Consider the following 57396-nt stretch of genomic DNA (forward strand, 5'->3'; position numbering starts at 1 on the left):
CCCAGGCATCAAGGCTCTCCGGGGGCTTGCGCATGGCGCGTCGTAGCTCGGCGTCTGCAATGGCGGGCGCCATGGCGGTCGTCAGCGCTTCCGTAAGCTCGTCCTGCACAGAGAAAATATCGGCGAGATCGCGGTCGTAGCGCTCGGCCCACACGTGATTGCTGGTTCCCGCCTCTACCAGCTGCGCAGTGACGCGAATCCGATTGCCGGCCTTGCGCACGCTACCTTCGAGCACATAGCGCACGCCGAGCTCGCGCCCAACCTGTCTCACATCGACCGCTCGACCCTTGTAGGTGAAGGACGAGTTCCGGGCGATGACGAACAGCGAGGGATAGCGCGATAGCGCCGTAATCACGTCCTCGGCGACCCCGTCGGAGACGAACTCTTGCTCGGGGTCGCCGCTCATGTTGGTGAATGGCAGCACGGCGACGGACGGTTTGTCGGGCAACGCGAGCGCCGCAATCCCGGGTTTGGGCGTCGGAGGCCGCCGCCTGGGTTCGATGATGATACGGTAAACGTGGACAGGCCGGGCGATATTCTTCAGCGTTTGCTCACCTGCGTCCTCAACCTCGAAAGACACCTTGTCGCGCGCGTGATTGAGGACTGTCTGAGAGATGCAGATACCGCCGGGTTCGGCCACGCCCTCGAGCCGTGCGGCGATGTTGACGCCGTCCCCGAAGATGTCCTGCGCCTCGGCGATCACGTCGCCGATATTGATGCCCACACGGAACGCAATGCGCCTGTCTTCCGCATCATCCATTGTAAGTTCATGGATACGGTTCTGGAATTGCATCGCAGTTCGAACCGCCTCGACCGCGCTCGGAAATTCCGCCAAGAACCCGTCGCCGGTATTCTTCACGATGTGGCCGCCGTGTTCTGCGATTACAGGCTCGACAACGTCCGCCAGGAGCGCCGTCAAACCTGCGTGCGTCGCCTCTTCGTCGTTATGCATGAGCCGCGAATAGCCAGCCACGTCGGCGGCCATTATTGCTGACAACCTGCGTTCGATCCGACCTGGCCGCTCATGCACCATGGCACGCAAACCTCTCGTGCCGCACCTTGTACGATAAATCCGACAGCCACGCCAACGCACTTGGGCGCTTCGCGAAACCCATCGCGGTCGTTCACAACGTGACGGTGTATCGATTCCGCTCCACTCATCCTACGTGCTGCCAATGCTGTTTTCCGGACATCATCAAGGCCCGTGCCGAGGAGCTTTTCTGAGCCAAGGACATCGCGACGATCGCTTCGAGAATTTCCGGCGCTCAAGCGGCGTCATTGCGGCGCGTCTGCAGGCGCTTCGAATTTTGGTCTCAAATTTGCCTCCGACTCAATTCACTCTGGCCGCGGATAAGACGACTGGGGCGCGTTCCTGAACTCGGGGGATTAGCCATGGCAATCGCATATCCGCCGCGTGATAAGCCGCGGCGCCCACCCTCACTTTGGGCTGACGAACCTGCCGACGCCGCTCGTTCGCTAGGTGTGGAAGATCCCCTTCCAGCGGATGAACCGGGACGCTGGGGTGACGAACATACCGACGACGTTCACGCGCTGCTTGAGGAGAATGCCCGGCTTCGGGAGCTTCTGGTTCAGCGGCGCAACGCCGTGACTTCGCGGGCGCGCGCATCATTTTTTACACCAACTCCGTATGGCAGTGGGAGAATCGACGCGATTCCGAACCACGAGCAAATACGCGAATTTTGCCAGTTCCTCGCTCACGAGTGGCGGGGGAAACGTCATCATTCGTATGCCGTTCCTCCCAGGGGAAAATTGGCGGCGTGGTCCCGAACGGTGGATGGTAGATGGTCGGCAGTTGGTCTGGCGGATGCGGTATCGAAATACGCATGGAGCGGAAAAAGATTTTCCGAGAATAAGGCCGAGCTGGATCGATTCGCTGCCGATCTACAGTCCGCCATTCGACGGGATTCCAATCATGATGTTTGCGCCCTCTTGCGGGCGATCATGCATTGGGGCGGTGCAGACAACAAGTATCGACAGAGGCGGACGTTTGAGTGGATCGAACGAAATGCGGACGAGATTTCTGCCAGGCTTTCGAGCGCAGTCGATCTGATCAAAGACGAACAGGCCTCGCTGGATCCGTTTGACGGTGTAAACCTGATCATGAACTCGACGATGGCGAAGATCGTGGGCCTTGCCGACCCCGAACAGAAGCTTGTGATCTACGACGGCCGCGTCGGTGCCGCGCTCGGCTTTTTCGTTGCCAGATTTACGGAAGAACGTGGAATCCATCAATACGATGTTGCCGATCAATTGCTTTTCGCCGTGGACCGAGAGGCCAAACGGTCCCCCGAGACGAATCGCATTCATTTTCCGGCATTGTTCGGCAAAGCCAGGGATCGCTGCCATGCCTCGATGGTGCGATGGGCATCGCAACTGATCTGGCAAGTCGCGAAAGAATGCCAGGCGAGTCCGAGAGAAATCGAAGCTGCCCTGTTTATGTGGGGATATAACGTTTCAGAAGACCCGGAAGATTAGCCGGGTGCGGACAGGCGGTTGAGGGCGCGATCGGCGTCGGTCGCGATGCATTCATTAGAATCAAAGCGAGGGTGAGCGCCGCCTTCCCGGCGATGCGGCGGCCGGCGGGCCGCACTGGCGTTCCTGATATCCATGCCTTATAATTCCAGGACAGCTGGCGGTGGCGTCGATGTCCATTTTCTCAAGCAGAACAGGTCTCGCACTGGTATTGGCGGCGCTCTGTCTGGGCGGCCGGACGGCGCATGCCCAAGCCGCCCCTGTGACATATTGGATCCCAGGCTGGCCCATCGGCTTCGGCGGCAGTCCAACCTTCGGCCAGAGCCCGAACACTTACGGCAACTTTCCGGGCTTTGACGGCAGCGATATCAGAGGCGGCGGTGTTTCCAATATGCGGTACAATTTTTCGAACGGCTGGTTTGTCGGCGGCGAAGGCGGCGGCATGGGTTTGAGCATGAACGGCATCAATCAGAATGGAGCGTTCGGCAGTTCGCTTTATTACCAGGGCGTGCAGTTCGGCTACAACTTCCAGAACGTGGGCGGGTCACCTTTCAGAGTCTATGCCGGGTTCGACACCTTGAAATATACTACCGGTATCGGCAGCCCTTTTGCCCCCTTCGACACCACGTCCAGCACGCTGCCAGTCTATAGCGCGCATGCGGGCATCGAATTCCAGCCGGCGCCCAATGTCAGCCTGGCATTGGGGTTCGGCTACACCCAGCAGACGGGGCGCATCGACAGCGATATCAATTCGCCCTTGCTGCCGGGCGCTTCTCCGTTTGCCATCAGCGGTCGCCACTGACGCGCGCTTTTCATCCTGTGCGCTGTCGCTAGTCGACCCACGGGGTGTTCGCGTTTCGGCGATGTTGGCTGGTCAGGGCAGGGCGGACGTCATTTCAGACCGCGCTTAAGTGCGACAGGCGGCGTTGACGAGTCAGCTCATTGTGCGGTGCCCGACAGAATCTGGGAATTTTTGCAGTGCGATCATGGAACCGCACATGACAACTGGCGTTTTTGGCGTGGAGGTTGAAATGCAACTTTTCACCCTCAGCATTACCGATCTGACCACCTTCGAGTCCTTCCCTCGCCAGGAGTGGGCTGAGAAGGAAGATCTGTTCGAAATTGGCAGCCGCTTCGCGCGGGCAATGCTTGCCGCAAATCCTGATTTTCGTCAGCGAGGCATGTGCGTGGCAATTTACGACGAAGCAGGAATTGCGGTGTCGGTGCTGCCACTGGACACCCTGCAATAGAGTCCTCCTTTGCCCCGCTTTGACGGGGCTTCTCTTTGAGATTTCGGAGCCAAAAACGCATCACGTTGGAGGTACAGCAATGGCGATTTCCAAGTGGGTGCTTTTATTTCTCGTGCTGTCGATTACAGCAGGCCTGTCGGGCGTCGCTAACCGGTCCAGCGTATCCGCCGACGTTGCGGGAGCACTGTTCGACGCACTCCTTATTATTTTCGTGGTCCTGCTTGTCTTGGGTTTTACTGTCTCTCGACCGGCGTGACCCTTTAAGTCCGGTAACGTTATGGGGTGGCGTCAAAGCGAGCGGAGCCGCCAAGGGACGATTGGGTCCGTTAGAACCCCTTCCATCACGCAGGCGCACAATTATTGCCTCTTGGCACTTTTCGGACCTCCGGCGCTGCCCGACGTGAGTCCGTGACCCCGCTCCAAAGCGGACATCCGTCAACGCGATGGATTCATGGATTTCACGCCCTGATTCACTGTGCGGTTCCGGCGACGGCGGTCGGCAACCGACTTTCTGCTACTTCCCGCCGCCCGCGCCATCGACTAGGCTTAGGCCAATAAAGAATAAAGAGGTCGCTCGCCGGCTGAGGGGAAAGCGCTTTGAACGGACAGGCAGGCCGGCGCACCGAGGTGACGCGCAGCGGCTATGAGGACATTTGTCGGCGCGCGGGGGCCAGCTTGTGGGTCGCGTTGCTGCTGGCGATCCTCGGCTTTCTGGTGATCTATCCCGTGCTCACGCTGCTGCTGGGGGCGCTGACCGATACCAATCCGGTGGTCGACGGCTTCAGCCTCCGCCATCTCTCGATCACCAATTTCCTCGCCGTGCTGGTCAACCCCAACGTCGCCGAGGCGCTGTTCAATACGCTGGTCGCCTGCGGCGGCGGGACCCTGATCGCGGTCGCGATCGGGCTGCTGTTTTCCTGGATCGTGGTGCGCACCAACACGCCGTTCAAGGGTTTTATCGCAGCCGCCAGCATCCTGCCGCTGTTCGCGCCGCCGCTGGTCGCAGGCGTGGCATGGACCATCCTCGGCTCACCCAAAACCGGCCTGATCAACACCCTGTTCAAATGGGCCGGGCTCGACTGGCACGTCAATTTCTATTCGCTGTGGGGACTGGTGTTCGTGTTCGGCATCTATTACGCGCCCTACGTCTACATGTTCACCTCCTCGGCGCTGCGCAACATGGACCCAAGCCTGGAAGAGGCCGCCGAGATTTCCGGCGCCAGCGCGTTCGCGACCTTGTTCTCGGTGACGTTCCCGCTGATCATGCCGGCGATCGTCTCCGGCATGCTGCTGTCCTTTATCGTCATGCTCGGCATCTACGGCATCCCGGCGGTGCTCGGCGCGCCGACCAATATCAGCGTGCTGACGACGTATATCTTCAAGCTCACCAACTGGTCGCCGCCGCTCTACAATACCGCGGCCGCCGTCGCGATCATCCTGATGGTGGTGACCGGCGCGCTGGTGTTTCTGCAACAGAAGGTGCTGAGCGGGCGCAGCTACACCACCGTCGCCGGCAAGGCGTTCCGGCCGCGCAATCTCGATCTCGGGCCCTGGCGCTGGCTCACCTTCGCGCTCGGCTTCGTCTATCTCGTTGTCGTGGTGATCCTGCCGAGTCTGGCGCTGATCGTGGCGGCGTTCCGCAAGTTCATGTTCATCCGCGACGCCGCCAGCCTGTTCGACATGAAGCAATACTCGCTGATGCACTTCATCAACATCTTCGACAATCCGCTGACCCTGAACTCGATCTACAATGCGGTCGAGGTCGGCATCATTACCGCCGTGGTCGGCGGCACGCTGGCCTTTGCGATCGGCTACACGATTCACCGCACCCATGTGGCCGGGCGGCGCAGCATCGACCTGGTGTCGACCTTGCCGGTGGCGATTCCGGGGCTGGTGATCGGCGTCGCGTATTTGTGGGCCTGGATCGGCATTCCCGGCGGGCTCTACGGCACCATCTGGATCCTGGCGCTGGCATTCATCGCGCGCTTCATGCCGGATACGGTCAAGGCGCTGTCGACCTCGTTCCTGCAAATTCATCGCGAGCTCGAGGAAGCGGCCTGGGTCTGCGGCAGGGGCATGCTCGGCACCATCAGGACCATCGTGCTGCCGCTGGCGCGGCCGGGCGTGATCGCCTCGATGACGCTGTTGTTCGTGCTGGCGATCCGCGAACTCGGCTCGTCGCTGTTTCTCTACACCAGCAACACCATGGTGATGTCGGTGCTGCTGCTCGACTATTACGAGGGCGGCAATATCGGAAAGACCGCCGCATTCAGCCTGGTGCAGACGGTCCTGCTCGGCGTTCTCATCGGCGGCGCCAACTGGCTGTCGAGGGGCGCGGCGCAGCGCAGCGTCGCCCGCACCGGATGATAAACAGAGGGAGACTTGGCTATGAACAAAAAGATTTCCAGGATCGCTATCAGGTTAGTCGCCATGGCCGGCATCGCCGGTCTTGGCATCGCGCTCACCGGCGCGCCCGCGCGGGCAGAGGAGAATTTCGGCTCGCCCGAATTGATCGCGGCGGCCAAGGCGGAAGGCAAGCTGGTGTTCTACACCGCCAATTTCGCCGAAGTCGAACAGGAGGTGATCAAGGAATTCAACAAGCGTTTTCCACAGATCAAGGTCGAGATGGTGCGCGCGCCGGGCGGCCAGCTCATCACCCGTGTGCGGACCGAGGCCGCGGCCGGCAAGCTGATTGCCGACATCGTCGATCATTCCGACCGCGCGCTGATGCTGCCGCTCGAAGACCTGTTCCAGGATTATGCGCCGCCGAATGCCGCCGACTACAACCCGGATGCGCTGATCTCGCCGAAATTCTGGCCGCGCGCCACCGTGGTGTGGTCGATCGCCTACAACACCGAACTGGTCAAGGATCCGCCGAAGACCTGGATGGACCTGACCAAGCCCGAATACGACAAGATGACCGGGCAGGTGTTCGCGCAGTCCGGCGGCACCACCTGGACCCGCATCATGTTCGAGCGCCAGGTGCTCGGCGAGGGTTACTGGGCGAAGCAGGCCGCGACCCACCCGATCCTGTATCCGTCGGGCGCGCCGATGTCGGACTCGCTGGTGCGCGGCGAGGTGGCGATGGGTCCGATTCTCTACAACGCGGTCTACCCGAAGCAGAAAGAAGGCGCGCCGCTGAAAATCATCTTTCCGCCCGAAGGCGTGCCGGCCAATCCCTATGCGTCTGGAATTCCCAAGACCGCCGCGCATCCCAACGCCGCCAAACTGTTCCTGAACTGGTGCCTGTCGAAAGAGGGCCAGACCTTCATGATCAAGGAGCTCGGCAACCTCACCTCGCTGAAGGTGGCGCCGGTCTACCCCGAGGGATTCGATCCCAAGATCGTCAAGGTCTGGTATCCGAATTTCGACCAGTATGTGAAGCTGCACGCCGCCTGGGTGGCCGACTGGGACAAGACCTTCGGCTACCGCCAGTGACCGTCGCCGTGAAAGCAAGACCATGACGGCGACGCTCGACGTTACCGACCTGCGCAAGCAGTTTGCGATCGGCCGCCCGGCAATCGACGGCGTCAGCTTTGCCGTGCCGGCCGGCGAGATCGTGGTGCTGCTGGGACCATCGGGCTGCGGCAAGACCACGACGCTGCGCTGCGTCGCCGGGCTCGAGCATCCGACCTCGGGTGACATCAGCATCGCCGGGCGGGTGGTATCGTCGCCCGCGCGCGGTGTTCTGGTCCCGCCGCGGCTGCGCGACCTCGGCATGGTGTTCCAGTCCTACGCGGTCTGGCCGCATATGACGGTGCGCCAGAACGTGGTCTATCCGCTGAAGCACCGAAAGATCTCGCGCGCCGAGGCCGGCCGCAAGGTCGACGAGGTGCTGCAACTGGTCGGGCTGTCGGAATATGCCGACCGGCCGGTGGTGGCGCTGTCGGGCGGCCAGATGCAGCGCGTCGCGCTGGCGCGCAGCATCGTCTACCGGCCGCAACTGCTGCTGCTGGACGAGCCGCTGTCGAACCTCGACGCCAAGCTGCGGCTGCGGCTGCGCGACGATCTGCGGGTCATCCTCAAGCAGACCGGCATGACCGCGCTTTACGTCACCCACGACCAGGCCGAGGCGGTCGTGCTCGGCGACCGCATCGGCGTGATGCGCGACGGCAAGCTGCTACAGATCGGCACGCCGGATGAGATCTATAACCGGCCGGCCGATTTGTTCGTCGCCAATTTCACCGGCGCCACCAACGAGATCACCGGCACCCTGGTCGGGCGCAGCGGCGCGTTCGGCGTGGTCGACTTCGGCGACGGCCGGCGCGGGGAGACGGCGCTGCTGCACGCGCTCGATCTCGGTGACAAGGTGCGGATCGCGCTGCGGCCGGAAAATATCGGCATTGGCAGGCAGGACGGGCCCAATATATTTCCCGCGCGCGTGCTCGACCGCCGCTATCAGGGCACGCAGACCGTCTACGATATCGATCTGTTCGGCCGGCGGCTGGAGGTGCTCGAACTCGGCACCGCCGCTCGCCATCAGGTCGGGGTCGAGACCTCGGTCTCGTTGTCGCGGGAGGGGTGCTGGGCGTACCGTGATAGCGGACCGTCATCTTACGATTAGCGGATTTTCCAGTTCCGCGGCTTCATCCTTCGAGACGCGCGCAACAGCGCGTTCCCCAGGGCGTGACTGCGAAGCTCGTCATGCCCGGGCTTGTCCCGGGCATCCACGTCCTGACTTCACTGCGGCAAGAAAGACGTGGATGGCCGGCACAAGCCCGGCCATGACGAAAAGTGGATTCGGGTTGCCCCGCTCAACGCCGCAAATAGCGATAGGTCGCGCGGACGTCATGCGGCAGCCAGTCCGCGTAGCGGGGGATGTCGGCATATCCGGGCAATTTCACCTCGCGCACGGCCGCTTCTTCCGACACGCCGGCCTTGATGGCGGCGTCGACCGCGCTGCGCAGCGCGACCAGCATGTCGCGGAAGCGGCTGACCTCCGCGAGATCGGTCGGCATTCCATGCCCGGGGATCACGATCGAAACGTCCAGCGTTGGAACGCGCGCCAGCCGATCGATCAGGCCGCTGAGGTCGCAGTCGCCGAGCCAGGGAAACCGTCCGTAAAACAAGAGATCGCCGAGAAACACCACCTTGCTTCTTTGCAGCGAGATGACGATGTCGCCGTCGCAATGCGCCGGGCCCCAATAGTTCAAATGCATCGTGTCGTGGGGCAGATGAAAGGTGAAATGGTCGGCGAACGTCTCCGTCGGCGGCGCGATCGTCATGGTGTCGTAATCGGGCAGGCCGATGCGCTGCCGAAACCGGGCCTGACCCGGATCGTTCTCGGGCACCAGATCGAACAGATTTTGCCCGAACAGCATTTTGATCTTGGTGGCGTAATCCGAAATGGTCCAGTGGTCGCCGCTCTTCGGGCCGAGATTGGCATGCATGGCGGCAAGCGTTTTCTCATGCGCGAGGATCGGCACGTCGGCGAAGACGATATTCCCGGCGGTGTGGTCGAGATGGCAATGCGTATTGATCAGCATGCGGACCGGCTTGCCGGTCCGGGCTTCGATCGCGGCGCGAAACTGGCGTGCCAGCCGGGGATATTGCTGGGCGTCGATTACCAGCAGGCCATGCGGGGTGTCGATCGCGCCGGCATTGGAGTCGCCGCCTGCACCGATCCAGGCATAGACATTCTCGGCGATGGTCAACAGTTGTGGTTGCATGGATTTCCCCCGCTGCAGTTCAGCATGCAGCGCCGGAGGGATCAAGGAAGGGGCCGGGAGCATTTTCGGGTTTAGTGGCTTCATCCTTCGAGACGCGCGCAAGAGCGCGCTCCTCAGGATGAGGTCTAACGCCCCATCTTGTCGGCCAGACCCTCGTGGTGAGGAGCGCGGCGACGCCGCGCGTCTCGAACCATGGGGCCGCTGTGGGCGACTCGCGTAGTCCGCCCGCTAATCCACGCTGATGTTGCCGGCCTTGATCGGCACCGCCCATTTTGCGATCTCGCTCTGGACGAATTTGGCGAGATATTCCGGCGTGGTGCGGTCGTCGGAAACGAATTGAAGCCCGGCGCCTTCCAGCTTCTCGCGCACCGCCGGCGTCTTCATCGCCTCCACCGTCGCATGGTTGAGCTTTTGCACGATGGCGTCGGGCGTTCCCTTCGGCAGGAAAAATGCGTTCCAGGTATAGGCGTCGACGTCAAAACCCTGCTCGATGGCGGTCGGAACATTGGGCAGCACCGGCGAACGCGCCTTGGTCAGGATCGCGATCGGCTTCACCGTGCCGGCGTCGATTTGCGGTTTTGCGGTCGTGATGATGTCGCAGAGATAATCGACCCGGCCGCTGATCAGGTCCTGCATCGCAGGGTTCGCGCCGCGATAGGGAACGTGGACGACGTCGATCCCGGCGACCATGTTCACCAGCGCGCAGCCGAGATGGATCGCCGATCCTGTGCCGGCGGAGGCGTATTGCATTTTGGCGCCGTTGGCCTTGGCGTAGGCGACGAATTCCTTCATGTCCTTGACCGGCAGGTCCTTGCGCGCGATCAGCACCAGCGGGGCTTCGACCGCCAGCGCAACCGGCGCGAAATCCGTGGTCGAATTGTAGGAGGGCTTCTTGAACAGCGTCTGGTTTTGCGCCTGCGTGCCGACCGTGCCCTGCAGGAAGGTGTAGCCATCGGGTGCGGCTTTGGCGACGCGATCGGCGCCGTTCATGCCGCCGGCGCCGCCGACATTTTCGACGATGATCGGCTGGCCCAGAACCTCGCCCATGCGCTGGGCGAACAGCCGGGCCATCACGTCGTTGGGGCCGCCGGCCGCGAATGGATTGACCATGGTGAGCGGGTGGGTCGGCCATTCCTCGGCGCCGGCGCCGCTCGCGGCGGTGAGCGAGGCCGCGACAAGCAGGACCGCAAATAGTCGGGACATCGTTTTCTCCGGGTTTTGATTTGTTCAGACGAATGAGATCGCTTCGGCCGTTTCGAGGATTCGTCGAATTTCGATCAGCGCGCGCTCGAGGTCGGCTTCGGTGGCGGGCGCGCCCAGGCAGAGCCGCACGCCGAGGCTTTCGTTCTCCATTCGCCGCAGCGCGCCGGGAGGCGCCAGCGTGATGCCGGCCTGGGCCGCTTGCGCAATCAGAGCTGCCAGCGTGCGGCCGGCCGGCAATGGCAGCCAGATGTGAAAGCCCGGTACCGCGCTCGCGGCCGGCAACCATGCTTTCAGGATGCGCCGGACGATCGCGTCGCGGGCCGCGGCCTTGTCGCGCTTGAGTCGGGCCTGACGGGCGAGACCGCCGCTATGGATCAGCCGCGCCACCACCTCGGCCATCACGGGCACGGCCATCCAGCCGGTGGCGCGCAACGCATTGATCGAACGATCGCGAAACGCTTCGGGCGCGATCATCGCGGCAATGCGAAGTCCCGGCGCCAGGCATTTTGCGAAGCTCACGATATAGAAGCTGCGCTCGGGAATAAGCCGGGAGACCGGCGCGAGCGGTGGCGACAGCAGATATCCGTAGGCGTCGTCCTCCAGCAGATAGGCGTCGTGCCTGCGAACAATCTCGGCGATGGCCTGACGCCGTTGCAGCGGCATCACCGATCCCGTCGGGGTTTGCAGCGTCGGCATGCAATAGAGAACGCGCGCCCGGGTTTCGGCAAACGCGCGATCGAGATTTTCCGGAATCAGCCCGTGCGCATCGGTGGCGACGCCATGGAGGCGATAGCCCGACTGCGCCGACAGCGCGAGCATGCCGGAATAGGTGTAGCTTTCGGTGAGGACGGTATCGCTTGATGTCGCGACCATGCCGAGCGCGATCGACAGCGCGTGCTGCCCGCCATGGGTAATGAAGAGGTGATCAGCATCCGCGGTCACGCCGAGCGACGTCAGCCACATCACCATCGCCTCGCGATGCCGACGCAAGCCCTGGTGCGGCAGATAGCCGAGCAGGTTCGACATCTCGCCGTCGGCGACGATTTCCGCGAGCACCGATGCAATGACGTCATCTTCGCCGGTGTAGGGCGGGACGTTGAGCGCCAGATTGATCGTGCTCTCCGAGGGGCCGAGACTGCGCTGCTCCGGCCGTCGCCTCTGCACGAACGTCCCGCGACCGACTTCGCCTGATATCAATCCGCGCTGCTCGGCTTCGGCATAGGCTTTTGAAATCGTCCCGACGCTCAACTCGAGCCGCTGTGCCATGTCCCGTTGGGGCAACAACCGCATGCCGGGCTTGACCCGCCCGGAGGCGATATCGGCTTCGAGCGCGGCAACGAAGGCGAGATAGCGTGGCCCGGAGATCGAAGCGAGCGCGGGTACCCAGTCCGTCATGTCTCGTTATCCGCAAGGCGCGATGGCAAAGCCGGTAATTTGGCTGTTCGTAAGTAGTGCAATTCGGAAATTGTTGCAATGTTTGACACAGGTTTGATCGCCGTATTAGAGGTCCCAGAGCGCGGGCTCGGCGCCTCTTTTTCATAAGTTGTTGTTTTTGATCGTATTTACTCTGGAGGGCGACCGTCTCATTTGTTTGATTGAACCAACTCAATCGATCAAAATACTCTCAATTGCTTCAGTTTGCGTTTGACAATTTCCGCCGCAGGCTTCTATCGTTTCCTGCAAAGGCGGCGGGTTCTGACAAGCTGCCGGCAAAAATGGGAGCGTGTATTGATCTATGAAATCCGGGTCTATGAAGCCGCAGAGGGCCGCGCCGACGCGATGCGCCGCCGGTTTCGCGACCATGTCGTGACCCAATTCTTCCCTCGCCACAGCATCGAACTGCTCGGCGTCTTCACCGCACCGGTCGAGGACGGCCGTCTGACCTATATGACGCGGTTCGCCGACGAAGACGCACGCAAGAAAGCCTGGGCGTCATTCGCGGCCGATCCGGCATGGGTGGCGGTGAAGGCGGCCAGCGAAACCGACGGGCCGCTGTTGAAAAACCAGACGGTCTCGGTGCTCTCGCCGGCCGTCGCCGGCTTGCCGCTGGGCTAGCGGTAGTCATGAAACCCGCGCCCTTTGAATATGTCCGGCCGACTTCGCTCGCGGAGGCCTGCGCGCTTCTTGCGGGCGACGAGGAGGCGCGGGTGATTGCGGGCGGACAAACCCTGGTGCCGATGCTGGCGATGCGGCTGGCGCGCCCGGCGAAGCTGATCGACATCTTGCGACTGCCGGAGCTTGCCGGGATTCGCGAGGAAAGCGGCGCCGTGATCGTTGGCGCGACGACGCGGCAGGCGCAGGCTGAACGCGATCCCGTGATCCGCGCCTCGGTACCGATGCTGGCAAAGGTGCTGCCGTGGGTCGGGCATCCGCCGACCCGCAACCGCGGCACCATCGGCGGCTCGATCGCCAATGCCGATCCGTCGGCCGAAATTCCGCTGGTCGCGGTGACGCTCGGCGCCGAAATCATGATCGCGACCACGAACGGCCCGAAATCGATGCCGTCAGATGATTTCTTCATCGAGCCCATGGTGACCGCGCTCGGCCAGGGCGAATGCGTCAGCGCGATCCGGTTTCCGGTCTGGCCGCACCGGCGCATCGGCGTGGGCTTCCTTGAAGTCAGCGCGCGGCGCTCGGATTTTGCCTTTGTCGCCGCCGCGGCGCAGGTCGCGCTCGACGGGGAGGGACGTTGCATCGACGCGGCGCTCGGCCTTGGCGGTGTCGGCGATCGGCCGCTGCGGCTCGACATGTCCTCTCTCGTTGGTACTGAACTCGACGCGGCCTCGGTGTCCGACGCAATCAATGCCGCGCTGGCCGATATCGAAGCGGCAAGCGACCTGCACGCCAGCGCCGCCTATCGCCGCCGCGTCGCCGTCACGCTTTGCAAGCGCGCGGTCGAACAGGCCCGCGTCAATGCCTCGGCCAAATCCGCAGGAGCTGCGCGATGAAAGTCGATCTGCGCATCAACGGCGCCAGCCGTTCCGCCGACATCGAGCCGCGAAAGACGCTGCTCGATGCCTTGCGCGAGAATTTTCTCTTGAACGGCACCCATGCCGGCTGCGAGCACGGCGTCTGCGGCGCCTGCACGGTGCTGGTCGATGGTGAGCCGGTTCGATCCTGCCTGATGTTCGCGGTCCAGGCGGACGGCTACGAGATCACGACCATCGAGGGCCTGGCATCCGCGCCGGGCGAACTCAGCGTCATTCAGGATGCGTTCTGCGAAACCCACGGCCTGCAGTGCGGCTATTGCACGCCCGGGATGATCCTGGCCGCCGACGCCCTGCTGCGGCACACGCTGACGCCGACGCGCGAGGATATCGTCGAGGCGATCTCGGGCAATATCTGCCGCTGCACCGGCTACGGCCAGATCATCGAGGCCGTTCAGTTTGCCGCCGACCGTTTGCGCAAGGCCAATACGCTGCGGCCGCATCACGATGCGGCACATCATGGGCACGCCGAACGGGATACGCCGGCCGAAGGTGTGCTCGAGGCTGCCGAAGCCGATGAACCCGTCGTGGAGGCGAAATGACCGCCGGTCCCGCCGCCCTCCGTTTCGTTTCCGCCAACCGCAGGGTTCGTGAGGACCGCCGTTTCGTCGCGGGCAGGGGCCAATACGTGGCCGACGTCGCGCTCGAGGGCATGCTGCATGTGGCGGTGCTGTCGTCGCCGCATCCGGCCGCGCGCATCGTCTCGATCGATGCTTCGGCGGCGCTGGCGATGCCGGGCGTGCATTATGTGCTGACCGGCGATGAACTCGCCGCCGCCACCGATCCCCTCATGAACGGCTTGGACACGCCGCTGGTCCGCCGGCATCCGCTCGCGGTGGGGCAGACGCGCTATGCCGGCGAATGGGTCGCGGCCGTGGTCGCCGATACCCGCGCACTGGCCGAGGACGCCGTCGAAAACGTCGACGTCACCTATGAGCCGTTGCCCTTCGTGATATCAGCGGAAGAAGCCCTGAGGCCTGACAGCCCGCCGGTTCATCCCGCGCACGGCTCCAATGTGCTGCTCGACCGCACCTTCGTCTGGGGCGAGGTCGAGAAGCATTTTGCCGAAAGCCCGCGCCATCTCTCGTTCCGTGTCACCTGGGGGCGCAATTCCACCGTTCCGATCGAGACCTTCGGGGTCGCGGCGTCCTGGGATCCGTGGCGCGACATGCTGGACGTCTGGGCATCGATCCAGATGCCGAAATATCCCGATCAGATCGCGCGCGCGTTGCGGATCCCCGCCAACAATGTGCGGGTGCACCAGGATGTCGACGTCGGCGGCAGCTATGGCGTCAAGCGCGGCATCAAGCAGACCGTGCTGGTCGCGCATCTGGCGCGACGGCTGGGCCGGCCGGTGCGTCTGATCGAGGACCGGCTGGAAAATATGGGCGGCGGCGATGCCCACGGCCCCGATCGCATTTTCGATGTCGAGGTCGCCTTCAACGACGACGGTATCGTCAAGTCGATGAAGATACGCGCGCTGGACAATGCCGGCGCCTATGCCGGCCGTGCGCCGTTTCAGCTGGGCAAGCCGATCGGCGCCATCGTCGGCCCGTACCGGATTGAAAGCGTGCAGTACCGCGCGCAGTCGGTCACATCCAACAAGGCGGTGCAGGAGGCGGTGCGCGGCTTCGGCCAGGCGCCGACCAACTATGCGATTGAGACCGCGATCGACAAGGTCGCCGCCGCGGTAGGTCTGGAGCGCATCGAGGTGCGCCGCCGCAACTTTATCCGCAAGGAACAGTTCCCTTACCTGATCCCGAGCGGCAGCACCTATGACAGCGGCGACTATCACACCGTCGTCGACAAGGTGTTCGCGCATATCGATTTTGCGGCCTTGGAAAAAGAGCGCGACCGGCTGCGCGCTTCCGGGCTGCTGGCCGGCATCGGCATCGCGGCCTGCCTGGAGCCGAGCGGCGGCAACTCGTCGTTCGAACCGCTGCTGAATGAGAAGAACACCACCAGCACCTGGATGGATTCCTGCCGCATCAATATCGACGGACTCGGCTTCGTCACCGTGACCATCCACAATACGTCGTCGGGACAGGGCCATGAAACGCTCGTCGCAACCGTGATCGGCGAAGTGCTGCAGATCGAGCCCGATCTGATCCGGGTGGTCAGGCCGGATTCGCTGGCATGTCTGCCTTCGAACTCGCCGGTCGGCAGCCGGATGGCGATCATGCTCGGCGGCGCGGCGTTTCATGCCGCGCAAAAGCTGAAGACAAAACTGACGCGTATCGGGGCGCATCAATTCGGCCTCGGCGAAGACAAGATGGTCTACGCCGCCGGCGGCGTCACCGATCCCAGCAGCGGCAGGCAGCTCGGCTGGGCCGAAATTACCAACATCGCCCATCGCAATCATCATCTGTTGCCCGAGGGCATGGAGCCGGGGCTGGAGAGCACGCATGTGATGCAGGTGCCGACCGGCGGCAAACTGCCGAAAGACGGCCGCGTGCAGATGTATCCGTGCCACTCCTTCGAGTTTCACGTGGTGCTGATGGCGATCGATCCTGAGCTCGGCAAGCCGGAAATCAGGCGCTATGTGATTGGCCACGATTGCGGCACGGTCATCAACCCGCACATCGTCAAGGGCATGACGCTGGGCGGCATCGCGCACGGCCTCGGCGCCGCGCTGCTCGAGGAATTCGTCTACAATGGCGAGGGCCAGCTGATCACCCAGAGTTTCATGGATTACCTGCTGCCGTCATCCCACGAGGTGCCGGAAGTCGAGATCGTCCATCACTGCACGCCGTCGCCCTACACGGTGTTCGGCCAGAAGGGCTCCGGCGAAAGCGGTTATCTCGGCGCGCCCGCCGCGATATCGGCAGCGATCAACGACTGTGTCGCGGCGCTCGGCATATCCTTCAACAAGCTTCCGATCCGCATTTCCGCCATCGGCGATGCCATCGCGGAGGCGCAACAAGCCAAACCCCAAAAGAAATCCAAAGAGCAAGCCAAATGATCATCGACTGCCACGCCCATCTGGTGCCGCCAAGTCTGCTGGACGCAATCCGCACCCAGGCTTCCCACTTTCCCTCGATCCGCCTGATCGAAGACGGCGGAAGCCTTGGCTTCTCCTTTGCCGGAGGTAAACCGACGCGGCCGGTCTCGAAGCCGCTCAGCGACCTGCCCGCGCGCCTGAAATGGATGGACGAGCAGAAGATCGAGCGCCAGGTCGTTGCCGGCTGGCTCGACATGTTTGCCTATGAGGTGCCGGCGGAAGAGGGCGCGAGCTGGTCGCGATTGATCAACACCCACCTGGCGCAGGCCGCGATGCGCGAACCGCGATTCGTGCCGCTGGCCACCGTTCCCCTGCAGGACGGCGCGCGCGCCGCCGAAGTGCTGCGCGAAGCGCACGCCGCCGGTTTCAAGGGCACGATGATCGGAACGCAGCCCAAGGGCAAGGGCGGCGTGCTCGACGATCCCTCGCTGGCCCCGTTCTGGGAAGCCGCCAACGAACTGGGATCGGTGGTTTTCATCCATCCGGTGTTCGAAAGCGGCGACGACCGCGTGCATGATTACGGCATGGCCAATGCGGTCGGGCGCGTCACCGATACGCTGATCGCGATGTCGCGGCTGATCTATGCCGGTCATGTCACCCGCTACGCCAATGCGAAGATCGTCGCCGGCATCGGCGGCGCGGCGCTGCCTTACGTGATCGGCCGCCTGCGCCGGAATTATTCGCTCGACAAGGACAAGCTAGGCGATCCCGACGCGGCGCTTGCCGCGATGTATTACGACACCATCGTCCAGGATCCGCGAGCGCTGCGTTACCTCGCCGACATCGTCGGCGCCGACCGAATCATGATGGGTTCGGACATGCCGTTCCCGATCGGCGATCTTGCGCCGACGAAAATCGTTGCCGAAACCAAATTCTCGGATGCCGAGCGCGCCGCCATCAATGGCGGTCTGGCGCGGCGCCTGTTCGGCTTGTGAGGAATTTGCAAATAGCAGTCATTTAGCGGTTCGGGAGGACGGCAATGAAGAAAGTGTTGGCAAGTCTTGCATGCGTTGGGGCACTCCTCGCGGCCGGGGCATCCCGGGCGCAAGCCCCGGCGCCGCTTTCCATTGTCGTGTTCGGACCGCCGTCGCTCGGCGCCTTTTTGCCACCGGTGATCAAGGCGCAGAAATTGGACGAGAAGAACGGCCTCGCGATCAAGTTCGAGGAGCGCACGCCCGACGCCTATACCGCGCAATTCAACTCCGGTGAATTCCAGTTGGGCGGCAGCGCGTCGCTGCTGACGGTCGGCCTCGCCGACACGCGCGGCGTCAAGGTGACTTACCTGTTCAACCTGTTCGATTTCTGGGGCGCGGTGGTCACCACGCGGCCGGACGTCAAGACGTTGAAGGATCTCGAAGGCAAGGACCTCGCCGCGGCCAAGGGCACCACCAATTATGTGATGTTCGACTGGTTCGCGCGGCAGCTCGGCGCCGACACCGCGAAATTCTCGGTAATCAACACCGCGACCCCCGGCCTGATCGGCTACGCGATGGCCGATCGCGCCGCGGCCGTGCAACTCTGGGAGCCGGCCTATACGACCTTGTTGTCGAAAAAGCCCGACATGCGGACGATCGACATCGGCATTGCCGACAGCTGGAAGAAATTCACCGGCAGCCGCAACATTCCCTATCTCGGGGTCGCCGCCCACATCGATTGGGTCGAAAAGAACCAGAAGCTGATCCCGAAGCTATACGCGACCTACAAGGAAGCCGCCGAATGGGTCGCGGCCCATCCTGACGAGGCGTCGAAATTGATCGCGGCCAAGGGAACGTCCGACGACCAGAAGGCGATCGCGGAATTGGTTCGCGCCAATGACCGGCTTCGCATGAACCTGCAGTGGGCGTCCGACGTGCGCAAGGAGATCAACTCGGTCTACGCGGCGGGCAAATCCATCGCGTTCCTCCCGTCCGAGCCGTCGGCCGCGACGATCTATCAGGCGCCGGGCCAATGAGCGATACCGCGCCCCGGGCCGGATCGGCGTCGCTCGCAGCCATGTTGCTCGCGGCGATGAAACGGCTGGGGATGTCGGCGCTGCCCTTCGTCGTCGTCATACTGCTCTGGCAATTCGCCTCGCTGTTTTTCCCGCGCTTTCTGTTTCCGTCGCTGATCGACGTGTTCTGGCGCTGCCTCCAGATATTCTCCGATGGCGCGATGTTCTCAGATGTGCTGGCGACCGTCCTTCGCATTCTGGCCGGGCTCGCCGGGGCCTTCATTGTCGGCGGCCTGCTGGCGCTGGTGATGGTGCGCTCGCGCGTCGTCGATGATTTTCTGTCGCCGATTCTGACCCTGTTCCAGGGGATTCCCGCGCTGTCCTGGGTGGTATTCGCGATCATCTGGTTTCATGGCGTCGAGTTTCGGATTTTCTTCATCATGGTGATGACGACGCTGCCGGCGTTTACCTTTCAGGTGCTGGGCGCCTTGCGCGCGATGTCGCGGGATCTGATGGAGATGGTGTTCAGCTTCCGTCCCACCCGCTTGAAACTGTTCCGGGTGATGATCGCGCCGGCGATCCTGCCGGACATCCTCACCGCCTGGAAGGTCAATCTCGGCAACGCCTCGCGCGTGGTCGTGGTCGCTGAACTCGTCGGCGCCACCGGCGGTGTTGGCTATCAACTGCTGCAGCAACAGCAATTGTTCGACATGGCCGGTGCGTTGGCCTGGACGCTGCAGCTGGTTTTCTTCGTGCTGATCGTGCAGGGCGCCTTGACGCTGATCGAGAAGTCGGCGTTTCGCTATCGCGCGGTGTCGGAGCGCGCGATATGAGGGACATCGTCACGCCGGTTGAGGCTGCCATTCACCTCCAGCAAGTTTCCAAGGAGTTCGGCAAGCCAGGCAGCGACGCGGCATATCGCGCGGTGGACGGGCTCGATCTCGACGTCCGCCCGGGCCAGATGCTGGCGCTGCTCGGCAAGACCGGCTGCGGCAAGTCGACCATCTTCAACATGATCGCAGGACTGACCGAGCCGACCAGCGGCACGGTGCGGGTCAGCGGGCGCAATCCCTTCAGGGATTTCGATTCGTTTCGCGGCAAGATCGCGATCGTGTTCCAGAACGACCGGCTGCTGCCGTGGCGCACGGCGCTGCAAAACGTCGAACTCGGGCTTGAGATGCTCGATGTGCCCGCCGCCGACCGGCGGACAACGGCGCAACTGTGGCTCACCAAACTCGGGCTTGGCGGGCACGAGCACGATTATCCGCATGCGCTGTCCGGCGGCATGCGTCAGCGCGTCTCGATCGCGCGCGCCTTTGCGACCAATGCCAATATCCTGCTGTGCGACGAGCCGTTCTCGGCGCTCGATGAATCCACGGCCGGGCGGCTACGCGCGGAATTCGTCCGGCTGGTCAAGGAAAACGGCAAGACCGCGGTCTTCATCACCCATTCGATCAGCGAGGCGCTGGAGATCGGCGACCGCATCGTGGTGCTGAAGCGTCCCGCCAGGATAGCTTACGATGTCAGCTTCGACGGCGAGACGGGTGCGGAAGAACGCGGGCTCATCCGCAGCCGGATCGGTGAGGTGCTCGAGGCTTGAGCCGCTTATCCGCGCCCAACACCACCAATCTGATTTTTCCTGACTGGAGACAACCATGGCCAAGATCAAATTCAGCTTTGCACGCGGCGGTCACTTCACGGCCAAGGTGATGCTGGACAAGGCCCCCAAGACCTGGGAGGCGATCCGAAAACAGCTGCCGCTCACCATCAAGGCCTATAACGCGCGGTGGACCGGCCGCGAAACCCATACCAAGCTCGATTTGCCGAACAAGCCGCCGCGCGAGAACCAGATTCTTAACGCCGGGCTTGGCGACGTGATCTACGCCTGCGAATGGTCGGACCGCGACGTCACCGGCTTCGAGGCCATCGGGTGGTTTTACGGCACCGAGACGGTGCGTGACTGGCGCGGCGAATCCCGCGTCAACCTGTTCGCGCGCGTCGACCAGAGCGAGTGGCCGTTTCTCGAGGAAGTCGGCTTGCGAACCTGGCGCGAGGGTGGCGAGGACTGCACCATTACGGTGGTGGAGGATTGATCCGGGCCGCGGTCGCGCCGCACCATGCGTCGTCCCTGCGAACGCGGTCCGCTGCCGTCATTGCGAGGAGCGAAGCGACGAAGCAATCCATTCTTACTTTGCTGCTCCATGGATTGCTTCGCGGAGCCTGTCATCGGGCGCGCGTTCGCGCGACCCGTTGGCTCGCAATGACGATCCAAATCACAGCCACAGAATCTTCTTGCGGTATTCCAGATCGGTCAACAGCGGCGCCGCCGGCCCCTGGTGAAACACCGCGCCGCGCTCCAGCGCGAAAACGCGGTCGGCCAGTGCCAGCACCAGGTCGAGATTGTGCTCGACGATCACGATGGAGGTGTGCCGGCGCAGCAGGTCGAACACCCCGAACAGTTCGAGGATCACGGTCGGCGCCAGGCCCTCGAACGGCTCATCGAGCAGCAGCAGTTTGACGTTGCCCGACATCGCGCGCGCCACCGCCACCATCTGCTGCTCGCCGCCGGACAGATAGTCCGCCGCTACATCCATCCGCTCTTTCAGGCGCGGAAAGTATTCGAGGATTTGCGCCTCGCTCCACACCACGCCGTTGCTGCCATCGGTCTTGCGGGCCAGACGTCCCAGCGCAAGATTCTCCCGCACCGTCATGCCCGCGAACAGGCCGCGTCCTTGCGGCACGTAACCAATGCCCATGCGCGCGATATCCGGCGCCGGCATTGCCGCGATATTGCGGCCCTCATACTCGATCGTGCCGGATGCCAGCGGAATCAGTCCGGCCAGTGTTTTCAACAACGTAGACTTGCCGGCGCCGTTGCGGCCGAGCAGGGCGACGATCTCGCCCTCGCGCACGTCCAGCGTCGCGTCATTGAGAATATGGCTCTTGCCGTAGAAGGTATTGACACGTTCGAAACGCAGAACTTGCGCCGCATCCTGGGCGGCCGCATCGCTGCGGCTGTGCACGACTTCGGGGATGCCGGTGCCGGTGTAGATTTCCTGCACGCGGCGGTCGGCACGCACCATGTCGGGCGCACCCGTCATCAGCACTTCGCCCTGGTTCATCACGGTGACGGCTTGCGAAAAACCGAGCACGCGATCGATGTCGTGCTCGACGATCAGGACCGGAATGTTGACCGCGACATTCTTGATCAGGCTCGACACCCGTTCGCGTTCGGCGGCGGCAAGGCCAGCCAGGGGCTCATCGAGCAGCAGCACCTGCGGCTTGGAGCCGAGCGCAATGCCCAGATCCACCAGCCGTTGCCCGCCATAGGACAGTTCGCCGCCTTCGATCTCCTCAATGCCTTCGAGGCCGAGGAATTTTATCAGCTCCGCGGTTTCAGCGTGGATATCGGCGCAGCTATCGATGTCGCGCCAGATGTTGAAACGCGCGGGGCTCTGCGCCTGCAGCGACAGCCGCAAATTTTCGTAGATCGTGAGGCCGCGGAACAGGTTGGTGATCTGAAAGGAACGCGCGACGCCGTGGTGGCAGATGAGATGCGAGGGCACGCCTTGAATTTCGCGGCCGTTGAGGCGGATGGTTCCGCCATCGGGTGCGAACAGCCCTGAAACCAGGTTGAACAATGTGGTCTTGCCGGCACCGTTGGGACCGATCAGGGCGTGGATCTCGCCGGCGCCGATCTGGAGACTGGCGTTGGACACCGCACGGATGCCGCCGAAATTCTTGGAGACGCCCTTCACCTCCAGCACTGTCCCCTTGAGGCTCTCGGGCAGCAGGAACGCCGGCAGCGGCAGGCCTTGGTAGATCCGGCGCTTGCTCATCGCGGCGGCTTCTTCCGGGGCGGGCCGCCAGCGCCGGGCGAGCGTTGCCCAGATGCCGACCAGACCGTTCGGCGAGTACATCACGAAGGCGACGAAGATCAGCCCGAACCAGAGCAGCCAGTTCGGCGTCCAGATCGAAAACAATTCGCGAAACAGGATGAAGAACAGCGCGCCCAGTGCGGGTCCCAGGATATTACGCATGCCGCCGATCACGACCATCGCCAGCATCTCGCCGGAAAAAGGCACCGAAACCGCTTCCGCCGAAACCAGATAGGTCTGGAACGCGAGCAGCGCGCCGGCGAGCCCCGTCACCACGGCCGAGATGACGAAAACCCCGAGCTTGTAGCGCTCGACCGGATAGCCCTGGAACGTGGCGCGCAGCTGGTTCTCGCGGATCGCCACGAGCACGTGGCCGAACGGGGAGCGCACCAGCCGAAGCAACGCATAGAGCACGCAGAGCCCGATCAGCGCGACGACGATGTAATAGGTCAGCGCATCGTCCAGGCTGAAGGATCCGATGCTGCCGCGCTTCAGGCCACCCAGGCCATCTTCGCCGCCAGTCACTTCGCTCCAGCGGAACGCGATGGTGTAGGTAAGCGCGGCCAGCGCCAGCGTCAGCAGCGAGAAGTAGACGCCGCGGCGGCGCAGGATGACGACGCCGGCGGCCGCGGACAGCACGGCGACCAGCACCATCGACAACAGCAGCGGCAACCAGATTTCACCGCCGAACCAGTGCAGCTGGATCAACCCCGCGGCATAGGCGCCGATGCCGAACCAGGCGCCGTGGCCGAACGACACCAATCCGGTAGTGCCGACGCAAAGATTGAGTCCCATGGTTGCGATCGCCAGCGTCACCACCACGGTTCCGGTGTTCAGGGAGAGGCCGAGCAGCCGCAAGGCGAAAGGCAGCGCGACCAGCGCGAGGCTCGCGAGCAGCAACGGCCGGTATTTCCGGATGGGCGAGGCGGACTTCATTCGAATTTCTCGATCCGCTCGCCGAGCAGCCCGCGCGGCCGCACCAGCAACACCAGAAACATCAGCATATAAACCGATGCTTCGCCTGCGGCGGGGACAAAATGAATGGTCATGCCGCGGACCACGCCGACCAATAGTGCCGCGATCACGACGCCCCAGAAACTGCCGAGGCCCCCGATCACCACCACGACAAAGGCGATGGTGATGATCTCGGACCCCATCGCCGGATGTACAATCGTGATCGGAGCAAAGAAGGCGCCGCCCATAGCGGCCATGCCGACGCCGAGCATGACGATCGCGGTCATGTAGGGCTGCAGCCGGATCCCCAGCGCCGCGACCATGTCCGGCCGCTGGATGCCGGCGCGCACCACCCTGCCGAACGAGGTCTTGTGCAGCAACAGCCAGACCCCAAGCAGCACCGCGGCGACCACCGCCAGCAACATCACGCGGTAGCGCGAAAACAGGAATTCGCCGACGATGACAGAGCCGCGGAACGCCGGCGGGATCGAAGCCGGCAACGGGGTCGCGCCCCAGATGATGCGGATCATCTGCTCGGCCACCATGGCAAGCCCGAAGGTCACCAGCAGGCTCAGGATCGGATCGGCGGTGTAGAACCGGCGCAGGATGTAGCGCTCGAATAGAATGCCCAGCATGGCAACCGCGATCGGCGAGATCACGACGGCGGGGCCGAAGCCGAGATATCTGGTGATTTCGAGGGATAGATAGGCGCCTAGCGCGTAAAACGCGCCATGCGCCAGGTTGACCACGCCGCCGACGCTGAAGATCAGCGACAGCCCGAGCGAGATCAGCAAATAATAGCCTCCGAGCACGAGGCCATTCACCACCTGTTCCAGCAAGAACCCGGCCTCCATTCTCGCTCCGGAGAGACTTTGATGTCAGCCGCGCCGCGATGCGCCGTCATGCGCGCTCACCCGGTGCGCCCACAATAGGGGCACCCAGGTGACCGACGCGCGATTACAACGAACAGGGGTTCTGCTCTTTGGTCGGATTGAGAACTTCCATCGGCTCGTCCGCCCCGGGCACGGCGGCGCCCAGCGTGATGAGGTCCCATTGATCCTTGGCCTGACCCTTTGGTTTCGGCGAGAACGTATAGGCTTCCTGGATCAGCTGGTGATCCCAGGACCGGAAATAGGCCTTGCGCGCCTTGAGGATGTCGAACTGCGTTTCCTTTTCGAAGTAGGCGATCAGCGTGTCGGTGTCGGTTGACTTGGTTTCGTTCATGGCCTGCGCCATGATCTTGAACGCGACATATTCGATCCAGGCATGGTTCTCCGGCGGCTTGCCGTTCTTCTTGATGAAATTGGCGACGAAGGTCTTGGAGGCCGGCACGTCGAGGGTGTGATACCAGACCGTCGGCCAGATTCCGGCGAGGTTGCCTTCGCCCGCGGCCCAGGCGTCCGCCGTATTGAGATTGAAGCCGACGATCGGATAGGGCAGATCGAATTCGGCATACTGCTTGATCAACGTCGTCACCTGATTGCCGGCCAGATTCGAACAGACCACGTCGGGCTTGGCTTGCCGGATCTTGAGCAGATAGGGGCTGAAGTCGGTGACGTCGGTGGCGATCAATTCGTCGCCGATCAGATTGCCCTGATTGGCCGCGAAGAAACGCTTGGCCGCGGCCAAAAGATCATGGCCGAAAATATAGTCGGCGGTCAGTCCGAAGAACTTCTTGTCCTTCACCATATTGTCGCGCAGCAGCGCCTTGCCGACGGCATTCACCATCACCGTGTTCGGGATATCGGTGTGGAAGGTATATCGGTTGCAGTTCTTGCCGCGCAACGCGTCGGAGCGCGCGCCGGTCTGGATGAACAGCCGCTTGTTGCGGGCGGCCACCTGCATGATCGTCAGCGCGGAGGCCGAATTGGCCTCGCCCATCAGCACCAGCGCGCCGTCCTGCTCGAGCATGCGCTGCGACTTGGTCGCGGCGGTGGCGGGATTGACCGAATCTTCCGACATCACCTCCAGCTGGCGCCCCATGATGCCGCCGGAAGCGTTGATTTCCGCCTCGGCCATTCGCATGCCCAGCGTGGCATAGGCGCCAAGCGCACCGAGAAACCCGGTCAGCGGCGTGAGGTGGCCGATCTTGATCTTTTCCGTCTGGCCGCTGACGATGGAGGGAAATCCAATCGCCGAAGCGCCGGCAAAGGCGGCGCTTGCTTTCAACAGGGTACGTCGGTTGTAGCGGATCATCGTTGGTCTCCTCCCAAAGAGCGCTTGGCGATGTCCCCCTTCATTCCGGCGTATACGAGAATGTGAGAGACGTTTTTCTATTGCTGGATTGATATTTTCGGAGGCGCTGACCGCTGTCAACGGCAAATGCGCGTCGCGGCTTTATCCTTAGGATTTAGCAGCGCCCTTGGCGCCGAATTCAGCCGACAGGCGGTGGGCGGCGGCCTGAACGATCTGGGCGCTGTTATGCAGCGCCTGGTTGGACAGCCGCCAGATCGGGCCGGAAATACCGAGAGCGCCGATCACCTGGCCGGTGAAATCCGTCACCGGCACCGCGACGCAGCGCACTTCCGGATTGAATTCGCCGTCGTCGAACGCAATGCCAGTGCGCCTGATCTCGGCGATTTCGCGCGACAACACGGTGACATCGGTGATCGATTTCCCGGTCGACGGCTTCATGTCTGCGCGTTCGAGAAAACGCTTCAGTTGATCGGTGCGCAGCGAGGCGAGGATGATCTTGCCGAGTGCCGTGCAATGCGCCGGACGCACCACGCCGACGCGGTCGGTCAGTTGAAACGCGCCGGGCCCGCTGGTGCGGGCGATCACCACCACGGCGTCGCCCATGCGTACCGCGAAATGGCTGCTTTCGCTGGTTTCCCGCGACAACTCCTCAAGCACAGGTGTCGCGACGTTGACCATTTCGATTTCGTCGAGCGCTGAGGCGGCCAGCGCAAACAACGGCCGGCCGACGCGGTAGCGCTTGGAATCCTTTTCCTGGCGCAGATAGCCCAGCGACACCATCGTCTTGGCGAGGTGGAAGGTGGTGGAATTGTGCAGGCCGACCAGCTTGCTCAGTTCCGCCAGCCCGATGCCTTCGCGGTGCCGCGCGACTTCTTCAAGAATCGCGAAGGCGCGGCCGAGCGACTGGACGCCGACGCGCTGCCGGTCGTCGGCGTCGTCGTCGATATCGTGCGGCGCAGACGGTACCAACTTGGCGATGGCCGTCTTGCGCGGGCTGGCCGGCTTCTCGCTGGCTTTTTGCTTGGTACGCGGTCTCACCGGATTAAGCCTCCACGGCGCGGTTGTCGGGTCCACTCTACCACAATATAAATTGACGTATAGCATTATGGGAAATAGGGTGCCGCGCGCCTGGGCAGTGTCGGCGGCCAAAGCGTCAGCGCCGATCTCCTGAAAGAGTCGAACCGGTAGGGAGTGATCCGATGTCGCCGCGCAATGCGCTCAATGGGGCCCAGGTTATCGTCGACTATCTGATCCAGGAAAAAGTACCGCAGGTGTTCGGCCTGTGCGGTCACGGCAATATCCAGTTCATCGACGCGCTGTATGAGCGTTCCGACGAGCTCAAGACCATCTCGGTGCATCACGAGAGCGTCGCCGGCTTCATGGCGGATGTCTATTACCGCGTCTCGGGGCGGCCGACCGCGACCTTCACGTCCTGCGGGCCGGGTTCGGCGAACCTGCCGATCTCACTCGGCAATGCGTTTCTCGACTCGGTGCCGTTTCTGGCGGTGACCGGCAACGTGCCGACCAGCCAGTTCAACCGCGGCGCCTTTCAGGAATTGTATCGGCATTATCAGGCGGACTTTCCCTCCACCGTGCGTTCCTACTGCAAAAAAGTATTCCAGCCGACCCGCGGCGAGATGGTGCCGCTCGCGATCCGGCAGGCCTGGAAAACCATGACGACGGGCCGTCCGGGTCCTGTCGTGCTTGACGTTCCCTTCGACGTGTTCCTGGAATCGGCGGCCGAGGAAGCGCCGAACGCGCACGCCTGGAACGGCAATATCTCGAGCCGCTGCGGCGCCGATCCGGAAGGCGTCGTCAAGGCGGTGGATATGCTGCTCGGCGCCGAGCGCCCGGTGATGATCGTCGGCCAGGGCGTCCGTTATGGCGGCGCCGCCGAGGAATTGCTGAAGCTTGCCGAGCGGCTGCAGATTCCGGTGGCGGCGTCCGCCAGCGGCCTTGGCGCCATCGATACCAATCATCCGCTGGCGCTCGGCCTTGTCGCGCGCGCCGGCCATTACCAGGCCAATCACGCGACGCGCCAGGCCGACGTGCTGCTGGCGATGGGCATGCGCTTTGACGATCGCACCTCGAGTTCGTGGATCCCCGGCTATTCCTTCACCATCCCGCCCACGAAACTTATTCACGCCGACATCGACCCGGAGGAAATCGGCCGCAATTATCCGGTCGCGCTCGGCCTGATGGCTGATGTGCGCACCTTCCTGCGCCAGATCCATGCCGAACTCGATCGCCGCGCCGATCTCACTGGGCGCGCCGACGCCCGCAAGAAATGGCTGGCGCAGATCGACGTCTATCGCAAGGAATGGGACAAGTTCGTCGCGCCCGGTTTCTCCGACGATACCACGCCGATCAATCCGCAGCGCGCCGCGCTTGAGATCGACAAGGCGCTGCCCGAGAATGCGATCCTGGTCAGCGACATCGGCGTGCACCACAATTGGCTGTTGAGTTTCTGCAAGCCGAAGCGGCCGGATTCGCTGATCGGTTCGATGGGCTTCGGCCCGATGGGCTTTGGCGTCGCCGGCGTGATGGGTGCGAAGTTCGCAGCCCCCGACCGTCCCTGCGTGTCGGTGTGCGGCGACGGCGCGTTCTTCATGCATGCCAATGTGCTGGGAACGGCGGTCGAATATAATCTGCCGGTGGTCTGGGTGGTCTGGAACAACTACGCCTATGCCTCGATCCGCGGCCTGCAGCGCGGCTACCTCGGCGGCCGCGAACTCGCCACCGACTTCCATGATCCGACGACGGGCGGCCGTTACAATCCGGATTTTGCCGCGATGGCGCGCTCGTGCGGCGTCGAAGGCGTGCGAGTCGATCGCGCCGGCGATCTCGGCGAAGCCATCCGCAAGGGCATCGCCGCCAACAAACCCTATCTGATCGACGTCGATATCGCCGCCGACATCAACCCCTCTGGCGCCGGTGTCTGGGAACTGCCGGGGCTCGGGCAAAGCAAGCCGGGTATCGGAACGCGGTACGAACCGAACTGATCGGCATTCGCGCCGATACGACATTTCCCTCCACAAGATTATAAAGTCAGGGAGACAGCAACATGCTCGTAGGCAAGAAAGTCGTGGTCGTCGGAGGCTCGTCGGGTATCGGTCTTTCGACCGCCGAACTCGCCAGGCGGGAAGGGGCCACGGTCATCATCGCCTCCCGCAACGCCGACCGCCTGAACGCGGTTGCAGACAAATTGGGCGCGACGGCGATCGTGGCTGACGTTACCAGCGATGAAAGCGTCGCCAGTCTCTTTCGCAGCTGCGGCCCGGTCGACCATGTCGTGGTCACCGCGGCGCAGCTTCGCACCGGTCCGTTCAAGACCGTTGCCATGGAAGACGTGCGCTCCACGATGGAAGGCAAGTTCTGGGGTGCCTGGCGCGTCGCGCGATCGGCGGAGATCCGCCCCGGCGGATCGCTGACGCTGGTCTCGGGTTACCTGAGCATTCGCCCCCGGCCCAACTCCGCCATCATTGGCGCCGCCAACGGCGCGCTTGAATCGCTGGCGCGCGGCCTCGCGCTCGAACTCGCGCCGGTGCGCGTCAATGCGGTCTCGCCGGGGATCATCGACACGCCGATCCGCGCGGCGATGCCGGAAGAAGCGCGCCGCGACATGCTGGCCAAAACGGCCGCCGCTTTGCCGGTCGGACGCGTCGGCACCGGCGAAGATATCGCGCGGCAGATTTTGGCCTTCATGACGATCGGGTTTGTGACGGGATCGATCGTCTATATCGACGGGGGCGCGTTGATAACCTGATCGGCCGGCTTGAGCCGTGAGTCCTGAATGACGCATGATCTTCAGAAGCTGGTGGTGGTCGGGCATGGGGCCGCCGGCCTCGCGGCGGCGCTTTCGGCGGCCGAGCAGGCGCGCAGCCGCGGCTTGCGCCTCGACATCACCTTATTGGAGAAATCACGCGAAGCCGAAGCCGGCGGGAATACCCGCTGGAGCCCCTCCTATATGCGGCTCGCTGCGCCCGCTCGGCTCGCCCCCGGCTTTGAAGAGGATATGCAGCAGGCGTCGGGCGGATTGGCCGATCAAGCCTATTTTCGCACGCTCGCGGAGAACGCGACCGCGACGATCGGATGGCTGCAGAGCCACGGCATCAAATTCGCGATTCCAGTTTACTACCTCAGCGCCGGCCCGCCGCGTATCCAGCCGGTCGGAGGCGGCAGCGCCATCGTCGAAAAGCTTGCCGATGCCGCGAAGCAGGCAGGGGTGAAGGTACGCTACGAGTCGGCCGCGAGCCGGCTGGTGGTCGAAGATCACCGCGTGGTCGGCGTAGACGTTCAGACCGGTGACGGCGCCGCAACGACGCTCGCCGCCGATGCCGTGATTCTCGCTACCGGCGGATTCCAGGGCAACCCCGCGATGATGCGCGCGCAGTTCGGGCCGGGCGCCGAGTCGATAAAACTCATTTCGCCGGGAACGCGCTTCGACAGCGGCGACGGCATCCGCATGGCCACCGACCTCGGCGCCAGCATTTCCGGCGACTGGAACGGGATGCACATCGAACCGGTCGATCCCCGCAGCACCCACTCCGCGCCGGTCGTGCTGGTGTATCCCTATGGCATCGTCGTCGATCAGGATGGAAGCCGTTTCTTTGACGAAGGCGGTGGCCTCGTTCACGAAACATGGGAAGTTTTTGCCCGCGAGATTCATTCGCGAGACCGAAGAGCGTGGCGTACGCGATCCTCGATAGCCGCCTGTTCGATATTCCCGGCTACGAGCGTGCGATCCGATCGGACGTGCCGCCATACCAGTCTCACTCAATCGAAGGGCTTGCGGCGCTGATCGGAGTTTCCGCCCGCCATCTGCGCGAGACGGTCGACACATTCAATGCCGCTGCCGCCGGCGATGCCATGCGGTTCGACGCGACGCGCTGTGATGGCTTGGCGGCGGCGAGCGAACTGAGGCCGCCGAAATCGAACTGGGCGCGCGCCATCACCGAGCCGCCGTTTCTCGCTTATCCCCTGGTTGGCGCCATCGCCTATACATTTGGCGGTCTCGCCACCAACGAAAAGGCCGAGGTCCTGGGGGAGCGCGGGCCGATGCCCGGGCTCTACGCGGCAGGAGAAACCACCGGGCATTTTTATGGCACCGCGCCTAATGCCGTCGCGATGCTTCGCGCGCTGGTATTTGGACAGATTGCGGGACGAGAGGCTGTTGAATTCCTGCACAGCCGGTAACATCGCGTCGGTCTGCGTAGGTACAACCTTGGACAAGGAAAACGACATGGCTTCTGAAGAGAACGGCGCCTTCATCCGCAATATCGCCGAAGTGCCCTGGCGCGAATTCCCCAATCATTTCGGCGGCGCGCTCTCGAAGCCCCTGGTGATGCCGGAGACCGCTAGTACGCGTCATCTCGACTACCGGATTTCGATGTACCAGCCGATGGCCCATGTCGCGAGGCACAAGCACCGGGTTCAGGAGCAAATCTATCACGTGCTCGAAGGCGAGGGGCTGATGGAGATCGCGGGCAAGAACCATGTGGTGCGCAAGCACGATTTTATCTTTTTGCCGCCCGGCGTCGAGCACGCCATCTCGAATTCGGGCCTGGTCGACCTGGTGTTCCTGGTGATCACCTCGCCGCCGTCGGACGACGAGAAGATTGCCTGACCATTCAAGGGCCACATGGTTCGAGACGCGCTGCGTTGCCGCGCTCCTCACCATGAGGTCCAAGACCTCATCCTGAGGAGCATCGCCGTCTCGAAGGATGAAGCCCCACTGGAGTTGCTCTAACCGCGCGGTCCCACGCATGCCGGCTTCAGACGCTTACGATGTGGTCGTCATTGGCGCGGGCGCCGGTGGGATGACGGCTGCCGCGGTCGCGGCCAGCGAGGGCTTGAGCGTTCTGCTGATCGAGAAGACGGAGTTTGTCGGGGGCACCACGGCGTGGTCGGGCGGGATGGTCTGGATTCCCGCCAACGCCCACATGAAGCAGGCGGGCATGCCTGACAGCGCCTCCGATGCCGCGGCCTACCTCGCCAGCACCATTCCCGAAATTGAAAACGCCGGCTTGCGCAAAACCTTTCTGGCGCGTGGTCCGGAAGCGGTGGAATATCTGGAAGACAATACCGAGGTCCGACTGCAGCCGGTGAAGACCTATCCCGATTACTATCCGGAACAGCCGGGAGCCACGGCCGGAGGCCGCGTGCTCGAGCCTGTCAGCTTCGACGGCGCCAGACTCGGCGCTAATTTTAAACGGCTGCGTCCGCCGCTGCCGGAATTTACCTTGTTTGGCGGGATGATGGTCAACCGGCTCGACATTCCCCACCTTCGCCAATTCGGGCGCTCGTTTCGTTCAACCCTGCGTTCGCTGCGTCTTGTGTCGCAATATGCGCTGCAGCGGCTTCGCGCGCCCAGGGGAACGACGCTGCATCTGGGCAATGCGCTGGCGGCGCGGCTCTACGCTTCGCTGCTGGCGCGAAACGTCGAGGTCTTGTTCGGCAGCAGTGTCGAACGCCTGTTGATCGAGGACGGTGCCGTCGGCGGCGTGCAGATCAGGGATTCATCCGGCGGCCGGCCCATCGTCGCGCGCAAAGGCGTCGTGCTGGCAACCGGTGGCTTCTCGCACGACAAAAACCTTCGCGAACGTTATTTTCCAGCCGCGGCGGGTTCGGTTTCCGCCGCATCGCCTGCGGGATGCGGCGATGGCCTGCGGGTCGCCATGGCGGCCGGCGCCAGCATCGGCACGAGCGTAGCAAGCCCGGCTTACTGGGTGCCGGCGTCACGCTTTCAGCGCGCGGATGGCAGCCCGGGAGTTTTCCCGCATACGGTGACCGACCGGGCGAAGCCCGGAATTATCGCGGTGAATTCGGCGGGAAAGCGCTTTATCAATGAAGCCCTGTCGTACCACGAGTTCGTGCTGGCCATGTTGCGCGACGGCAACGACGCTACAACGCGTTCGTTCTTTCTCGTCTGCGATCGCCGTTTTCTCTGGACCTACGGGCTTGGCCGGATCAAGCCGTTCACCTGGCGCATCAGGCCTTACGTCAAGCGCGGCGAATTGATCGAGGCTGCCAGCATCGGTGCGCTCGCCGCCGCGATCGGCGTCGAACCATCGGCGCTCTCCAAAACGGTGAACGACTATAACGCGCATGCGCGAATGGGACACGACCCGGCCTTCGGACGCGGCACGTCGATCTATCAGCGTCACCTCGGCGATCCCAACCACTCGCCCAATCCCTGCGTCGCGCCGATCGAGCAGGCGCCTTTCTACGCGCTGCGTATCTATCCGGCGGATTTGGGCACGGCGATCGGTCTCAAGACGGATGGCCATGCCAGGGTTCTGAGCAAGGATGGCACCGCCATCGCGGGCCTTTATGCCTGCGGCAACGACATGGGGTCGATCATGAACGGAAATTATCCGGGGCCCGGCATTACGCTCGGACCTGCGTTGACATTCGGCTACGTCGCCGGCCGGCACCTTGCGCAGACCGGTTCAGAGGTGCATGCCCGGCAGAGGGGACGAGCATGAAAAACCCGGCCGCTAGTTTTGCCGTCAACACCTACTCCTACATTTTCGGGGGCAGCGCCGCCGATACCGTGGCGCGGCTTGCCGACCAGGGTTATGGCGGGGTTGAGCTGATGTTTTTTCCCGGCCATCTCTGGCCTGCCGAGCTTGACGCATCAAGTCTGCGCAGCCTGCGCCGGCTCTGCGAACAGCGGCTGCGGCTGGTAGCCGTCAATATGCCGAATGTCGACATCAATGTCGCCGCCGCCGCGGAGGAGATGCGGGCCTATACCCTCGATTTGCTGGTGCAATTTGTGCGCTGTGCCGGCGAACTCGGTGCGGGCGGGATCATTGTCGGGCCCGGCAAGCCCAATCCGCTATTTCCGATGCCGCGCGACCGCATGATCTCGTATTTCTACCGTGCGCTCGATACGCTGGCGCCGCTGGCGCGGCAGGCAGGCATAAGGCTTTTCATCGAGAACATGCCGTTTGCCTTCCTGCCGGATGCGGAGTCGCTCATGAAGGTTGTGGATGGTTATGGCGACGACAGCATCCGCGTCATCTACGACGTGGCCAACGCGCACTTCATCGGGGAGGCTCCAACCGAGGGACTGCGGCACGTGCGCGACCGGCTCAGCCTGGTTCATTTTTCCGACACGACCCGGCGGAGCTACAAGCACGATCCCCTGGGCTGCGGAGACGTCCCGCTCGCGGGCATCGCATCCGTCCTGAAAGAGGTCGGATATAACGAGGTGCCGATGCTGGAAGTGATTTCGCTCAACCCGGATGCCGACATCGCCGATAGTTGCCGGATCCTCCAGCAAGCGGGGATAGGCTGCGATGCCTGAACATGTCGCACTTGTCATCGGGCCGACCGGAGCGACCGGCGGTCCTATCGCCGCGGCGCTCGCGCGTCGGGGATGGCGCGTTTACGGCATGTCGCGCACGGCGCCATCAGGCGAAGTGTCCTTCACCCATATCGCGGCCGACCTCACCGATCCCACGTCCTGCCGGCGCGCTCTGGCGACCATCGAACCGGTGACGCATGCCTTTTTCGCCGCCCGCGCGCCATTTCGCGAAGGCGGGGTCGAGGACGTCGAGGGCAACGTCGCCATGCTGGCGGCGACGCTCGACGCGCTGGCGAGCCGCTCCGATGTTCTCGAGCACGTTCACCTGCTGGAGGGAATAAAATGGTACGGCATGCATCTCGGCCCCTATCCGACGCCGTCGCGCGAGGACGATCCCCGGCATTTGCCGCCGAATTTTTACTATGACCAGCAGGACCTGTTGAGCGAACGCGCGGCGCGGGCCGGCTGGAGCTGGTCGGCCTCGCGGCCGTCCTTTATCTGCGACTTCGCGCCGAACCGCTCCAGAAACCTGATCACGGTGCTCGGCGCTTACGCGGCGATCTGCCGGGAGCTTCAGGTGCCCCTGGACTTTCCCGGAACTGCCGCCGGTTACTCCGTGCTGTCCGAACTGTCGGACGCGACCTGTCTCGCGGAGGCAATTATTTTCATCTCCACCCATGACTCAGGCAAGAACGCCGCGTTCAATGTCACCAACGGCGACAGCTTCCGCTGGTGCCAGGTCTGGCCCTTGCTGGCGCAATGGTTCGAGATTCCCTGCGGCGTGCCGCGCGGTATGAAGTTGGCAAAATGGATGGCCGACAAGGGACCGGTCTGGGACCGCATCGTCGCGCGGCACGAACTGGAGCCGCGATCGCTTGGAAGCCTCGCGTCATGGGAGTTCGCCGATTTCGTATTCGAGAAGGAATGGGATCTTCTCACCGATACCGGCAAGTTGAGACGCGCGGGCTTCAATGCCTGTGTCGACACGATTGCCATGATCCACGATCAGCTCGACCAATATCGCGATGCAAGGCTGCTGCCGCGCTAGGCGATGGAGACGGCAGGTCATTGCGACAAATCTGTCGCGCCTTCCGGATTGCGAATCGGATTATGGGCAGCGCCTCAGCGCCAGAATCTCGCTCTCTGCTTTTGTCCGCGTGACCGCCGCCAGACGCGAAGCAAGGTCTGCTTGCGCGTTCCGGGATTCTTCCGGCAATTTTTCGATGAGCGCAATGTTTGGCGGCGACACACCGCTGAGTGCGCCGCAGATGCCCGCCGCCATACAGGCAATGGTATCCGCGTCGCGGCCGAAATTAGCACCAAAAACCGCGGCTTGCCCGGGATCTCCCTTCGCTAGCCGAACAATTGCAAGCGCGGCCGGTACAGTCTCACGGCTGTCGCAGGCGATTTGCTGACGAAACTTCTGATGATAGCGCTCGCGAAAAGTCCTGTAATCAACGGCTGCATGCGCAAGGTCTTGTGCCGCGACGATCAGCGACAACATTTCTCCGCCGCTCCAGGGCTTGATGTAGCTGGTGGATGCCTTCAGGACCGCCTCGACGGTCGATCCGACAACCAAAGCTTCCGCAATAGCAGCGGCGACGGCTGCGGCGCCGTCCTGGCAAAATGCGACGTTCGTGACGTGGATCAGGCTTGCAATCTCCATCGCCTGCGCGGCCGCGGCACGTGGATTTCCGGCGTTTACAATTCCCACCGGCGCGATCGCCATTGCCGAACTCGAACTCGGCATTGTTCCCTCCGCGATCGAGCGCGGCAAGTAGCCGAAGCGAAGCTTCGCCGCGGCATGAAGAACAGACGGAAAGAAGCGACCGACCTTGCTGCCAAAGATGGCATCTCGCTGATCGCGCCATTCCTCCGCCCAGCTATCCGCATCCGCAAAACCGCCGGTTCGAATCAGCGCGGCAGCCAGCAAGTCCCGCATGATGGTATCGTCGGTTCCGTCACCCTCGAACGACTCGACCCAGCCGAACCTTTCTTCGATCTGTGGCGGCTCGAGATTCTCAGTCGGGGTACCCATGGCATCGCCGATGACGCCGTAGGCAAGGCAGGCGAAAGCATGACTTTCAAGTCGGCTAGCTGCGTTGGTGTACATATCCGCTCCTCAAAGCGACGTGACGTGGACGGCCTGGGTGGAAATCGAGCCGGTGTCGACGACAAGCCCCACGGCGCCCACGGTCAGTGGAAGCTGCTGCGTATCCCGGACCTCGAAAATTTTGCGGCCATCGACGAAGGCCTGAATCTCATTGTCCTCGACTTGCACCTCCACGACGTACTTCTGGTCCACCTTCCAGGAAAACCGGTCGCTTGCGAGAACGGTCTCGTCATGAACGCGCTTGATGAGCTTGGCGCAGCCGCCATCGGACTTGTCGAACATCACGGCATAGTAACGCTCCCGCCCTTGAATTCGCGCCGCAAGGCCCCAAGCTTCCGCGAGCAGGGGCGTGACTTCCGATCTCACGCGGTAGTCTTTCCAGTCGCGAGAGCCTTGTGCGATAAACCCTATCCCTTCGCCATTGGTAATGCGCAATCCCTCCCAACGTGTCTGAAACTGACTGACGTTGTTGACCCATGCGTGCTTCCACATGGTGCTCAGATTGTCGTCCGGCCGCCGGAGGACGGTTTTTGGCGCCCCGGCCCATGTCAGATAGTCGAGGTAAATGACGCCATCGACGCCGGATCGATCACGCGTCTCGATTTCCAGTCCGACTTCGAAGATAGGGTATCCGCCGGTATCCGGCACGCGCCAGGTCAGCATGGCTTCGCTGCCGGATAACAGTTCGTGCTTATCGCCGTAGATCTGTTCGAGTTCGTCGCGTTCGTTGTACACGCTTGCGTAAAGACGGACCGCAACGTGTTTGCCATGGCTATCGGCTTCCAGGCGGCACTCGACGACCTGCCCTGAATATAACGTCGGGCATGCGAGCAGCTGATACACCGGCATGGTGAAGACGTCTTTGTCAAAGAACGTCGGCGTGGCGATCCGCGCAACGCGGCCTGGCGCCAGGCGTTGGAAGTTGACGGCGAGGCACCGTTCGCCGTCCCGGCTGTGGCCCGGCACGTTCCTGATCTCGACCGGATGCAGATGGGCCGGTGACCCCGTCTTGGTGGCAAATCCCTGCAGGCTACCGGGAAAGCTGAAATTGAAGCGTGCACCATTTTTGAACGCTGCGGTTCGCAATGAGCCGGCGAGAATATGGCCGGTTGCAATCAGCGACTGCGCCTCGATTACGGCATCCGTTATCGATCCTCCGCCGTCGGCCGTAGAGACATACATGCGGTCGGCAATCGGCGTGCGAAAGTCGGGGCCGGCGTCGATGCCCGCGAGGCCGGTCCGGATACCGAACAGGCATCCGGCGTTTCCCGCGTTGCAGTCGGTATCCCAGCCCGCCGTGTTGACGATTCGCATCGTGTCCTGAAAGCTGTTCCCACCATACAGCGTGGCGAGAATGATCAATGCGTGATTGGGAATGACGTGGCAGTTGCCGGGAAATTTGTCGTAGCCGTATCGCTCCGCAACGAGGGCCCGCGTCCGTTCCCAGTCCTGGCCGTTGTCGCCCGCATGCCACGCGCGCACGTCTTCAACCACGCGCCGGATCAACGCATCCCGCGGAACAAAGCCAAGCCCGACATCCAGTAGCTTTTGCACGTCGGACTCGACGAAAGCCTGCGCCTCCATGGCTGCCAGCAGTTTCGCCGCGTGAACCGCTTCCCCGTCGTGGCTGACGCGACCCGCCTGCTCCGCCAGGTAGGCGGCCTGATCGGGATCTCCCGGGCTGACCATCGCCCACCCATCGATGAAGATCTGCGCGCCGATCTGCTCGGCAACGGTCTTGCCGTTTAGTTCGATCGAACCGCTCAGCGGCGCCGGTACGCCGGACTTCAGGCGCAAGTAGGCGGTATGCTCGGTGGAGTTTCCGATCCCGCCCCACCACAGGATCGAGCGGTCCTCCACGATGTAATTGAGCCAGGTGTTTCCGATCTGCCGGGAAGTCAAATGCCTCGGAAAGCCGTAATCGGCCAGCGCCCGCGGGAACGCAAAGGTGCCGGAAATGTCGTCGTCGGTCACGACGAGATGATGCGACCTTAGTGCGACGTCGCGGCGTTCATTGACGTAAAAATTGATCGGACCTAGTTCCCGCGTGATGCGTTCATAGGTCCAGCCCTCGAAGGGACGGCCGAGATAGACGCCAATCATTTTGCCGAGCACGCCGGCATAGACCCGTTCGGCATAGTCGTGAGGAATTCCAGGCACGCATCGCTCCCTTGGTTCGCCGATCAGGCCGACGAACGTTTTAGAATTTCGAATTTGAGCTCGAGGCTCTGGCCCGGCGATTCAAGCCCACCCGGCTGCAGCCGTCTAATGAGCGTGTGGGCAGCCAATGCCCCCAGATCGAATTCAGGCTGCCGAACCGTCGTCAGACCGAGCAGCTTCGCGGCGGGAATATCGTCGAATCCGACGATGGCAATATCGTCGGGAACGGACAGGCCGGCGGCACGCGCAGCTACCATTGCTCCCACTGCAAGCATGTCATTTGCGCAGAAGATCGCCGTCGCGCGATTGCGCGTTTCCGAGAGGATCTCACCCATGGCGCGGGCGCCGGATTGCTCCGAGTACCGGCCATCGGTAACGAATTTCGGAACAAGTCCGGCTGCGCGCATCACGGAAGCGTAACCGAATGCGCGGCGAGGGCTCGGCCCGACCTCTGCCAGGATCATCGTGATGCGTTGGTGGCCGCGCTCGATCAGATATCGCGTCATCGCCGCCGAAGCTTCCGCGTTGTCGATATACACGCTGTCGATCGGCAACGGTCCTTTCGGCTTGTGCTGGCTCTCGAGGCGGACGATCGGGATCCCCTTTTGCGCCAGCGTGGCCAGCTGCGGAGCGCGCAGGTGAAAGAACGTTCCTACGACGCCGTCGGCGCGCCCCTGGAGAAGCCAGCTTGCTGCCCGCTCTTCGCCTTCGGCACGACCGTCCGTGTCAAAGATGAGCACGTCATAACCGGCGGTGGCAGCGACCGATTGCAGGCCCCGAACAAGTCCCGGATAAAACGGATTGGTGATGTCGGGGATGACACATGCGAGCGCCATTGTCCGCGCGCTGCGGAGCATGCGGGCCAGATGATTGGGCTGATAGCCGAGTTCACCCGCCAGCTTGAGGATGCGGGCGCGCGTCGCCGCCGGGACCGATGGCGTTTCCGTCTTGTTGAGTACCATCGAGACAGCCGCCTGCGAAACGCCGGCGGCTGCCGCGATATCCTTCTGGGTCGGGCGAACGGCTGCGCGTTTATCGCGCCTGCCTTCCCGCGGTCTCCTTGTTGACGCCATCATTGTCGTTAGTTATACGTATTACAAAACTAAATCAACTTCCCGAAACATCCGCCATCGGGATAAGAGAGGACGCCGCCATGCCATGGTCCCGACGCCAGGTCGTTGCCGCCATCCCCGCCGCCACTCTCGCAGCCGGTTTGCCGCGAGGGCCGGCCATCGCGCAGGACGGACCCAAGGTGGTTACGTTCTGGTTCGGGCAAGCGAATTCGGACGGTCAAGCTGCGCTGCGGAATGATCTTGTTGAGGCCTTCAACGCGTCACAGGACAAATACCGGCTGCAGCTGGAGGTGAAGGGCGCCGCGGTCAATAACCTCCTGAAGGTCGCGTTGGTCGCAGGCAGGGGTCCCGACATCGTGCAGACCGCAGGTCCCGCTTATCTCACCGCGATCGCCAATGCCGGCCAGGTGCTTCCGCTCAACGAATTCGCCGACAGGTTCAAATGGAAGGAGCGCTTCCTGCCGGCGTTGCTCAACACCGGCGTTTACGGCGACAAGCTTTACGCGCTGCCGCGCGACTACGAGTCGATGCACCTGTTCTACAATAAGGAAGTTTTCAAACAGAACGGCTGGAAGCTGCCGACCAATCGCGCCGAGTTCGAGCAAATCGCGGACGCCGCCCTGGCGAAGGGAATCATACCGTTTGGCGCCGGCAATGCGGATTGGAAGGGCGTCAACGAGTGGCTGATGACCGTGTTCTTCAACAATGTCGCCGGCCCCGACAATGTCCGCAAGGCACTCTCGGGCGACATGCCGTGGACGGCGGCGCCGTTCGTCGAGGCCGTTGAACTCTCGAAAGCGTGGTACCAGAAGGGATATTTCGGCAAAAACTACTTTTCGCTGACGATCGAACAGAGTTTTTTGCAAGTTGTCAGCGGCAAGGCGGCGATGGCCTTCAACGGAACATGGTCCTTCGGAACCAAATCCTACGGCATGTCAAGGCCCGATACGGTAATGGATGTCGTCCCCATTCCTGGTCTCAGTCCGGCGGTAACGTCGCCGCTGGTGCATCTGGCGTGCGGCGCGACGCTCTCGATCGCGAAGAACTCGCAGAATGCCGAAGGCGCTGCGGCCGTGTTCGAGTTCATGCTGTCGCGGAGTTTCTATCAGAACATGAATCGCGACTGGCCGGGCAAGTGGGCGCTGCCGGTGAAGGATCTCCCGCCTGAACTGCTGCAGGGAATCGGCTACCCGCTGTTCGAGAAGACGATCGCGGGGTTGCACGAAGCATTCAGCAAGGGACAATACGGCTTCACCACCTGGACATTCTGGCCGAACGCAACCAATAGCTATGTGATGGAAGGCATCGAGCAGGTGTGGCTTAACCGGATCTCGACCGATGATTATCTCAACCACGTCCAGACGGTGTTCAGCCAGGAATTCAGGGAAGGCAAGGTGCCGCCGCTTCCTCCCCGAGCTGCCTGAGCAACGCGATGTGGCTGTTCGCGCTTCCCGCGCTGCTGATCAACGTCTGCATCATCATGGTGCCTGCTTTGCTGACCCTGATGATGGCTTTCTTTGCCTGGGACGGCGTCGGCGTGCCGGTGTGGGCGGGACTGGCCAACTTCCAGCACATGTTTGGCGACCCTGTCTTCTGGTCGGCGCTGACAAATAATTTCATCTGGACAGCTATCTTCCTGACGGTTCCGGTCTGCCTCGCACTGGTCGTTGCCACGGCACTATTGATGTCGCCCCGTTCGCGCGCCGTTGTTCAGCCCATCATCTTTCTGCCGCGAATTCTCGCGGTTGCCGTCTCCGGGCGCATCTTCCAGGGCATGATCTTCAGCCCGGCGACCGGTCTGGTGGCATGGCTGAACGAGCGAGGATTCTCGATCGCCGATCCGCTCGCCGATCCCGACCGGTCGCTCTACGCCGTCGCTGCCGTCGATATCTGGCACTGGTGGGGTTTCCTGGCGGTCGTGTTCCTCGCGGCGATGCGGCAGATCAGCATCGACCAGATTGAAGCGGCGCGGCTCGACGGCGCCGGTTTCTTTGCACTGTTGCGTTACGTTTTAGTACCTGGAATTCGGTCGACGCTTGCGCTGATGCTGATCCTGACCGTGATCTGGTCGTTCCAGGTGTTCGAATTCATCTTCATTGTCACGCAGGGCGGCCCCGCATACGGAAGCGAAGTTCTCGCGACGCTGGCCTACCGACACGCCTTCTTCGAAGGCGATGTCGGACAGGCAGCCGCCGCTGCCGGCGTCATGAGTCTGTTCGGCTTGTGCGCGACAGCCGCCTATCTCTGGCTTCAGAGCCGCGACAGCGCGAACGCCACATGACCGGCGAGCGATTGAGCAAAACATTCAGCCTGGCGCTGATCGGGATCGCATCGTTTGCCTCTCTGTTCCCAATCGCGCTCGCGGTCATGAACGCGCTGAAGACGACGGTCGAGATCACCGGCAACCCGCTTGCCCCGCCGACGCGATTTCATCTGGAGAATTTCACCTCGGCGTGGCAAAGCGCGGCCCTCGGCCCGAGCCTCCTTCACAGCGCCGAAGTGGCGGCGCTCACCATCCTGTTGGTCTGCCTCACGGCGGCTCCCTGCGCATATGTGCTGGCGCGCCAGCAAGGCAAGGGATGGCGTATCCTGACGTTCTATTTCATGGCCTCCATTACGGTGCCGGTGCAGCTTTATTTATATCCTCTGTACTTCATCTTCGCCAGGCTCGGCCTCGTGAACTCTATTCCCGGCGTTGCGTTGATCTACACTGCGATGTTCTCGCCGTTCGCTATTTTTTTGCTGCGGACCTACGTCATTTCGATCCCATTCGCGCTCGAAGAAGCGGCCCAGGTCGACGGAGCGACGCCGTGGCAGATGTTCTTCTATGTCATCCTGCCGATGATGCGGCCGGGTCTGCTGACGGTTGCAATCATCGTGGGGCTGAATGCATGGAATGAATTCGTTATCGCGGTAACATTTCTGCAAGACGACAGCACCATCACGGCGATCGTGAAGTTCTATAACCTGACCGGACAGTATTCCACCGACTGGGGCCAAATGCTCGCCGCAGCGGTGACGATCGTGTTGCCCGTTGTGCTGGTCTTCATATTTCTGCAGCGCCGCTTTATCGACGGCATGACGGCCGGCGCGGTCAAGTCATAACAGGACCCAAGCGGTACTTGTTGCTCATTTGCCTGACGCGCTTCGGTGGCCGTCAGATCGTCCGCGCTGCGACGGGTATTTTTTCGCAGCAGGACGGTTAGCGCCCAGCTGATGGAAAGCGTGCCGGTGAACACGATCGCGAATTTGACGAAGGCCGGGAAGGCTGGATCGTAAACGACGTGTTGCGGCCAGATCAGGGGAATGAAGTGCAAGAGGTAAATGCCGTAAGCCTGCGGCTGCATCGCGTCGAGCAGCCAAAACGGGGATCGATCGAAACGCAGCGGGCGTGGCCGCTATTCGATCACCTCATCAGCGCGGGCAAGGAGGAGGGGCGGGATAACGAGGCCGATTTTCTTCGCAGTCTGAAGGTTAAGCCGCAGACTGAAGGTCACGGGTTGCTGGATCGGAATCTCGGACGCTTTTTCCCCGTGTAGAATCTTGTCAACCACCGCTGCCGAACGACGAAAAATGTCGGCGTGGTTCGGGCCGTAGGCGAGGAGTGCGCCCGCTGTCGCTTCGTCGAGATTGCTGCCCATGTACGGCAAGCGGCTTTTGAGCGCCAGGTCAGCGAGCCGTCCTCGCGAATTGAAGATCATTGAATCCGGAGCGCTCGCGATGGCATCGAGGCGTCGGGTGCTTGCGCTCTCCATGGCAACATCGAGCTCGGCGGGCGTGCGCGCTTCGAGCACGACCGTTTCGACCCCGAAGACGGTGGCGGCGGCACGGTACTCCTCGAAGACTCGGGGTGGGCTCTGTCCGCCGGGATGCACGATCAAGCCCATCCGTTTCAGGGACGGCACCGTATCTTTGAACGTCTGAACCCTCTTGGCCGTGAGATCTTCCGAGACGTTCGACATGCCGGTCAGATTGCTGCCGGGGCGCGCCAGACTCTCGGCAAGCCCGCTGCCGACCGGATCGGCTACGATAACGAAGACGACTGGAATGGTGCTGGTCGCCTGCTGGGCCGCACGCGCGGCCGGGAGTATGGAGGCCATGAGGGCATCCACTTTCAGGCCGACAAGTTCCCGGGCGAGGGACGGGAACCTTTCGTACTGCTCGTGAGCGTATCGGTGCTCGAACAGAATGGTCTGCCCGTCGACGTAGCCTAAATCCTTGAAGCCCTGGATGAGTGATGCGAAGTAAGCGCCTTCCTCTTCAGCGCTTCCTGCGTGCCAAAGCATGCCGACTTTAGGAATTCTCCCGGGAGCTTGCGCGTTGGCGCAGCTTGACCAGGCAAAACTTGCCATGCCCAGCGCTTTGAATAGCTCTCGCCGATTCATTCGGTTTAGTTCCCGGTGTTTGCCGATGGCCCTGCGTGTCGAGATGAACTTCAATGTGGCCGAAAGCCGCCTTCGCGTCAAACCGCAGAAGCCACAGCCGCGGCCCGGCGATGACGCTTTTTACGCGCTCGACCAGGCCCCAGGCTAGATCGCCGGACGTAGGCGCGCTCCATGGGCCGAGGCAGGCCCGCCCAAGAGTTCGACCAGTCTTGTGTGGCCGTCAGATCGTCCGCGCGACGACGGGTATCTTTCGTAGCAGGACGGTCAGCGCCCAGCTGATGGAAAGCGTGCCGGCGAACACGATCGCGAATTTGACGAAAGCCGGGAAGGCTGGGTCATAGACGGCGTATTGCAGCCAGATCAGGGGAATGAAGTGCAGGAGGTAAATGCCGTAGGCCTGGGGCTGCATCGCGTCGAGCAGCCGAAACGAAGATCGAGCGAAGCGCAGGAAAACAGCGGGGACCGTGAACGTCATCGCCGCGCTGAAGGTCGCAAAGGCGAGACCATAGGCCGTGTGCCACCAAAGCGGTGGCGATTCGAAATTCGATATCCAATTGTGGTGCGCATAGACCAGAAGCAGGATTACGCCATAGGAGGCAAGCGCAAAGGCGAGCCACACCATCCAGCGCCTTGCCAACGCGCCATTTTCCGCAAGCAGCCCGGCGCTCAAGCCGGCCTCACCGACCCCGACGCCGGCCAAGAAATATCCGGCATAGAGCAGGATGCGGCTGGTCTGAATCGGCAGCGGATAATGGCCGGGCACCAGCCAGGCTGAGTCGCCGAAGACCAGGCGCATCGGCAGATAGATGACGATCGTGAAAGCCAGGAATGCAGCGAAAGCGGTCATCGGCCGATCACGCAGGGTGTCAATGAATTGCCCGAGCGCTCCGATCGCCCGGTGTGCCGCGGCCCACAGCAATGCGGCGATCGCGTCGAGCGTCAGCAACACCCACAAGAACCACGCCGCCCCTGACGGCCAGGGGCCGATCGTGATCGTGTGCCACCAGAAATGAAAGAAATTGAAGTCCGTTGTTTCCGCTGTGTGATAGCGCACGAAGCTCGGATAATAGGCGATCGGTATCACGACGAAGATCGAGACCAGAAACGGCACTCCCAGCCGCCACGCGCGCCTGCGCAGGTAGATCGCCGGCCCCCATCGCGTCAGGCTGCCGCTGACGAACCATCCGGAAATAAAGAACATGCAGGCCATGAAGAAGCTGTCATTGAACAGCACGACCAGATCGAAGCCGAGCCAGCGCATACGGTCGCCATTGCCGAAATAGCTGTAGTTGATGACCGCGTGGTGCAGCACCACCAGCAGCGTGATGAGGGTACGCGCCCGGTCGAGCGCGGCGATGCGCGCCGGCGCCGCCACGGTCTGATCTCTGGCGTCTGGCTTGTGCAGCATCATTTCTCAAGGGTAGATGATCTTCTCTGGCGTCGCGATCACATGCATGCGAGCAGAGGGGGAGTTCTGGCTGACGACGAAGACCACATTTTCCGCGCGACCGGCCACGATGTGGACGCCGCCGGAGCTGTCGCCGGCGGCCTCACCGCACAATCGGCGTCGACGCTGCCGGTTAACTGGAAATAATTGCGCGCGCCCATTCGTCTTCTAGGCGGTGGGACCGAGCCCCAGGCTCGCGTAGATCCGCCGCGCATAGGCGCCGAATTCGTCGGTGGTCTTGATCGGCAGCGCGCGCGGAAACGGCAGGTCGATCGGGAAATATTCCGCCATCCGTGCCGGACCGGCGGTAAGGACGGCGCAATGCGAGGCGAGAAACACGGCTTCCTGGATGCTGTGGGTCACAAAAATGATGGTCTTGCCGCTTTCGCGCCAGATCCGCAGCATCTCCAGGTTCATCTGCTCCCTTGTCAGCGCATCGAGCGCGCCGAACGGCTCATCCATCAGGATCAGTTTCGGATCGTGGATAAAGGCGCGGGCGATCGCGGTACGCTGCTGCATGCCGCCGGACAATTGCTGCGGATACTTGTCCTCATGGCCGGCGAGCCCGACCAGATTGAGGAGATCGCGCGCCCGCTCCCGGGCGGCCTTGATCGGCAGGCCGACGATCTCTGCCGGCAACAGCACATTGTCGAGGATGGTCCGCCACTTCAAGAGAAGCGCCTGCTGGAACACCATGCCGATGTCGCGCGCGGGGTCGAACGGCGTGCGGGCGTTGCCGATCTGGATACTGCCGCCGTCGGCGTCGTGCAGCCCGGCAAGGATTTTCAGCACGGTGGTCTTGCCGCAGCCGGACGGCCCAACCAGCGAGATCAGCTCGCCCTCCTGCACATCCATGGTGACGTCGGAGACCGCGAGAAATTCTGTACCTTGCGAACGGTAGACCTTCCGCACGTTGCGCAGCCGGATAAAGGGCTCCTGCGGCTCGCTCATGCGAGCCATCTCTCGAGATTGGAAGTGATGAGATCGTCGTCGCTGAGATCGGCGTGCTCGTTGCAGACGCGGTCGATCTCCTGCAACTGGCCGGGGCTCAGGCCCTCGGCGGGATCGAGACACCAGATTCCCTCGAGCAGCCCCTGCCGCCGCAGGACTTCGTGGCAGCCGGCGATGCAGCCGTGAAAATTGTTGGCGACGTCGAAGAACGCGCTGTTGCAGTCGGTGACGCGGGCATCCAGCGCCAGCAGGTCCGCAGGCACCGTGTCCTTGTGGCGCGCGGCGCGGCACCTCTCGAATTGCTTGATGGCGCTCGCGGTCCACACCGACCAGTGGCCGAGCAGGCCGCCGCGGAAATAGGCCCTGGTGGTGACGCCGCGATCGCGCAGGTCGAACGGCAACGTGAGGTCGAGCAGGATATGGTCGTCATTTCCCGTATAGAGCGCGATGCGGTCGAGCGCGCCGGCGGCGGCAACGCCGCGCAACACGTCGAGCGTCCGGTAGCGGTTGAACGGCGCGATCTTGATGGCGATGACGTTGTCGATTCCGGCAAAACGCCGCCAGAAATCCGCGCTGAGGACGACGCCGCCGACCGCCGGTTGCAGATAAAATCCGACCAGCGGAATTTCGCGCGCCACCGCCTCGCAATGGGCGATGATCTCGTCTTCGGAGGCCGATTTCATCGCCGCGAGGCTGAGCAGTCCGGCATGATAGCCGATGCCGAGCGCGGTTTGTGCTTCGGAGACGGCCTGTCGCGTCGGGCCGGCGAGACCTGCGACCAGCGCCAGCGGCCGCGTGCTCCAGTCCGCCGCGGTCACCGCGGCCAGTTCCAGCACCGGCCGGTACAGGCCGACCTCGCGGATCGCGAATTGCGTGGTGTGGACGCCGACCGCAAGGCCGCCGGCGCCGGCGTCGATGTAATAGCGCGTCAGCGCCCGCTGGTGAATGGGGTCCAGTGCACGGCCGGCGTCGAGCGCCAGCGGGTGCGCCGGGATCACCGTGCCGTCGGCGATCAGGCGCCGCACATCGGATTTCATCTGGCTATGATGCATGGCGCCAATTCCTATCCATATTCCGGGCCGGTGACGGCGAACGGCAGTTCCGCGGGCAGGGTGGTGATGCGGCCGAAACGCATGCGCTGAAACGGCCGCTCGATCGCCCAGCCGGATTCCGTCAGGCCCTTGAGGAATTCTTCCTGGGTGGCGACGGCGTCGATCAGCAAGGGACCGGTTTCGGATCGAACGATCGCATCGATCATTGCCAGCGCCCGGTCGGTACGGTCCGCAAACAGCGGGCCGATATGCCTGGTCTTTCGGCCATCGCGGACGAGTGCCACCGCATCGCCATTCGACAACAGCCGGGAGTCGGGGCGTCCGCCAAGTTCCGCCAGCAAAGCGCTGCGATCGAATCCCATGGCATGACGATCGCGCACGGTGAGGCGCTCGAGTTCACCTGATGATAACGGCTCCGGCGCTCCGGCATTCGCCGGCGTCGCATTCTCAAGACGCAATCGCCGCAGTTGCAGCGCCGGCGTAAAGCCGAGCGGGCCATAAACCCCGGCGCCTGCCGGCGTTGCATCGAGCCAGGTGGTGAGGCCTTGCTTGATCGCGAGATCGAGACAGGTGTCGACCAGTTTGGTCGCGAGACCGCGGCGGCGCCAGTTCGCCGTCACCAGCACCATGCTGATCCAGGCGTTGCCGGAGGTGTAGGGCAGCAGCGCCGCGGTCGCGATCAGCTGGCCATTATTGTCGCGCACGCCGAACACGATTCCTTCGGTGAGGAAAAAACGCCAGTCGGCCTCGTTCTGATTCCAGTGGGCCTCCGCCGACAGCGCAAGCCCGGCGAGCGCGTCGTCCGGCCCGAGCTGAACGATGGCACGATGCTCAGTATCGCCCATCGCGTACCTCGTATTTGGTGGGCTTGCCGAGGCTCGGCATCGCGCGCGCCACCCAATCGGCCGTCCAGGCGATCAGTTGCCCGGTATCGACGATCGGAAGGCCGAACAATTTGACCGCCTGCGAGGTGTCGGTGAGCCAGGCCGTCGGCTGTTCGGTGCCGACGAGGATGGGATCGCGGCCGAGCCGCGCACCGAGCTTTGCGGCGAGATCGCGGACGCTGAGGATTTCGTGGCCGCTGACGTTGATCGGCGAGGTCGGGGTGTCGCAATGCGCGAGGCAGCGCAGCGCCTGCGCCGAGGCGTCGCCCTGCCAGATGAAATTGACATGGCCGAGGCTGACGTCGATCGGCTTGCCCGTGAGGATCTTGGTCGCGATGTCGTGCAGCACACCGTAGCGCATGTCGATTGCGTAGTTGAGCCGGAACAGCCGACCGGGGGTGGAAAATTTGCGCGAGAAATATTCGAACATCCGCTCGCGTCCAACGCAGGACTGCGCGTATTCGCCGGGCGGATCGGGTGGCAGATCTTCGCGCGCGCCCTTGCCGTCCACCGGCACGAACGGATAGACGCAGCCGGTCGAGAACGCCACGATCCGCGAACCGGAAAACGCCTGGGCGACCAGGGCGGGCACGTGCGCATTCATCGCCCAGGTCAGCGACAGATCGCCCTCGGCGCCGAACTTGCGTCCGGCCATGAAGATGACGTTCGGCGCCTTCGGCAGCGCGTTGATGGCGGCTTCATCGAGCAGGTCGCAGCTCAGCGTTTCAACGCCGCGGGCGTCGAGCCATGCTTTGGCGCCGGGGTCGCTGAAGCGGGCGACGCCGATGACGCGGCGGTGGGGCAGGGCAGCCTTGGCAAGGCCGGCCAGCGTCGGACCCATCTTGCCGGCGACGCCGAGGACCATGATGTCGCCATCGACCTTTTCGAGATCATCGATCAGCGCCTGGCTCGGCCGGCACAGCAGCTCGTCGAGTTCGGCGATATCGGAGATGGTGTCCGGCAGATTGTCGCGCGTCAGCAGCATGTATTTTCCCTGATGTTTCATTGCAGGCGTACGTCCCTGACCACGAACAGCCGTTCGAGGCCGAGCACGAGGCCGTAAAGTGCCACTCCCAGCAACGTCAAAAGCACCACCGCCATCACCATCGCCGGCGTGTCCAGCGAGGACTGCACCTGAATCATGAGATAGCCGAGCCCGCGCTCGGAGGCGATAAACTCGCCGACGATCGCGCCGGCGACCGCGAGAATAGCGCCGACCTTCATGCCGGAGAACACGTAAGGCAGCGCGCCCGGCAGCTGGATCTTGCGGAACAGGGTCCAGCGCGAACCCCGTAGCGATTTCACCAGATCCAGGAGATCGGGTTCGACTTCGCTCAGCCCGCGCGCGGTCGTCAGCAGGATCGGAAAGAAGCAGATGCTGAAGGCGATCAGGATGTTTGGAAAGATGCCATAGCTGAACCAGACGATGAACAGCGGACCGAGCGCCACTTTCGGGATCATGTTGAGCGTGACGAACAGCGGCAGCAACAAAAGACTGAGCAGCGAAGACCAGCAGAACAGCACCGCAAGCGCGACACCGACGAGGGCACCGAGCGCAAAACCGCCGAGGATTTCTACCGCTGTCACCGCGAGGTTGGAAAGCCAGGCATATTTCGCCGACGTCAGCGTCGCCAGCGTGGCCAGCGGCGAGGGCAGGATGAATTTCGGCACGTGGAAGGCGTCGACCAGAACCTGCCACAGCACGATCACGGCAAGATGCACGATCAGGATGATCGCAAACGATCTGGCCGGGCGCATTGCGTCTGTCAACACCGTGGGTTCTCCCAGTCGCGCTCCGGGTTCCGGCGGGCGCCTGCCGGCCCAATCTATCGTGGCTCGACCCGGCAATCAACCATTCGGTTGATAAGTGCGGTTGCCCAGATCTTGTCGTACGAAAAGGACGTTATTCCGAAGATCGTCATGCCCGGCCTTGTGCCGGGCATCCACGCCTTGCCTCCGCATGGGCAAGAAAGACGTGGATGGCCGGGACGTCTAGCGCGAAGACGCGCTTCGCGCTTTAGCCCGGCCATGACGAAAGAGCGAGGGCGTTTTGCCATACGCTACGGCCGCAGCGCCTGCAATACCAGGTCGACCACGTGCTTGCGGCGCGCCCGCTTGGCGGCGGCGCTGGTGAGGTCCTTGCCGAAAATCGCCGACAAGGTCGGGGTGTTCGAAAAGAAGAAGTAGCTCAGCCCTGCGATCGAAATATAGAGATGCACCGGGTTGATCCCCTTGCGGAAGGTTCCGGCCCGCACGCCCTCTTTGAGAATCTTCGAGACCATGCTGACCAGCGGCGAATGCATGTCCTCGATCTTCAGCGATGCGCGTACATGTCTGGCGCTATTGCGGTTTTCGTCATTGAGCAGGACGATGAAATCGGGATGCAGCGCGAGGTGGTCGAACGAACTCTCGATCAGCTTCTTGATGGCCCGTTCCGGAGGCAGTCCCTCGAGGTTGAGCGTGCGCTCCTGGGCCCGGATTTCCTCGTATACCCATTCGAGCACCGCGAGGTAGAGCGCGTCCTTGTCGCCGAAATAATGATACACGAGTTGCTTGTTGACGCCGGCGCGCGCGGCGATTTCATCGACCCGTGCGCCGGCGAGGCCGCTTTGCGCAAACTCGCGCCGCGCCGCCGTCAGCAGTTTGCTCCGTGTCGCGATGGGGTCGCGCCGCTGCGGCTTTGTCCCGTTCGATCGTCGTTTGGGCATTTCCAACCAGACAGTTGACAATTCGGTCCGTCCCTTGTTGCATTGGTAAACGCAAAAGGGGTGCCACGACAAGGCCGCCAGGCCGGCCGGGGCCAGCCGCAAACGACGGGCCGCGAACGAGGAGAGTGGGCATGAAAGGTCTTGGAATCGCGGGATTGGCGCTCGCGCTGCTGGCGCCGGTCGGTCCCGCCTGCGCCGGCGAGTCCGTCAATCTGATCCTGAACTGGACCCCGACCGCGGACCATTCGCCGTTTTATTACGCCAAGGCGCAGGGCTGGTACGCGAAGGCCGGCATCGATCTCAACATCGAGGTCGGCAAGGGGTCGGGGGTTTCGGCGCTGAAGGTCGGCTCCGGCGGCTCGCCGTTCGGCATCGCCGATCTCGCGACCATGCTGGTGGCGCGCAGCAAGGGCGCCGATGACGTGGCGCTGATGAGCATCTACGCCAACACCGGGCAGACCTTCTATTGGCTGAAGAGCTACGGCGTCAACGGCGTCAAGGATTTTCCAGACCACAAGATCGGCAACCCGCCGGGCGATGCGTCGCGGGTGATGTGGCCGGCATTCGCCAAGGCGGCGGGGATCGCGCCTGACTCCGTGAGCTTCGTGAACGTCGGACCGACCGCCAAGATCGCGGCGCTGAAAAGCCACACCGTCGATATCATCAGCGACTTCTACAACGAACATGATCTGAAAGTCATCGAATTCGGCAGAGACCTCGGTTTCGTCAACTGGAAGGACATCGGGCTCAATCCCTATGGAAACTCGTTGATCGTCAACGGCGCGTTCCTGGCGAAGAATCCAAAGCTGGCCGAGGATTTCGTGCGCATCACCCAGAAGGCCTATGCCGCCTGCGTCGCCGACGTCACGCCCTGCCTGAAGGCGCTGCTCGATCAGGTGTCGGGTCTCGACAAGGAAAACCAGGAACACCAGTGGGAACGCATCAAGTTCCTGATGACCGACGAGTTCACGACCACCAAGGCGCTGGGCTGGATCGACGCCGATCGGATGAAAAAGGATTACGAGCTGGTGCAGACCTATCTCGGCATGGAGAAGCCGTTTGCGGTGGAAAGCGCGTTCACGACGAAACTGCTGGACACCTCGATCAAGATGGACGCGAGCAAGGTCAAGAAGTGAGAACGATGTCGTCATTCCGGGATGGTGCGTAGCGCCAGACCCGGAATCTCGAGATTCCGGGTTCGATGCTTCGCATCGCCCCGGAATGACGGAAGGTCCTCACTGCGGCGTCATGCCGGATGCTTTCACCACCGTCGTCAGCTTCTCGTAATCCGCCTTCATCAGGCCGGCGAGTTCATTCAGCGACATCGGCTTGCCCGGGATGTCGGCGACCGCCAGCTGGCGCTGCACGTCGGGATTCTGCAGCGCCTTGTTGATCGCCCCGTGGATTTTTTCGACCAGCGCGTCGGGCGTGGCTGACGGCACGTAGACGCCGTACCAGGGGATATAGGACGCTTCGGCGTAGCCGGCTTCCGCGATGGTCGGCACGTCCGGAAGATCGGCGACGCGGTTTTCCGTGAAGACCGCGAGCGGCTTGATGCTGCCGTCCTTGATGTGCGGCAGTGCCAGCGCCAGCGAGACGATCTCGAAATGCATCAGGTTCGTCATCAGGTCGACCAACGCCTGGGGCTGGCCCTTGTAGCCGACATTGGTCAGCTGGATGTGGGCGGCCTGAAACAGCTTCTGCGCGGTCAGGTCGATCGACGAGCCGGTGCCGGGGTTGCCGAAATTGAGCTGGCCGGGTTTGCTGCGCGCCAGCGCCACGAATTCGGCGAGCGTCTTCGCCGGCATCGCCGGATTCACCACGGCCACGCTCTGATTCCAGACCGCGAGACCGACGCATTTGAAGCTTTGCATCGTGTCCCAGCCGGCGTCCTTGTACAGGGTTGGGTTGACCAGCACCGCCGGCCCCGTGACCAGCCAAGTATAGCCGTCGGGATCGCTTCGGGCGACCGCGGCGGTACCGATATTGCTGTTGGCGCCGGGCCTTGCTTCGACGACGACCGGCTGCTTCCAGTCGCGGCCGACCTGCTCGGTCACGGCGCGGGCGATGATGTCGACGATGCCGCCGGGGGGATAGGGCACGATGATGTGGATCGGGCGATCCGGATAGTTGCTCTGCGCCTGCGCTCGAGGGGCGTTGCTGAACATGATGGCGGCGACGCCTGCGGCCAGGCCAAAAGCCCGCATTGCTCTCATTCTTCCCTCCCGTCGTCGCAGCATCGTTCGTGCGATGTGCGTTATTTTTGATAGCGATCAGCTCGTATTTGTCGTCATTGCGAGGAGCAAAGCGACGAAGCAATCCAGTTGGCGGCAAAGTAAGTCTGGATTGCTTCGCTGCGCTCGCAATGACGGCCTCTTTTAGACTTTCAATTGTTATCCACCAGCGAGCGAATGCTGCGCGCCAGTCCCAAAATCCGCGGTCCGCATTCGCGTTCGATCTGCTCGGCGGAAAAGCGAAACGAGGGAATGCCGCAATTCACCGAAAGGCAGTCGCCCGCAGCGGTGCGATACAGCGGTGCCGCGACGCCGAAGATTTCCCGCCGCCATTCGCCCAGCGAAAGCGCGAACCCGCGTTCCCTGCAAAGTTCGATGTCGGGCAGCGTCCGCGCTTCAACATATTCCAATTCGTCAGGACGCTCGGCCTTCACGGACTGCACGTAGCGCTGCAGTTCATCCTCGGTCGAGAGCGACAGCAGGGCGCGGCCGACGGCCGTCGTCGCCAGCGTCCCGGTAAAACCGACGTCGGGAACGTGCGGAACGGCGTCGGTGGTGCGCAGCGTCTCGACGTAGATAAAGTCGAGACCGAACGGCATCGCGATCGATACCGTTCCGCCGGCGTAAGCGGCGAAGTCGCGCATCAGCGGGCGCGCCATCTGCCGGACCTTCAGGGCCGACAGCACCGGGTACGCTGCCGCCAGGATGCCAAGGCCGAGTTCGAAGCGTCCCTTGGCGTCGCGCTTGAGATAACCGAGCTGTGCCAGCGTGTGCGTCAGCCGCGACACCGTCGGCCGCGACAACCCCGTCTGCAGCGCGAGGTCTGCATTCGACAGCGAGCCGCTGCCGTTGCGGAACGCAGCCAGCAGGTCGAGCCCGTGCGCCAGCGTCGTCGCGAACGACGGATCGCTTGGGTCTCCGGCGGCTCTGGACCGCGAAAGCGCCGAAAAAGCCAGGGGCTGGTTTGAGGAGGCCATGCCATAGATTGGACAGAATAAGGATATCTGTCAATATATCGGAACATATTTGCAGTTTGTGTCGGCATACGGCTATATGCAGCTTCCACAGGGGACGGCAGGCATGGACTTCGAGCTATCCGCACGATCCGAACAATGGCGCAAAAAGCTTCAGGCCTTCTTCGACCACGAAGTGCTTCCGCGCCACCGCGCCTGGGTCGATCACACCGCGACCAGCCGCGAGACCCCGCCGTTCATGGCCGAGCTGCAGCGCAAGGCGCGTGCCGCGGGATTGTGGAATCTCGGTCTTCCCGAACTCGCTGATGATGAGCCGGGGACGCGGCTTTCCAATCTCGAATACGCGCCACTGGCCGAAATCATGGGACGGCTGTTCTGGGCTTCCGAGGTCTTCAACTGCCAGGCGCCTGACGTGCCCAACATGATCGCGCTGCATAACTGCGCCACGTCAGAACAGAAGGCGCGCTGGCTGCGGCCGCTGCTCGAAGCCGAGACCCGTTCGGCCTTCGGGATGACCGAACCCGATGTGGCCTCCTCCGATGCGACCAATATTGCCACTACGATCGTTCGCGATCAGGACGACTACATCATCAACGGGCGCAAATGGTTCATCACCGGCGCCGCCCATCCGCGCTGCAGTTTCCTGATCGTACTCGGCGTGACCGATGCGGATGCGGAGCGCACCCGCCGCCATTCCTGTGTCATTGTGCCGATGGATACGCCCGGCGTCCGCCTGATCCGGCCGCTGCGCTGGATGGGCTGTGAGGATCACACCGCCCCGATCGGCGAACTCGCCTTCGACAATGCACGTATTCCCCGGTCGAACCTGATTGGCGAAGAGGGGGAGGGTTTCAAGGTCGCCCAGGTCCGTCTCGGCCCGGCGCGCATTCATCATTGCATGCGTTCGATCGGGCTGTGCGAGCTTCTGATCGAACTGATGGTGGCGCGGTCGGCGGAACGCTCCGCATTCGGGCGCACCATTATTCAATACGATACCGTGCAGCGCTGGATCGCCGAATCCCGGGTCGAACTCGAGCAGGCGCGCCTGCTGGCCTATCGCTGCGCCTGGCGGCTCGACCAGGCCGGCCACCATGGCGCCTGGCGCGATGTTTCATTGATCAAGGTCGCCGTCCCCGCCATGCTGCAGCGGATCGCCGACCGCGCCATGCAGGTGTTCGGCGCGATGGGCGGTTCCGACGATACCCCGATCCATCAGGCGCTGGCATGGGGCCGGCTGCTTCGAATAGGCGACGGGCCGGACGAGGTTCACCTGCGCCAGATTTTCCGGATGGAGGCGATGCCGTCCTGGGGAATTGCGAATTCGCCGTATCTCGCTGCGCATCCGGAGTGAGCTCAGAATGTGACTCAAAATGCAGTTAATCGAACGGGGAGTTCGTCATGGCCGGGCTTGGCCCGGCCATCCACGTCTTTCTTGCCGCGACGCTGTTAAGACGTGGATGCCCGGCACAAGGCCGGGCATGACGAAGAATCTGAAAATGCTACGAGGGAGAACAACAACATGGCCGCAACGGTCAATAGCGAAACCCCGAAGGACGCCTCCGCATCGGTGATCGCCCAGCAGGCCGCGATGCTGAACGCCCTGCCGTTTTCCGACACGAGAGATTTCGACGAGGCCTCGCGCGGTTTTCTCGGCACGCTGGAAAATGCGGAGATCGCCAACCCGCAGGGGCGGGTGGTCTGGAGCTTGAAACCCTACGGCTTCCTGTCCGAGGAGAAGGCGCCCGCCACCGTCAACCCGAGCCTGTGGCGGCAGTCGCGGCTGAACATGAACCACGGATTGTTCGAGGTGGTGCCCGGCATCTACCAGGTGCGCGGCCTCGACATCGCCAACATGACGCTGATCGAGGGCGACACGGGCGTGATCGTGGTGGATACACTGACCTCGATCGAAGGCGCGCGCGCGGCGATGGAGCTCTACTTCCAGCACCGCGGAAAACGGCCGGTGGCGGCGGTGATCTTTACCCACACCCATACCGACCATTGGGGCGGCGCGCGCGGCGTGCTCGATGACGAGATGCTGGCGGGCGGAAAAATTCCGATCATTGCGCCCAATCTGTTCATGGAGCATGCGGTTTCGGAAAACATCATCGCCGGGCCTGCGATGCTGCGACGCGCGCAATACCAGTTCGGGCCGTTCCTCGCCAAGGGTGCGCGCGGGCAGGTTGATTGCGGGCTCGGCAAGTCGATGGCGGCGGGCTCGGTGGCGCTGTTGCGCCCGACCGATCTCATCATGGAAACCGGCGACAAACGTACCATCGACGGCCTCGAATTCGAATTCCAGATGGCGCCGAACTCCGAGGCGCCGGCGGAAATGCATTTCCACATTCCGCGCTACAAGCTGCTGAATCTCGCGGAAAACTGCACGCATAATTTCCACAATCTGCTGCCGTTCCGCGGTGCCGACGTGCGCGACGCGCTGGCCTGGTCGAAATATCTCGGCGAGGCCCTGCAGATGTGGGGCGGCAAGGCCGAGGCGATGTGCGGCCAGCACCACTGGCCGGTGTGGGGAAAAGACCGCATCGACACCATGATCCGCCAGCAGCGCGATCTCTACAAGTTCGCCCACGACCAGACCATCCGCCTGATGAACCACGGCCTCACCGCCAGCGAAATCGCCGAGACGATCAAACTGCCGGCGAGCCTCGAAGGCGCCTGGCACGGCCGCGGCTACTACGGTCACATCCGGCACAACGTGAAGGCGATCTACCAGAAATATCTCGGCTGGTACGACGCCAACCCGGTCAATCTCGATCCGCTGCCGCCGGTCGAGTCGGGCAGGAAATACGTCGAATACATGGGCGGCGCCGACGCGATCCTCGATCGTGCGCGCAAGGATTTCGCCAAGGGCGAATTTCGCTTCGTGGCGCAAGCCGTCAGCCATCTCGTGTTCGCCGATCCCGATAATCAATCCGCCCGCGCGCTGCTCGCCGATACCTTCGAACAGCTCGGCTATGCTGCGGAAAGCGCGACCTGGCGCAACGCGTATCTGTTCGGCGCGCAGGAGCTGCGGCAGGGCATGCCGAAAGCGCCGCCGCGCCCGCCGATGCCGCGCGAAACCCTGGCCGCGCTGCGTACCGAGCAATTGTGGGACGTGCTCGGCGTGCGGCTCAACGGGCCGAAAGCCGACGGCAAGCACATCGTGCTGAACTGGGCTTTCACCGACACCAGCGAGAGTTTTGTGCTGACGCTGGAGAATTGCGCCCTGACCTACATCGCGGGCGCGCAGGCGGAGAAGGCAGATGCCAGTTTCACGCTCGCGCGCGGCACGCTCGACGAGGTGATCGCGAAGCAGACCAGTTTTCCGGAAGCCGTCGCGGCCGGAAAGATAAAATTCACCGGCAATGCGATGCGGCTTGGGGAATTGATGGGGCTGATGGACGAATTCCCGCGCATGTTCGAGATCGTCGAGCCGAAGCGGACGGTGGTGAGTTAGAGGAAGCTGTCATTCCGGGGCGATGCGAAGCATCGAACCCGGAATCTCGAGATTCCGAGGATGGTGTTCACGCGCCCTCCACGATGCGC

51 protein-coding genes and 1 pseudogene (1 of these 52 only partly in view) are annotated in these 57396 nt (G+C 62.8%); 31 read left to right on the forward strand and 21 right to left on the reverse strand.

The window, feature by feature from the left end; genetic code table 11:
- Positions 1–985, reverse strand: partial view of an adenylate/guanylate cyclase domain-containing protein gene (locus B5527_RS10790; RefSeq protein WP_172842538.1) — the 5' portion only. The gene continues 749 nt to the left of window position 1, outside the view; the window shows 985 of its 1734 coding nt (coding positions 1–985); its start codon is at positions 983–985; its stop codon lies beyond the left edge, outside the window.
- 407 nt (positions 986–1392) lie between these two features.
- Here B5527_RS10790 and B5527_RS43690 point away from each other — a divergent pair, with 407 nt between their 5' ends.
- From B5527_RS43690 to B5527_RS10825, 7 genes are all read left to right on the forward strand, one after another.
- A complete protein-coding gene (locus B5527_RS43690; RefSeq protein WP_154072153.1) occupies positions 1393–2496 on the forward strand; it encodes a hypothetical protein in 1104 nt (367 codons plus the stop codon).
- A gap of 169 nt (positions 2497–2665) precedes the next feature.
- Positions 2666–3295, forward strand: coding sequence for an outer membrane beta-barrel protein (locus tag B5527_RS10800; RefSeq protein ID WP_079601274.1), 630 nt, complete (start codon positions 2666–2668; stop codon positions 3293–3295).
- A 196-nt stretch (positions 3296–3491) separates the two neighbouring features.
- Complete coding sequence (locus B5527_RS10805) at positions 3492–3743, forward strand: hypothetical protein (RefSeq protein WP_079601275.1); 252 nt, start codon at positions 3492–3494, stop codon at positions 3741–3743.
- 79 nt (positions 3744–3822) lie between these two features.
- A complete protein-coding gene (locus tag B5527_RS10810; RefSeq protein WP_079601276.1) occupies positions 3823–3999 on the forward strand; it encodes a DUF1328 domain-containing protein in 177 nt (58 codons plus the stop codon).
- A 341-nt stretch (positions 4000–4340) separates the two neighbouring features.
- Complete coding sequence (locus B5527_RS10815; RefSeq protein WP_245332576.1) at positions 4341–6110, forward strand: ABC transporter permease; 1770 nt, start codon at positions 4341–4343, stop codon at positions 6108–6110.
- A gap of 21 nt (positions 6111–6131) precedes the next feature.
- The gene (locus B5527_RS10820; protein WP_245332577.1) at positions 6132–7181 is read left to right on the forward strand and encodes an ABC transporter substrate-binding protein; all 1050 of its coding nucleotides are present in this window, start codon (positions 6132–6134) and stop codon (positions 7179–7181) included.
- 22 nt (positions 7182–7203) lie between these two features.
- Positions 7204–8307: an ABC transporter ATP-binding protein gene (locus B5527_RS10825; protein WP_079601278.1), complete on the forward strand. Its 1104-nt coding sequence runs from the start codon at positions 7204–7206 to the stop codon at positions 8305–8307.
- A gap of 190 nt (positions 8308–8497) precedes the next feature.
- Here the strand turns inward: B5527_RS10825 and B5527_RS10830 are convergent, their stop codons facing one another.
- From B5527_RS10830 to B5527_RS10840, 3 genes are all read right to left on the reverse strand, one after another.
- A complete protein-coding gene (locus B5527_RS10830; RefSeq protein ID WP_172842539.1) occupies positions 8498–9412 on the reverse strand; it encodes an MBL fold metallo-hydrolase in 915 nt (304 codons plus the stop codon).
- Positions 9413–9640: 228 nt separating this feature from the next.
- Positions 9641–10615: a Bug family tripartite tricarboxylate transporter substrate binding protein gene (locus B5527_RS10835; RefSeq protein WP_079601280.1), complete on the reverse strand. Its 975-nt coding sequence runs from the start codon at positions 10613–10615 to the stop codon at positions 9641–9643.
- A 24-nt stretch (positions 10616–10639) separates the two neighbouring features.
- Positions 10640–12010, reverse strand: a complete 1371-nt coding sequence (locus tag B5527_RS10840) for a PLP-dependent aminotransferase family protein (RefSeq protein WP_079601281.1) — start codon at positions 12008–12010, stop codon at positions 10640–10642.
- Positions 12011–12343: 333 nt separating this feature from the next.
- Between B5527_RS10840 and B5527_RS10845 the strand changes: the two genes are divergently transcribed.
- The 9 genes and pseudogenes from B5527_RS10845 (at position 12344) to B5527_RS10885 (ending at position 20626) form a co-directional block, all read left to right on the forward strand.
- The gene (locus tag B5527_RS10845; protein WP_154072154.1) at positions 12344–12670 is read left to right on the forward strand and encodes an NIPSNAP family protein; all 327 of its coding nucleotides are present in this window, start codon (positions 12344–12346) and stop codon (positions 12668–12670) included.
- A gap of 8 nt (positions 12671–12678) precedes the next feature.
- The gene (locus B5527_RS10850; protein WP_172842540.1) at positions 12679–13563 is read left to right on the forward strand and encodes an FAD binding domain-containing protein; all 885 of its coding nucleotides are present in this window, start codon (positions 12679–12681) and stop codon (positions 13561–13563) included.
- Positions 13560–14018: pseudogene (locus tag B5527_RS10855) on the forward strand ((2Fe-2S)-binding protein); the annotation flags it as partial. The gene B5527_RS10850 and the pseudogene B5527_RS10855, both read left to right, overlap by 4 nt.
- A gap of 122 nt (positions 14019–14140) precedes the next feature.
- The gene (locus B5527_RS10860) at positions 14141–16564 is read left to right on the forward strand and encodes a xanthine dehydrogenase family protein molybdopterin-binding subunit (RefSeq protein ID WP_079601285.1); all 2424 of its coding nucleotides are present in this window, start codon (positions 14141–14143) and stop codon (positions 16562–16564) included.
- The gene (locus B5527_RS10865; RefSeq protein WP_079601286.1) at positions 16561–17538 is read left to right on the forward strand and encodes an amidohydrolase family protein; all 978 of its coding nucleotides are present in this window, start codon (positions 16561–16563) and stop codon (positions 17536–17538) included. The genes B5527_RS10860 and B5527_RS10865 overlap by 4 nt, the downstream gene beginning before the upstream one ends.
- A gap of 44 nt (positions 17539–17582) precedes the next feature.
- Positions 17583–18554: an ABC transporter substrate-binding protein gene (locus B5527_RS10870; RefSeq protein ID WP_079601287.1), complete on the forward strand. Its 972-nt coding sequence runs from the start codon at positions 17583–17585 to the stop codon at positions 18552–18554.
- Positions 18551–19366 (forward strand): ABC transporter permease, encoded by an 816-nt coding sequence (locus tag B5527_RS10875; RefSeq protein ID WP_079601288.1) that lies wholly within the window; start codon positions 18551–18553, stop codon positions 19364–19366. Before B5527_RS10870 ends, B5527_RS10875 begins: the two co-directional genes overlap by 4 nt.
- Positions 19363–20133: an ABC transporter ATP-binding protein gene (locus B5527_RS10880; protein ID WP_079601289.1), complete on the forward strand. Its 771-nt coding sequence runs from the start codon at positions 19363–19365 to the stop codon at positions 20131–20133. The genes B5527_RS10875 and B5527_RS10880 overlap by 4 nt, the downstream gene beginning before the upstream one ends.
- A gap of 55 nt (positions 20134–20188) precedes the next feature.
- A complete protein-coding gene (locus B5527_RS10885; protein WP_079601290.1) occupies positions 20189–20626 on the forward strand; it encodes a DUF3830 family protein in 438 nt (145 codons plus the stop codon).
- A 180-nt stretch (positions 20627–20806) separates the two neighbouring features.
- Here the strand turns inward: B5527_RS10885 and B5527_RS10890 are convergent, their stop codons facing one another.
- From B5527_RS10890 to B5527_RS10905, 4 genes are all read right to left on the reverse strand, one after another.
- A complete protein-coding gene (locus B5527_RS10890) occupies positions 20807–23347 on the reverse strand; it encodes a branched-chain amino acid ABC transporter ATP-binding protein/permease (protein WP_079601291.1) in 2541 nt (846 codons plus the stop codon).
- Complete coding sequence (locus tag B5527_RS10895; RefSeq protein ID WP_079601292.1) at positions 23344–24219, reverse strand: branched-chain amino acid ABC transporter permease; 876 nt, start codon at positions 24217–24219, stop codon at positions 23344–23346. Before B5527_RS10895 ends, B5527_RS10890 begins: the two co-directional genes overlap by 4 nt.
- Positions 24220–24322: 103 nt before the next feature.
- Complete coding sequence (locus tag B5527_RS10900; RefSeq protein ID WP_154072155.1) at positions 24323–25561, reverse strand: ABC transporter substrate-binding protein; 1239 nt, start codon at positions 25559–25561, stop codon at positions 24323–24325.
- A gap of 147 nt (positions 25562–25708) precedes the next feature.
- Positions 25709–26599, reverse strand: a complete 891-nt coding sequence (locus tag B5527_RS10905) for an IclR family transcriptional regulator (RefSeq protein ID WP_079607209.1) — start codon at positions 26597–26599, stop codon at positions 25709–25711.
- A gap of 161 nt (positions 26600–26760) precedes the next feature.
- On the opposite strand from B5527_RS10905, the gene B5527_RS10910 reads away from it, so the two are divergent.
- From B5527_RS10910 to B5527_RS10945, 8 genes are all read left to right on the forward strand, one after another.
- Positions 26761–28563, forward strand: coding sequence for a thiamine pyrophosphate-binding protein (locus B5527_RS10910; protein WP_079601293.1), 1803 nt, complete (start codon positions 26761–26763; stop codon positions 28561–28563).
- A 62-nt stretch (positions 28564–28625) separates the two neighbouring features.
- Positions 28626–29327 (forward strand): SDR family oxidoreductase, encoded by a 702-nt coding sequence (locus tag B5527_RS10915; RefSeq protein WP_079601294.1) that lies wholly within the window; start codon positions 28626–28628, stop codon positions 29325–29327.
- A gap of 27 nt (positions 29328–29354) precedes the next feature.
- Positions 29355–30362 carry an FAD-binding protein gene (locus B5527_RS10920; protein WP_079601295.1) on the forward strand — a complete coding sequence of 336 codons (1008 nt, stop codon included), beginning with the start codon at positions 29355–29357 and terminating at the stop codon, positions 30360–30362.
- Positions 30317–30757, forward strand: coding sequence for an FAD-binding protein (locus B5527_RS47065; RefSeq protein ID WP_172842541.1), 441 nt, complete (start codon positions 30317–30319; stop codon positions 30755–30757). Before B5527_RS10920 ends, B5527_RS47065 begins: the two co-directional genes overlap by 46 nt.
- A 46-nt stretch (positions 30758–30803) precedes the next feature.
- Positions 30804–31187 carry a cupin domain-containing protein gene (locus B5527_RS10930; protein ID WP_079607211.1) on the forward strand — a complete coding sequence of 128 codons (384 nt, stop codon included), beginning with the start codon at positions 30804–30806 and terminating at the stop codon, positions 31185–31187.
- A gap of 139 nt (positions 31188–31326) precedes the next feature.
- Complete coding sequence (locus B5527_RS10935) at positions 31327–33048, forward strand: FAD-dependent oxidoreductase (RefSeq protein ID WP_079601296.1); 1722 nt, start codon at positions 31327–31329, stop codon at positions 33046–33048.
- The gene (locus B5527_RS10940) at positions 33045–33872 is read left to right on the forward strand and encodes a sugar phosphate isomerase/epimerase family protein (protein ID WP_079601297.1); all 828 of its coding nucleotides are present in this window, start codon (positions 33045–33047) and stop codon (positions 33870–33872) included. The genes B5527_RS10935 and B5527_RS10940 overlap by 4 nt, the downstream gene beginning before the upstream one ends.
- Positions 33865–34920: an SDR family oxidoreductase gene (locus tag B5527_RS10945; protein ID WP_079601298.1), complete on the forward strand. Its 1056-nt coding sequence runs from the start codon at positions 33865–33867 to the stop codon at positions 34918–34920. Before B5527_RS10940 ends, B5527_RS10945 begins: the two co-directional genes overlap by 8 nt.
- A 60-nt stretch (positions 34921–34980) precedes the next feature.
- Here the strand turns inward: B5527_RS10945 and B5527_RS10950 are convergent, their stop codons facing one another.
- The 3 genes from B5527_RS10950 to B5527_RS10960 are packed head-to-tail and all read right to left on the reverse strand — an operon-like array spanning position 34981 to position 39221.
- Positions 34981–35985, reverse strand: coding sequence for an ADP-ribosylglycohydrolase family protein (locus B5527_RS10950; RefSeq protein ID WP_079601299.1), 1005 nt, complete (start codon positions 35983–35985; stop codon positions 34981–34983).
- 9 nt (positions 35986–35994) lie between these two features.
- Complete coding sequence (locus tag B5527_RS10955; RefSeq protein ID WP_154072156.1) at positions 35995–38145, reverse strand: ADP-ribosylglycohydrolase family protein; 2151 nt, start codon at positions 38143–38145, stop codon at positions 35995–35997.
- A 23-nt stretch (positions 38146–38168) separates the two neighbouring features.
- Positions 38169–39221 (reverse strand): substrate-binding domain-containing protein, encoded by a 1053-nt coding sequence (locus tag B5527_RS10960; protein ID WP_079601300.1) that lies wholly within the window; start codon positions 39219–39221, stop codon positions 38169–38171.
- Between the two features lie 77 nt (positions 39222–39298).
- Between B5527_RS10960 and B5527_RS10965 the strand changes: the two genes are divergently transcribed.
- Genes B5527_RS10965 through B5527_RS10975 form a run of 3 tightly spaced genes read left to right on the forward strand, consistent with a single transcriptional unit; the run spans position 39299 to position 42323 of the window.
- Entirely contained in the window at positions 39299–40642 is a 1344-nt protein-coding gene (locus tag B5527_RS10965) for an ABC transporter substrate-binding protein (protein WP_079601301.1), read from the forward strand.
- Positions 40643–40650: 8 nt separating this feature from the next.
- A complete protein-coding gene (locus tag B5527_RS10970; RefSeq protein ID WP_079601302.1) occupies positions 40651–41499 on the forward strand; it encodes a carbohydrate ABC transporter permease in 849 nt (282 codons plus the stop codon).
- 11 nt (positions 41500–41510) lie between these two features.
- Positions 41511–42323: a carbohydrate ABC transporter permease gene (locus B5527_RS10975; protein WP_245332579.1), complete on the forward strand. Its 813-nt coding sequence runs from the start codon at positions 41511–41513 to the stop codon at positions 42321–42323.
- Between the two features lie 293 nt (positions 42324–42616).
- On the opposite strand, the gene B5527_RS10980 is transcribed toward B5527_RS10975, so the two are convergent.
- On the reverse strand, positions 42617–43603 hold the full coding sequence (locus B5527_RS10980) for an ABC transporter substrate-binding protein (protein ID WP_079601304.1): 987 nt from the start codon (positions 43601–43603) through the stop codon (positions 42617–42619).
- Between the two features lie 25 nt (positions 43604–43628).
- Between B5527_RS10980 and B5527_RS47070 the strand changes: the two genes are divergently transcribed.
- Complete coding sequence (locus tag B5527_RS47070) at positions 43629–43751, forward strand: hypothetical protein (protein WP_276329326.1); 123 nt, start codon at positions 43629–43631, stop codon at positions 43749–43751.
- A 72-nt stretch (positions 43752–43823) separates the two neighbouring features.
- Here B5527_RS47070 and B5527_RS10985 read toward each other — a convergent pair whose 3' ends face one another.
- The 7 genes from B5527_RS10985 to B5527_RS11015 form a co-directional block, all read right to left on the reverse strand.
- On the reverse strand, positions 43824–45011 hold the full coding sequence (locus B5527_RS10985; protein WP_245332580.1) for an acyltransferase family protein: 1188 nt from the start codon (positions 45009–45011) through the stop codon (positions 43824–43826).
- Between the two features lie 207 nt (positions 45012–45218).
- On the reverse strand, positions 45219–46010 hold the full coding sequence (locus B5527_RS10990) for an ABC transporter ATP-binding protein (RefSeq protein ID WP_079601306.1): 792 nt from the start codon (positions 46008–46010) through the stop codon (positions 45219–45221).
- Positions 45998–47053, reverse strand: a complete 1056-nt coding sequence (locus B5527_RS10995) for a dihydrodipicolinate synthase family protein (RefSeq protein ID WP_079601307.1) — start codon at positions 47051–47053, stop codon at positions 45998–46000. Before B5527_RS10995 ends, B5527_RS10990 begins: the two co-directional genes overlap by 13 nt.
- 11 nt (positions 47054–47064) lie before the next feature.
- Positions 47065–47898 carry a GNAT family N-acetyltransferase gene (locus tag B5527_RS11000; protein ID WP_079601308.1) on the reverse strand — a complete coding sequence of 278 codons (834 nt, stop codon included), beginning with the start codon at positions 47896–47898 and terminating at the stop codon, positions 47065–47067.
- Positions 47885–48922 carry an NAD-dependent epimerase/dehydratase family protein gene (locus tag B5527_RS11005; RefSeq protein ID WP_079607213.1) on the reverse strand — a complete coding sequence of 346 codons (1038 nt, stop codon included), beginning with the start codon at positions 48920–48922 and terminating at the stop codon, positions 47885–47887. The genes B5527_RS11000 and B5527_RS11005 overlap by 14 nt, the downstream gene beginning before the upstream one ends.
- Positions 48923–48939: 17 nt before the next feature.
- Positions 48940–49695 (reverse strand): ABC transporter permease, encoded by a 756-nt coding sequence (locus B5527_RS11010; RefSeq protein WP_079601309.1) that lies wholly within the window; start codon positions 49693–49695, stop codon positions 48940–48942.
- Between the two features lie 302 nt (positions 49696–49997).
- Complete coding sequence (locus B5527_RS11015) at positions 49998–50645, reverse strand: TetR/AcrR family transcriptional regulator (RefSeq protein WP_079601310.1); 648 nt, start codon at positions 50643–50645, stop codon at positions 49998–50000.
- Between the two features lie 131 nt (positions 50646–50776).
- On the opposite strand from B5527_RS11015, the gene B5527_RS11020 reads away from it, so the two are divergent.
- Positions 50777–51781, forward strand: a complete 1005-nt coding sequence (locus B5527_RS11020; RefSeq protein WP_079601311.1) for an ABC transporter substrate-binding protein — start codon at positions 50777–50779, stop codon at positions 51779–51781.
- A 99-nt stretch (positions 51782–51880) separates the two neighbouring features.
- Here B5527_RS11020 and B5527_RS11025 read toward each other — a convergent pair whose 3' ends face one another.
- The gene (locus B5527_RS11025) at positions 51881–52861 is read right to left on the reverse strand and encodes a Bug family tripartite tricarboxylate transporter substrate binding protein (RefSeq protein WP_172842542.1); all 981 of its coding nucleotides are present in this window, start codon (positions 52859–52861) and stop codon (positions 51881–51883) included.
- Between the two features lie 170 nt (positions 52862–53031).
- Positions 53032–53856, reverse strand: coding sequence for an IclR family transcriptional regulator (locus B5527_RS11030; protein WP_079601313.1), 825 nt, complete (start codon positions 53854–53856; stop codon positions 53032–53034).
- A 103-nt stretch (positions 53857–53959) separates the two neighbouring features.
- Here B5527_RS11030 and B5527_RS11035 point away from each other — a divergent pair, with 103 nt between their 5' ends.
- Positions 53960–55204, forward strand: a complete 1245-nt coding sequence (locus tag B5527_RS11035; RefSeq protein WP_079601314.1) for an acyl-CoA dehydrogenase family protein — start codon at positions 53960–53962, stop codon at positions 55202–55204.
- Positions 55205–55372: 168 nt separating this feature from the next.
- Positions 55373–57307, forward strand: coding sequence for an alkyl/aryl-sulfatase (locus tag B5527_RS11040; RefSeq protein ID WP_079601315.1), 1935 nt, complete (start codon positions 55373–55375; stop codon positions 57305–57307).
- Positions 57308–57396 lie beyond the last annotated feature (89 nt).

Source organism: Bradyrhizobium erythrophlei, from assembly GCF_900129425.1.
GTDB classification, from domain to species: domain Bacteria; phylum Pseudomonadota; class Alphaproteobacteria; order Rhizobiales; family Xanthobacteraceae; genus Bradyrhizobium; species Bradyrhizobium erythrophlei_C.

Bases quoted from the DNA above. Each gene is read 5' to 3' on its own strand.
- B5527_RS43690 (WP_154072153.1), top strand. From the start codon at position 1,393: ATGGCAATCGCATATCCGCCGCGTGATAAGCCGCGGCGCCCACCCTCA.
- B5527_RS10800 (WP_079601274.1), top strand. From the start codon at position 2,666: ATGTCCATTTTCTCAAGCAGAACAGGTCTCGCACTGGTATTGGCGGCG.
- B5527_RS10805 (WP_079601275.1), top strand. From the start codon at position 3,492: ATGACAACTGGCGTTTTTGGCGTGGAGGTTGAAATGCAACTTTTCACC.
- B5527_RS10810 (WP_079601276.1), top strand. From the start codon at position 3,823: ATGGCGATTTCCAAGTGGGTGCTTTTATTTCTCGTGCTGTCGATTACA.
- B5527_RS10820 (WP_245332577.1), top strand. From the start codon at position 6,132: ATGAACAAAAAGATTTCCAGGATCGCTATCAGGTTAGTCGCCATGGCC.
- B5527_RS10825 (WP_079601278.1), top strand. From the start codon at position 7,204: ATGACGGCGACGCTCGACGTTACCGACCTGCGCAAGCAGTTTGCGATC.
- B5527_RS10830 (WP_172842539.1), bottom strand. From the start codon at position 9,412: ATGCAACCACAACTGTTGACCATCGCCGAGAATGTCTATGCCTGGATC.
- B5527_RS10835 (WP_079601280.1), bottom strand. From the start codon at position 10,615: ATGTCCCGACTATTTGCGGTCCTGCTTGTCGCGGCCTCGCTCACCGCC.
- B5527_RS10840 (WP_079601281.1), bottom strand. From the start codon at position 12,010: ATGACGGACTGGGTACCCGCGCTCGCTTCGATCTCCGGGCCACGCTAT.
- B5527_RS10850 (WP_172842540.1), top strand. From the start codon at position 12,679: ATGAAACCCGCGCCCTTTGAATATGTCCGGCCGACTTCGCTCGCGGAG.
- B5527_RS10860 (WP_079601285.1), top strand. From the start codon at position 14,141: ATGACCGCCGGTCCCGCCGCCCTCCGTTTCGTTTCCGCCAACCGCAGG.
- B5527_RS10865 (WP_079601286.1), top strand. From the start codon at position 16,561: ATGATCATCGACTGCCACGCCCATCTGGTGCCGCCAAGTCTGCTGGAC.
- B5527_RS10870 (WP_079601287.1), top strand. From the start codon at position 17,583: ATGAAGAAAGTGTTGGCAAGTCTTGCATGCGTTGGGGCACTCCTCGCG.
- B5527_RS10875 (WP_079601288.1), top strand. From the start codon at position 18,551: ATGAGCGATACCGCGCCCCGGGCCGGATCGGCGTCGCTCGCAGCCATG.
- B5527_RS10880 (WP_079601289.1), top strand. From the start codon at position 19,363: ATGAGGGACATCGTCACGCCGGTTGAGGCTGCCATTCACCTCCAGCAA.
- B5527_RS10885 (WP_079601290.1), top strand. From the start codon at position 20,189: ATGGCCAAGATCAAATTCAGCTTTGCACGCGGCGGTCACTTCACGGCC.
- B5527_RS10890 (WP_079601291.1), bottom strand. From the start codon at position 23,347: ATGAAGTCCGCCTCGCCCATCCGGAAATACCGGCCGTTGCTGCTCGCG.
- B5527_RS10895 (WP_079601292.1), bottom strand. From the start codon at position 24,219: ATGGAGGCCGGGTTCTTGCTGGAACAGGTGGTGAATGGCCTCGTGCTC.
- B5527_RS10900 (WP_154072155.1), bottom strand. From the start codon at position 25,561: ATGATCCGCTACAACCGACGTACCCTGTTGAAAGCAAGCGCCGCCTTT.
- B5527_RS10910 (WP_079601293.1), top strand. From the start codon at position 26,761: ATGTCGCCGCGCAATGCGCTCAATGGGGCCCAGGTTATCGTCGACTAT.
- B5527_RS10915 (WP_079601294.1), top strand. From the start codon at position 28,626: ATGCTCGTAGGCAAGAAAGTCGTGGTCGTCGGAGGCTCGTCGGGTATC.
- B5527_RS10920 (WP_079601295.1), top strand. From the start codon at position 29,355: ATGACGCATGATCTTCAGAAGCTGGTGGTGGTCGGGCATGGGGCCGCC.
- B5527_RS10930 (WP_079607211.1), top strand. From the start codon at position 30,804: ATGGCTTCTGAAGAGAACGGCGCCTTCATCCGCAATATCGCCGAAGTG.
- B5527_RS10935 (WP_079601296.1), top strand. From the start codon at position 31,327: ATGCCGGCTTCAGACGCTTACGATGTGGTCGTCATTGGCGCGGGCGCC.
- B5527_RS10940 (WP_079601297.1), top strand. From the start codon at position 33,045: ATGAAAAACCCGGCCGCTAGTTTTGCCGTCAACACCTACTCCTACATT.
- B5527_RS10945 (WP_079601298.1), top strand. From the start codon at position 33,865: ATGCCTGAACATGTCGCACTTGTCATCGGGCCGACCGGAGCGACCGGC.
- B5527_RS10950 (WP_079601299.1), bottom strand. From the start codon at position 35,985: ATGTACACCAACGCAGCTAGCCGACTTGAAAGTCATGCTTTCGCCTGC.
- B5527_RS10960 (WP_079601300.1), bottom strand. From the start codon at position 39,221: ATGATGGCGTCAACAAGGAGACCGCGGGAAGGCAGGCGCGATAAACGC.
- B5527_RS10965 (WP_079601301.1), top strand. From the start codon at position 39,299: ATGCCATGGTCCCGACGCCAGGTCGTTGCCGCCATCCCCGCCGCCACT.
- B5527_RS10970 (WP_079601302.1), top strand. From the start codon at position 40,651: ATGTGGCTGTTCGCGCTTCCCGCGCTGCTGATCAACGTCTGCATCATC.
- B5527_RS10980 (WP_079601304.1), bottom strand. From the start codon at position 43,603: ATGAATCGGCGAGAGCTATTCAAAGCGCTGGGCATGGCAAGTTTTGCC.
- B5527_RS47070 (WP_276329326.1), top strand. From the start codon at position 43,629: ATGGCCCTGCGTGTCGAGATGAACTTCAATGTGGCCGAAAGCCGCCTT.
- B5527_RS10985 (WP_245332580.1), bottom strand. From the start codon at position 45,011: ATGCTGCACAAGCCAGACGCCAGAGATCAGACCGTGGCGGCGCCGGCG.
- B5527_RS10990 (WP_079601306.1), bottom strand. From the start codon at position 46,010: ATGGCTCGCATGAGCGAGCCGCAGGAGCCCTTTATCCGGCTGCGCAAC.
- B5527_RS10995 (WP_079601307.1), bottom strand. From the start codon at position 47,053: ATGCATCATAGCCAGATGAAATCCGATGTGCGGCGCCTGATCGCCGAC.
- B5527_RS11000 (WP_079601308.1), bottom strand. From the start codon at position 47,898: ATGGGCGATACTGAGCATCGTGCCATCGTTCAGCTCGGGCCGGACGAC.
- B5527_RS11005 (WP_079607213.1), bottom strand. From the start codon at position 48,922: ATGCTGCTGACGCGCGACAATCTGCCGGACACCATCTCCGATATCGCC.
- B5527_RS11010 (WP_079601309.1), bottom strand. From the start codon at position 49,695: ATGCGCCCGGCCAGATCGTTTGCGATCATCCTGATCGTGCATCTTGCC.
- B5527_RS11015 (WP_079601310.1), bottom strand. From the start codon at position 50,645: ATGCCCAAACGACGATCGAACGGGACAAAGCCGCAGCGGCGCGACCCC.
- B5527_RS11020 (WP_079601311.1), top strand. From the start codon at position 50,777: ATGAAAGGTCTTGGAATCGCGGGATTGGCGCTCGCGCTGCTGGCGCCG.
- B5527_RS11025 (WP_172842542.1), bottom strand. From the start codon at position 52,861: ATGAGAGCAATGCGGGCTTTTGGCCTGGCCGCAGGCGTCGCCGCCATC.
- B5527_RS11030 (WP_079601313.1), bottom strand. From the start codon at position 53,856: ATGGCCTCCTCAAACCAGCCCCTGGCTTTTTCGGCGCTTTCGCGGTCC.
- B5527_RS11035 (WP_079601314.1), top strand. From the start codon at position 53,960: ATGGACTTCGAGCTATCCGCACGATCCGAACAATGGCGCAAAAAGCTT.
- B5527_RS11040 (WP_079601315.1), top strand. From the start codon at position 55,373: ATGGCCGCAACGGTCAATAGCGAAACCCCGAAGGACGCCTCCGCATCG.